The organism is Arthrobacter rhombi (genome assembly GCF_039526245.1).
Classification (GTDB): domain Bacteria; phylum Actinomycetota; class Actinomycetes; order Actinomycetales; family Micrococcaceae; genus Arthrobacter_H; species Arthrobacter_H rhombi.
The window spans coordinates 130,724-172,123 of record NZ_BAAAIV010000001.1 but is presented as its reverse complement, the minus strand read 5'-3'; the positions used below and the strand labels follow the sequence as shown (position 1 = coordinate 172,123).

The following is a 41,400-nucleotide window of genomic DNA, read 5'->3' as shown; positions in this document are numbered from 1 at the left end:
GGAAACGCAGGGACTACGAGGTCGCCTTGACCTTGCCGTCGATGATTTCCTGCTTGAGCTGGTCGATCTCGCCCTGGAGATCAGAAGGAACCTTGTCCTTGAAGTTGTGGAACGGTGCCATCGACACGCCGCCGTTTTCCAGGGTGCCGACGTAGGCTTCGGAAGCGAACTTTCCGTCGACGCCCATCTTGATGGACTCCTCCACGGTCTTGCCCATCTCCTTCATCACGGAGGTCAGCACGGCGTCCTTGCCATTGTTGGCGTAGTCGTACCCATCGGTATCAACCCACACCACGGCGTCGTCCTTGGTCGAGGTCTCGTTGACCGCATCGACAGCGGCCTGCCCCAGCGGACCGGCTACCGGCATGATGACGTCCACGCCGTCGGCCAGCATGTTGTCGGAAATCTGGCGGGCCTTGCCCGAGTTCGTGAAGTCACCCACGAACGACTTCGAGCTGCCCCACCCGACGACCTTGACGTCCTTGCTCTTCTTCTCGTTGAAGTACTTCACGCCGTTGGTGAAGCCCTCCATGAAGACGGTGACGGTCGGGATCTCGGCACCACCAAAGGTGCCGACCTTTCCGGACTTCGAGTAGGCGGCGGCCGAGTACCCGGCGAGGAAGGCGGCTTCGGCGGTGTTGTAGTTCAGCGTCCGCAGGTTCTTCGGGAGCTTGTCGTAGCCGAAGTCGACGATGGTGAAATCAGTGTCGGGGTACTTCTTGGCGGCTTCCATCGTTGCGTCGCCGATGTTGAACCCTGCGGTGACGACCTGGTTGCAGCCGGCGGAAACCATGGACTCGATGTTTGGCTTCATGTCGGTTCCGGAGTTGGATTCGGCATCCTTGGTGGTCACGCCGAGGTCCTTGCCGGCCTTGAGCAGGCCCTCGTGCGAGGCCTGGTTGAAGGAGCGGTCATCGAAGCCGCCTTCATCGGAAACCATGCAGGCGGTGTAATCGACCTTGGCCGCACCGGACTCGGATGAGCCAGCCTCGGGAGCAGCTCCGCAGGCGGTCAGGACAAGGGCGGAAACGCCGAGGACGGCAGCGAGCTGCCCGGTGGAGCGCTTCAGGGTGCGCGGTGACTTCTTCAAGATTCCTCCAGTGACGAGTGATGCTTCGGGTTCGTCCCTCGGAGTTCGTGCGATGCATCTGCCACGAGAGGGAGCCAACCGCGTCCGTCATCCCAAGGCAGGAAGACGTGACGGAGAATACAGTAGCGGCCTCCGGGGCCGCCGAGCCACCACCTCGGGTTTACAGGTCAATATTGTTGACTATTTGTTACCAACAGGTAGGCAAATCAGGCGTCTCGTCCATTCCCCACGGCGCGCAAGGCGGCGGCGGCCATCACCCGGATTCCGGTCTCGATGGCCTTTTCGTCGGGGATGTAATCGCCCCGGTGCAGGTCGTAGGTTTCCCCGCCGGGAGTCCTGGTGCCCAGGCGCAGCATGGCTCCGGGGATCTTGTGCGTCATCCAGGCGAAGTCCTCGCCGCCCATGGACTGGGGAGTCAGCACGATGGAGGTCGATCCGATCTCGGCGCGCGCCGCGCGTTCAATCAGGTCGGTTTCCGCCTCGGCGTTCACGACCGGGGGCACGCCCCGGGTGTGTTCGAGCTTCACTTCCACGCCGTAGGGCACGGCCACCTGGCGCACGACCTCGTCGAGCAGGGTTCCCGCGGATTCCCAGGCATCGCCGTCGAGGCAGCGCATGGTCCCGGCCATGTAGCCGGCGGCCGGAATGGCGTTGGGGGCGGAACCGGCGTGGATCTGGCCCCAGACCACCGACACGGCGCTACGCACGTCGATCCTGCGGTTGAGCACTGCCGGGACGTTCACGGCGATCTCGGCCAAGGCGAAGACCAGGTCCTCGGTCAGGTGCGGCCGGGAGGTGTGCCCGCCACGGCCGGTGAGTTCGATCTTGATGGTGTCGCTGGCGCTGGTGATGGCGCCAATGCGGGTGCCGATCATCCCGGCGTCGACGCGCGGCTCGCAGTGCAGGGCCAGGATGCGTGGCACGCCGTCCAGGACGCCCTGCTCGATGATCGCCAGGGCCCCGCCGGGCATCGTCTCCTCGGCCGGCTGGAAGATGACGCGGACCTTGCCAGCCAGCTTCCCGGCGTCGTGCAAACGCCCCAGCGTCAGGGCCACGCCGAGCATCACGGTGGCGTGGATGTCATGGCCGCAGGCGTGGCAGACGCCGTTGCGTGTGGAGGCGTAGGGCAGCCCGGTCTCCTCGAGGATGGGCAGGGCGTCGATGTCGGCCCGCAGCCCGAGGGCGATGTCGCCCTCGCCAATGTCGACGAACAGTCCGGTGCCCTCGAGACGCTGCGGCGCCAGACCCGCGGCCTGCAGGGTCTCGGTGATCCGCTCGGTGGTCCGGAATTCCTCATAGGACAGTTCCGGATTGGCGTGGACATCGCGGCGGAACTCGACCAGTTGCGGCAGCAGCGGCGCCACCCAGGGCCCGATGGCGGGATGGGACTGCTCGGGGGATGAATCGTAAGTCACATCCACGACCCTACGACGAACGCACGGCAAAGATTGACTTTGCAACACAAGATTTCGACCCCGGGTCGGGAGTGGTCAGAGGACGTCGACGTCGCCGGAGGCCTTGAGTGCCTCCACCGCCTTCTTCACCGATTGCGCGTGGTCGCTGGTGGTCACCAGCAGCGCGTCACCGGTATCGACGACCACCACGTTCTCGATGCCGATCAACGCGATCATCCGCTTGGTGTCTGAGACCACCACTCCGGAGGCCTGGTCGGCGTACACCCGGGCGCCGTCGCCGAGGACCGTGAGGTTGGTGGCCTCACTGGCCGGGTTCAACCGGCCGATGGCCGCGAAGTCACCGACGTCGTCCCAGGTGAAGTCACCCGGGATCATGGCCACGTCGCCCACCGCTGCGGCCGGCTCGGCCACCGCATAGTCGATGGCGATCTTGGGCAGGGTGGGCCAGACGCGCTTCTTGACCTCATCGCGTTCGGGGGTGTCCCACGCGTCGGCGATCTCCATCAACCCGGCATGCAGTTCCGGTTCGTTGCGCTGGAGGTGCTCGAGCATCAGGGCCACGGGGGCAACGAACATCCCGGCATTCCAGAGGTAGTCCCCACTGGCGACATAGCGTTCGGCCACCTGCTCATCGGGCTTCTCCACGAACTCCAGCACCGAGGTCGCACTGGGCGCGCCCTCGACCTCCAGCGCCTGGCCGGCACGGATGTAACCGAACGCGGTCGACGGCGACACCGGCTTGATGCCGATGGTGACGATCTTGCCGGTCGCGGCCGTGTGGATGGCCTCACGCACCGTTTCCTGGAAGACGTCGACCGGGCCGATGACCTGGTCGGCCGCGAAGGAACCCATGATGATCTCCGGGTTGCGCCGATGCAGGATGGCCGCGGCGAGCCCGATCGCCGCTCCGGAATCCTTCGGCTCCGATTCCAGGACCAGGTTCTTCTCTTCCAGTTCCGGCAGCTGCGCCTGGACGGCATCACGGTGCGCCTGCCCGGTGACGACCATGATGCGGTCGTCTGCCAAGGCGACGAGGCGGTCATAGGTCGCACGGATCAGCGTGGTGCCCGACCCGGTGAGATCATGCAGGAACTTGGGTGCGGCCGCACGCGAAAGAGGCCACAAGCGTGTCCCCACGCCACCAGCGGGGATGACGCCGTGGAAACGGGCCAGGAGGTCAGCATTCATGGATACACACTAAGCGATCAATGGCAGGATCCGCGGGATGCGGGCTTCGATTTACGGCATGGAAACGTCACCTATTTTCCGCGTGATTCCGGGCATTACGCCCAGTCAGTCCGGTCGAGGTGAGGCTCGCCACAGGGTTAGGGTAAAGAACAAGCCTGAGACCCACCTGTGGTCTAGGATCGGGCTAGGAACGCTTACGCACCGGCGCCAATCTTTTGTGTGCACGCCACACGAACGCCCTTGCGATGCATGGAGGTTAATTCAGTGTCGAAGACATCGTCAGGCACCCTCTACCGCGGCCGCGAAGGCATGTGGTCCTGGGTAGGACATCGGGTCACCGGTGTCGTCATTTTCTTGTTTCTTTTGGTGCACGTGCTTGATACGGCCCTGGTGCGGGTATCCCCCGGCGCCTACGACGCGGTAATCGGCACGTACAAGAACCCGCTGATGGCGGTGGGTGAACTTGGTCTCGTCGCTGCGATCATGTTCCACGCCTTCAACGGCCTGCGCCTGATCCTCGTTGACTTCTGGAAGTCCGGACCGAAGTACCAGCGTCAGCTGCTCTGGGGCGTGCTCATCGTGTGGGCCGTGGTCATGATCGGCTTCGCGATCCGTCACCTTTCCCTCGCCTTCGGAGGTCTTTAAGCCATGGCAACCACAGAATTCGTTGCACCTCGTACGGGCCGTATCGACCCGAAGTACAACCGCGCCAAGTCCAAGGGCGGCAATTTCGAGATGCTGGCATGGCTCTTCATGCGCATCTCCGGTGTCCTGTTGGTCATCCTGATCTTCGGTCACCTTTTCGTGAACCTGATGGTCGGCGAAGGCGTCCACGCGATCGACTTCGGCTTTGTCGCCGGCAAGTGGGCCAACCCCCTCTGGCAGTTCTGGGACCTGGCCATGCTGTGGCTGGCCATGCTGCACGGAACCAACGGCGTGCGCACGATCATCAGCGACTACGTCGAGAAGGACCGCCCGCGGTTCTGGCTCACCCTGGTCCTGATGTTCTGCTCCACGGCGATCATCATCCTCGGCACGCTCGTGATCTTCACGTTCGATCCGTGCATCCCGGGATCCACCCTCTCGGTGTGCCAGTAGCCCCGGCAAGCTTCGCCGAAACCAAGATTCAAAGAAGAGAGAGCATCCGGTATGCAGGTACATAAGTACGACGTCGTCATTGTCGGCGCCGGTGGCGCAGGCATGCGAGCTGCCATCGAGTCGGGCCAGCGGGCCCACACAGCCGTGCTGACCAAGCTTTACCCCACCCGTTCCCACACGGGCGCCGCCCAGGGCGGCATGTGCGCCGCCTTGGCCAACGTCGAGGAAGACAACTGGGAGTGGCACACCTTCGACACCGTCAAGGGCGGCGACTACCTCGTTGACCAGGACGCTGCCGAGGTCATGGCCAAGGAAGCCATCGAGGCCGTCCTCGACCTGGAGAAGATGGGCCTGCCGTTCAACCGCACGCCCGAAGGCAAGATCGACCAGCGCCGCTTCGGCGGCCACACCCGCGACCACGGCAAGGCCCCGGTGCGCCGCTCCTGCTACGCCGCGGACCGCACCGGCCACATGATCCTGCAGACGCTGTACCAGAACTGCGTCAAGCACAACGTCGAGTTCTACAACGAGTACTACGTGCTGGACCTGCTGACCGTCGAGGAGGAAGCCACCCGCGAGGACGGCACCACCTACCTGCAGAAGCGCATTGCCGGCGTCGTCTCCTACGATCTGGCCACCGGCGAGATCCACGTCTTCCAGGCGAAGTCGGTCATCCTGGCCACCGGCGGTGCCGGCAAGGTCTTCAAGACCACTTCCAACGCGCACACCCTCACCGGTGACGGCATGGGCATCGCGTTCCGCAAGGGCATCCCGCTGGAGGACATGGAGTTCGTCCAGTTCCACCCGACCGGCCTCGCCGGTCTGGGCATCCTCCTCTCCGAAGCCGCCCGCGGCGAAGGCGCGATCCTGCGCAACTCGGAGGGCGAACGCTTCATGGAGCGCTACGCCCCGACCATCAAGGACTTGGCGCCGCGTGACATCGTGGCCCGGTCGATGGCCAACGAGGTCCGCGAAGGCCGTGGTTGTGGCCCGAACAAGGACTACGTCCTGCTGGACCTGACGCACCTCGAGCCCGCGCACATCGATGCGAAGCTCCCGGACATCACCGAGTTCGCCCGCACCTACCTGGGCGTCGAGCCCTACACGGAGCCGGTGCCGGTCTTCCCGACCGCCCACTACGTGATGGGCGGCGTGCCGACCAACATCAAGGGCGAGGTCTTCCAGGACAACGAGTTCACCATCCCGGGCCTCTACGCCGCCGGCGAGGTCGCTTGCGTATCCGTCCACGGCTCCAACCGCCTGGGCACCAACTCGCTGCTGGACATCAACGTCTTCGGCAAGCGCTCCGGCATTGCAGCCGCCGAGTACTCCAAGACGGCCGACTGGGTCGAGCTGCCGGAGAACCCGGTCGCCGATACCGAGGCCCTGCTCGACATCGTGCGTACCGGTACCGGTACCGAACGCATCGCGGCGATCCGCAAGGAACTCCAGGACACGATGGACGCCAACATGCAGGTCTTCCGCACCAAGGAGACCATCATGAAGGCCCTGGCCGACGTCAAGGGCTTCCGCGAGCGGTACAAGAACATCAGCATCCAGGACAAGGGCAAGCGCTTCAACCTGGATCTTCTCGAAGCCGTTGAACTCGGCTTCCTGCTGGACCTGGCCGAGGTCATGTCCGTCTCCGCCCTGCACCGCCACGAATCGCGCGGCGGCCACTTCCGCGAGGACTTCCCGGACCGCGACGACGAGAACTTCATGAAGCACTCGATGGTCTACAAGGACGAATCCGCTGAGATGGAGGGCATCCACGGGATCCGGTTCGACACGAAGCCCGTGATCTTCACCCGTTACCAGCCGATGGAGCGTAAGTACTAATGAGCAGCGAAGTTCCCGAACCAGCATCCAAGGTCGATCTGGCCCCCGGTGTCGGTGGCGGCGGGGAGATCCCGCAGTTCGACATCACCCTGCGCGTACGTCGTTACAACCCGGAGTTCTCCGAGGAGGCTACCTGGGAGGATTACGTACTGACCATGTACGGCACGGACCGCGTGCTGGACGCCCTGCACAAGGTCAAGTGGGAGATCGACGGTTCGCTGTCGTTCCGCCGCTCCTGCGCCCACGGCGTCTGCGGCTCCGATGCCATGCGCATCAACGGCCGCAACCGCCTGGCATGCAAGACCTTGCTGAAGGATCTCGACACGTCCAAGCCGATCACCGTCGAGGCCATCAAGGGCCTGCCGGTCGAGAAGGACCTGATCGTGGACATGGAGCCGTTCTTCCAGTCCTACCGCGAGATCATGCCCTTCATGATCACCAAGGGCCACGAGCCTGCAGCCGAGCACTACCAGTCCCCCGAGGACCGGGAGCGCTACGACGACACCACCAAGTGCATCCTGTGCGCCGCGTGCACGTCGTCCTGCCCGGTCTTCTGGACCGATGGCCAGTACTTCGGCCCGGCAGCGATCGTGAACGCCCACCGGTTCATCTTCGACTCCCGTGATGAGGGTGGCGACATGCGCCTGGAGATCCTCAACGACAAGGAAGGCGTGTGGCGCTGCCGCACCACCTTCAACTGCACCGAGGCCTGCCCGCGTGGCATCCAGGTCACCAAGGCAATCTCCGAGGTCAAGCAGGCCATCCTGGCCCGCTCCGTCTAGGAGATCAGCCGCCTGAAACGACGAGGCGCCGCCCACCGGATTCTTCCGGAGGACGGCGCCTTCTCGTTTGCCTGTCGTACATCGGCCCCGCTCCCCCGCCATGCGCAGCGCGGGATCGGCGGGAGCGGTGTCAGGGCCGGGTCTGGGGCCAGCCCACGGCGCTTTCGACGCCCTGGGCCCGCTGGCTCCGCAGCTGGGCTGCACGGGCCCGCAGGCTGGGCTTGGAGTCGTGTCTGGCTGCCGCATCGATGTCGGCGGTCGCCACGGCACCCCAGGCCGTGGCAATCAGGTACACCTGGCTCAACAGGTAGAACCAGACAAACAGGCCCAGGATCACTGCGAACGGGGCCAACAGTGGATTCTTGGTGACGCTGCCGAGCAATTCGGAGGAGAAGTAGCGAAGGATGGTGGACCCCGCACCGGCCAGCAGGGCCGCCTGCAGGACCGCCCCGCGCGGCATGGTGATTCCCGAAGCCAGCCGGAAGAGGATGACCGCGACCAACGCATCGAGCAGCAGCATGACCACGAGGCTGGCCGCCTGGGTCAGGAAGATGGCGAACACCGATTCGAGGTGCAGGAACTCGATGACGATGTGGATGAATCCACCGGCCAGGAAGCCAACCACCGTCGTGACGACGAGGCAGACCCCCAGAACCAGCAGCACGCCCAGGTCACGCAGCTTGACCAGTGCCGCGTTCAGCTGCAGCGGGACCAATCCGTAGACCCCCCGCATCCCCTCACGCAGACCGGCGATCCAGCCGAGCGAGGTGAGCAGCATCGTCGCGGTCGAGATCACCAGGGCCCAGCCGAACCCCTTGGATTCGAAAAGCATGTCGGGTTTCGCCAGGCCGCCGTCCCCGGTGTCGATGAGGCCGGGGGTGCTTTTCGCGACGGTCTCCACGACCATGTCCTGCAGGTCCTTGTTCCCGCTGGCGATGATGCCGAAGATGGAGAATCCGGCAACGAGCAAGGCGGCGATGGAGAAGAACATGTTGTAGGCGCTGCCCGCCGCCATGAGGGGGCCGTGCCGCTGGCTGTACAGCGTGAAGACCCGCATGGGTTTGGTTGATTTCAACCATCCGAGCAGGGCACCCAGGCCGCTCAATGCCACCTGGGTGGTGCCCTTTTTCTCCCGTCGGGCGCGCCCAAAGGCGGTCCGTTGCTGCAGCGCCTCGGCGCGCAGCCCGGCGTGGTCCAGCGGTGATACGGCGTCCTCGACGAGATCCGGGTCCGAGGGCAGGTCTAGGTCATTGCCTGCTGCCGGCGGAGCCGGTCGCCGCGCAATAGTGCGGCTAGCTAGGCGTTTGTCCGGCTTGGCCAAGGATCAATTCCTCCTGAAGGGCCCACAGGCCATCGGCGTCGTGTTCAAACAACCCGATTCTATCCACAGGAAAATCTTCCGCGTAGCCAGCCAACGCTTCCATGGCGAAATCCAGTTGTCCGGTCGGTAGATCATGGGCGACGGTCAGGTGCGGATGGAAGGCGAAGTCGACAGTGGGTTGCAACGGCCCGTCCTGCAATGCGCGGTGCAGGGCCAGGCACTCATCGAAGCCTTCGTCGATCCGCAGGAACACGACCTCGGTGATGGGACGGAAGCTGGAAGTCCCGCGCAAGGCAATCCTGAAGGGTGGCGTCCGCGCTGCCACGTGGCGTACATGTTCGCGCGCCGCCGCCCAATCGGAGGCCACCGCACCGGTGACCAGTGTGATGTGCGGCGGGATGGCCTGGGCCACCGGGTCGCCAAAGGAAGCCCGTGCCGCGCGCAATTGCGAACGCAGTGGCTCGGGCAGCGGGATGACCACACCGACACTGACACCCTCATCCCCGAGGCCAGTGGCCCCGGGGATCTCGGATTCCAGCTCGGGAGGCGTCATGCGTTAGCGCGCACCCTCGCTGCTTGCCGGCTCCCCGGAACCCGGCAGGGCGACGGCCGGCAGGAAGCCGACGTTCGCGTAGACCGATTCCAGGGTGGAGGAGGCGATTTCCCGGGCGCGGGCAGCACCGACGGCCAGTTGGCGGTCGAGTTCCGCCGAGTCGTCCAGCAATTCGAAGGTCCGCTGACGGATCGGTTCGACGCGGGAAACCACGGCATCGGCTACATCGACCTTCAGGTGCCCGTACATCTTGCCGTCGTACTCCTCCACGAGATCCGCCACGGGACGGTCGGTGATCGTCGAGAGGATTTCCAGCAGGTTGGTCACCCCTGGCTTGGCCTCCCGGTCGTAGGCGATAACGGTATCGGCGTCGGTGACAGCCGATTTGATCCGCTTGGTGATGACCTTCGGATCATCGAGGATGTTGATCAGCCCGTTGGGGCTGGCCGCTGACTTGGACATCTTCGACCGGGGGTCCTGCAGGTCGTAGATGCGTGCCCCCTCCTTCTGGATCAGCGGTTCGGGAATCCTGAACGTCTCGCCAAAGCGGTGGTTGAACCGCTGGGCCAGGTCGCGGGCCAGCTCCACGTGTTGGCGCTGGTCATCGCCCACCGGCACGGCATGCGGCTGGTAGAGCAGGATGTCCGCCGCCATGAGCACCGGGTAGGTGAACAGACCCAGGCTCGCGGACTCCTGGCCGCCCTTGGAGGACTTGTCCTTGAACTGGGTCATGCGCGAGGCCTCGCCGAACCCGGTGATGCAATTCAGGACCCACGCCAACTGGGCGTGCTCGGGAACGTGGGACTGCACGAACAAGGTGGCGGCGTCCTGGTCGATGCCCCCGGCAATGTACTGGGCCGCGGTCCTGCGGGTGCGCTCGCGCAGCGCCGCCGGGTCATGTCCCATGGTGATGGCGTGCATGTCGGGGACGAAGAAGAAGGCGTCGAAATCGTCCAGCGACTTCACCCAGTTGACCAGGGCGCCGAGGTAGTTGCCCAGGTGCAGCGAATCGGCGGACGGCTGCATGCCGGACAGGACACGGGGCCGGTGGCCCGCGGGATCAGGGATTTCAGTCATGTGTGTGTTCCTAGAACTGGTAGTCGATGACCAGTGGCGCATGGTCGGAGAAGCGGGACGCGTAGGTCGGGGCACGGTCGACGACGGCGTTGCCGGCGATCGCGGCAAGGTCCGGGGTGGCCATGTGGTAGTCAATGCGCCAACCGGTGTCGTTGTCGAAGGCCTGGCCGCGCCAGGACCACCAGGTGTAGGGACCATCGACGTCCCCGGCCAGTTGGCGGGCCACGTCGTGGAAGCCGATCTCCTCGCCGAAGAAGCGGTCGAAATAGGCGCGCTCGGTCGGCAGGAAGCCGGAGCGCTTGACGTTGCCCTTCCAGTTCTTGATGTCCCGTTCGGTATGCCCGACGTTGAGGTCCCCGGTGACCAGGACGTGGTCCGAAGACGCCTTCAGGGCAGGCAGCCGGTGGGTCATGACATCCAGGAACCGGAACTTGTCGTCCTGCTTCGGGGTATCGACTTCGCCGGAGTGCACGTAGGCGCTGACCACAGTCAGGGTCTTCCCGTCGATGTCGAAGTCGGCCTCAACCCAGCGGCCCGAGGTCTTGAAGTAGTCCTCGCCGATGTGATCGCGCGTGGCGGTCGGCGCCTGGCGGGAGGCGATGGCCACCCCGGCGCGTCCCTTGGCCTCGGCTTCGGCGTGCAGGATATGCCAATCGTCGCCCAGCAGTTCGCGCACGATCGCGTCGGGTGCGCGGACCTCCTGAAGGGTCAGGATGTCGATATCTCGATCGGCCAGCCAGTCGGCCATGCCGCGCTTGTAGGCGGCCCGAATGCCGTTGAGGTTGACCGAGGCGACGCGCAGGGCGCCGGCATTCTTGCTGGGGTTCTGTTCCGCTGCTGTGCTCACCCGATCCAGCTTACCGAAAAACGGTCAGTCAATGACCTCGCCGGAGAGCGGAGCGCTGCCGCCGGGGGATTTCATCATGTCGCGGGCGTTGTGGGCGGTGATCTCGATGGTCTCCAGGGCACGGTCGACCATGCCACGGGCTTCGGCCCCGGGAGTGTCGAGGTGCTCCTTGATGACGCCGGCCTGGACCTGGACGATCTTGAAGGAGTGGTCGAGTTTCAGGTCCCGGGTCCGGGTCCCCTCATCGACGACGACGGTCTCGGAGGGTCCCTGCTGCTGGGCGCGGGCTGCCATGGAAGCCGACGCGTTCTGCAGGTGGCTGCTGACCTTGCGGGCGCCGCGGCGCAGGCCGAACACCAGGAAGCCGGCCAGCAGCAGCCAGGCGAAGGAGATGACGGCCACGATCCAGCCGATGACGTCGTTCTGGTTCGCGGCAAAGACCACCGCCACCAGGAAGACGGTGACCATCACCGCCAGCGACAGGGTGCTGGCCTTGAGCGTGATCTTCTTGTCCGGGGCGGTCCGGGCCGTGCCGAGGGGTTCCATGCCATCCAGTATCCCAAACCGACGGGCTCCCCCATGACGAGTTTCCCGTGGGCGAACACCGCCGCCCCTGCACGACGGCGGTGTCCCCCACCTCCGGAGCCGGCAGGCACCGGCTCAGCGGCTGGACATACCCGCGAGGAAACGGTCTTCTGCCGCGTAGTCGAAGAACCCCTCGAAGGAGGGACCGGCGTCGAACAGAAGCACCTCGCCCCAGTCGTGGCCGAAATGGGCGGCGACGGCGCGTCGGCCGGCGGGTGGGCCGTCGATCACCAGGTGACGAGGCAGAAAGGGTGGCGCTGCGGGTCCAGGTAGACCCGGTAGTTCTGACCGCCGGTGTTCATCGAGGTGGCCCCGAGCTTGAGGACCGCTTCCTCGGCGATGTCCAGGTCATCGACCCGCACATCCACGTGTGCCTGCTGCGGGTGGGTTTGCCCGGGCCAGTCCGGAGCCTGGTAGTTCTCCACGCGCTGGAACGCGATGGCCGGCCGGTCCGGGGAGTCACCAATGGTGATCCATCCGTCGTCGTCGTGCTGAACGCGGACCATGCCGAGCATCTGCTCATAGAAATCGGCCATGATTTCCGTGTCCTCGCAGTCGATGACGACCGCATGCCAACTGCCGATCACGGCGCCTCCTTGGGTTCTGGTGTGGACCAGACTACCTGTCCACGATGCGGCTGGCCCATCTCACTTCAGGAACAGCGCCCGCAGCCGATGTGTGGTCAGTGCCATCCCGACCGCGGCCATCAGCACGTAGTACAGCAGGTGGACGGCGGTCATGAACCCGAAGGAACCCACCGACAACTGGCGCAACAACTCGACTCCGTGCCAGAGCGGCAACGCCTGGATCACCCATTGGATGGGTTCGGGATAAACACTCAGCGGGTAGAAGGTCGCCGAGAAGAGGAACATCGGCAGCATGATGAAGGTCACCCAGTCCAGCTGCTGGAAGGTGCGGATGTAGGAGGTGATGCCCATGCCAATGGAAGCGAATCCAAAGGCGATCAACACTGCCGCCGGAACCATCAGCAAGGCCCACCAGGTGGTGATCAGCCCCATCGCGGCCATGACGATCGTGAACCCTGTGGCGTAGAGGAAGCCGCGCAGCAAGGCCAGGAAGATCTCCCCCAGCGCGACATCCAACGGTCCCAGCGAGGTGTAGAGCATGTTCTGGTAGAGCTTGGCGTAGTTCATCTTGAAGAACACGTTGATGGTGGAGTCGTACAAGGCGCCGTTCATCGCCGACACCGTCAGCAATGCCGGGGCAATGTAGGCGGCATAGCTGATCGGGGTCCCGCCGGGCCCTTCGACGGTGCCGATGAGCGCGCCAAGGCCGATCCCCATGGAGAGCAGGTACAGCACCGGTTCGACGAACCCGGAAATCATGATCGCGGCGTTCGAGGTCTTGGTGGCCACCAGCCCGCGGACGATGACCGCACGGATGTTCCGGGAATAGAGGGCGGCCAACGGCCTGCGGTCGGCGGTCAGCTCCAGGTCCGCGTCCTTCACCAGCGTCATCTCAACCCTCCAGCCGTCGGGCGTAAACGCGCCGTGCCAGCACGAGGCCCAGGCCGGCCAGCACCAGCAGATACAGCACATGGACCACGCTCAGCCATCCGGGCTCCGCGTACCCGTAGGAGAGGACGCGCCCCAGTTCGGTGGCGTGCCAGACCGGGGAGATCCACCCGATCCACTGCAGGAACCACGGCAGCGTGGACAGCGGGAACAGCGTCCCGGAGAACAGGAACAACGGCATGACGATGAACCGCTGGACCAGCGCGAACTGCCCCTTTTCCTCGGTGATGGATGCCGAGAAGGCCATCAACGGCAGCCCGAACGCCACACCGGCCAGTGACGCGCTGAGAATCGTCAGCCAGGCCCAGCCACTGGTGGCAGCGCCGAAGAAGAGCACAATCACCAGGTAGACCGCACTCTGGGCCAGGATCCGGATGCTGACGGCCAGCGCGTGGCCCTGGCAGATCTGGTGCGGTGTCAGCGGCGTCGCCAGCGGTCCGTAGTACGTCCTCCACCATTTGAAGCCCGACATCACCGCGTAGCTGAACTCCCCGGCAGCGGTCATCATCGCGGCAGAAGCCAGCAACGCGGGGGCAATGAACTGCAGGTAGCTCACCCCACCGAAGGCATCGCCGCCGGCGTTCGAGTCCACCAGGGACGCGAGCCCGATCCCCAGCGCGAACAGGTACACCAGCGGATTGCCGACCGAATACGCGATGACGATGTCCAGGTAGCCCTTCATCCCGCGCAGATGCTGCTCGGCCAGGTACCAGGTCCCGAACCGGCGGGCCTTCGCAGCACTGGTGAGCGGATCGTGCGCCTGCAGGGAAGAGGACGTGACAGCCGTTTCGGAGGCGCGTTCCGTGTTACTCAATGAGGCTCCTGCCGGTCAACCGGAGGAAGACGTCCTCCAACGATGAACGGCGGACCAATGACGTCATGGGAGACAGCCCCCGGGCCCCCACGGCTTCCAGCGCGGCTTCCCCATCGTGTGCGTAGACCAGCAGGCGGTCGGGCAGCACCTCGATGCGTTCCCCGATCCCCTCGACCGCCGCTGCGGCACCGGCATTGCGATCCGCGCCGAAGCGCAACTCGAGCACTTCCCGGGTGGAATACTGGCGGATCAGCGACGACGGCGACCCCTCGGCCATGATGCGGCCGCGGTCCACCACGATGAGGCGATCACATAGTTGCTCCGCCTCGTCCATGTAGTGGGTGGTGAGGATGAGGGTGACCCCCCGCTCCTTGAGGCGAAACAGGCGATCCCACAGGATGTGGCGGGCCTGCGGATCCAAGCCGGTGGTCGGCTCGTCCAGGAGCAGTACCCTCGGGTCATTGATGAGCGAACGGGCGATGGTCAAGCGCCGTTTCATGCCTCCGGAGAGGTCCTCGACCCGCGCACCCGCCTTGTCGGTGAGCTGGGCGAATTCCAGCAGCTCATCGGCCTTGGGGCGCAGGTAGGACATCGGCAACCCGAAGTAGCGTCCATAGACGATCAGGTTGTCCCTGACCTTGAGCTCCTGGTCGAGGTTGTCCTCCTGCGGGACGACGCCGAGGTGAGCGCGGACCTCCGGCCCCTGCTTCTCGGGGTCCAGCCCCATGATCCGCAGGGAACCACCACTGCGCTGGGACACACCGCCGATCATGCGCATGGTGGTGGATTTTCCGGCACCGTTGGGACCGAGCAGCCCGAAGGACTCCCCCGCGGGGACCTCGAAGGAAATGGAGTCGACGGCGGTGAAGTCGCCGTACCGCTTGGTCAGCTGGTCGGCGATGATCACCGTCGGGCGGGATGTGTTCTGTGGCACAACCGCACTCTACTGCGCCGCAGTGGTTGGCACAACTCAATCACGCAGGTTAGTGCGGGCGGTACTCCGTGACCATCGGGCAGTCGAACGGGTCGCGCGCGGAGAGCCCCACCGTGTTCAGGTATCGGATCACCTGGGCATATGACCCGGAGACCGAGGCCACCGTGTAGGGGACCTTCAGTTCCTGGCAGTACTGCCGGACCATGGCACTGACCTCACGCAGGTGCGGCCGCGGCATGCTCGGAAACAGGTGGTGCTCGACCTGGTAGTTCAAGCCACCGAACACTGCCGTGAGCACGCGGGTTCCCCAGGACGTCTTGCCCACGATGTTCCGGCTGGTCAGGACCTGTCGACTGAAGAAGTCGATGGTCGAGGTCTTGGGGATCAAGGGCATGCCCTTGTGGTTGGGTGCGAACGAGGCACCCATGTAGATGCCGAAGACAGCGAGCTGCACGCCGACGAAGGCGCTGGCGATCCCCCACGGCAGGAAGATGTAGATCGCGGCCAGGTAAATCGCCAGGCGCAGGCCGATGGTCGCCAATTCCCGTTTCCGGGCTTTCACCTTGTCGCCAGTGAACAGGTACTTGATCGAGTGGATGTGCAGGTTCAGGCCCTCGAAGGTGAGCAGGGGGAAGAAGAGGTAGCCCTGCCGGCGGGTCAGCCAGGCCATCAGGCCCGTGCGCGCCGCGGCATCTTCGGGCTGGAAGGAAATCGTGTCCTGCTCGATGTCCGGGTCCTTGCCAACGGTGTTCGGCTTGGCGTGGTGGCGCGTGTGCTTGTTCATCCACCACTGGTAGCTGATGCCCACCACCGCATTGGCCAGAATCCTTCCAGCACGGTCGTTGGCGGGACCGGATTCCATGACCTGGCGGTGTGAGGCCTCATGGGCGAGGAAGGCGAACTGGGTGAGGATGATGCCCAGGGCGGCGGCGACGAACAGCTGGAACCAGCTATCGCCCAACAACGTGAAGCCCGTGACGGCTGCGCCCAGGAAAAGCGTCAAGAGCATCACGACGCCGAGGTAATATCCACGCCGGCGCCGCATCAGCCCGGCATCGAGGACCCGGTTTTTGAGAAGACTGAAGTTACGGGCTCCGGCATTGCGGCGCAACGGCGCCTCCGACGTCGGCGGGCGGGCTGTCGTGGAAAGTTCGTGAGTGCTCATCGGCAACTCCCTCTGAGCGAAGTTCTCGGCAGTCACGCCGCAGAAACCGTAGTGGTCCGGCTCCCTGGTTCCCCACACTACGCATACTTGCTGTGTGTGTCCTGTCAGTAGACCTCGGGAACGACGGCGGGCCGCCCTTCCCGGTCAAAGGGAAAGACGGCCCGCAGTAGGTGTTCCAGGCTGGGATCAGCCCAGGTCGCGATGCCGTGGCACCTCGCCGTGTCGACCGCCAGGTTCCACGTCATCGACGTTGGGCACCTCGCCGGACTCGCCACGGGTGCGTGCGGCGCGCTGTCCTGCGGCTTCGCCGTAGGCATCAGGGCTGTCCATGGCCAACGGATCGCCGGCGGCCGGAGGGGCTTCCCCGGGGCGCGTGACGTTGCCGTCCTGCCGCGGATCCGTAGATCCGTCCTGCCGGACACGTCCGCCGTAGGCATCCGCGTGGTGCCCGCCGACCGGCTCCCCGGCCGACTCGGCACCCTGGGCTGTCGGCCGTCCTGCATCGCCCTGGCGGTACCCGTCGGCCTGCGACTGGCGGGCGTCCTGGTCATACGGGGCGGCAGCGCGGTCCTCGGCAAAGCCCGGACGATCATATTGCTCGTCAGCACCGCGCCAGGCGTTGTCGCGGTCCACGGGGGCGGATTCCCGACCGTCATCGGCCACGGGACGACGGCCACCGTCGACCGGCTCACCGACCCCGCCACCGCTGGCATCCTGGCCGTCCACGTGACGCCCATCAACACCACCCTCGGCACGGTCATCGGCACGGCGGCCGTCGGCTACCCGGCCGTTCCCGCCGGGCTGCCCGGCGTCCGCGCGTCCACGGCCCGCAGCTTCCTCGTCATGTCGGTTGGGCGACACCGCGGTGGCACCAGCACCTGCAGCAGTTCCGGCGCCGCTGCGCGAATCCCCGGGATCGGCCACGGGCTCGCCACCACGGGCATCCCGACCGTCCACACGCCGCTCGTCATCACCACGATCGGCAACACCACCACGAACGTCCCGGTCATCTGCACGGCGGCCGTCGGCTACCCGGTCGTTCCCGCCGGGCTGCCCGGCGTCGGTACGCCCACGGCCCGCAGCATCCTCGTCGTGTCGGTGGGATGACGCTGCGGCGGCACCGGCCGCACCCGCAGCGGCGCCACCGGCTCCGGCAGCTGCAGCAGTTCCCGCGCCGCTGTGGGAATCCCGGGGGCCAGCGTCGGCACGCTGGCCGGCCACGGGCTCGCCGTTGGCGGCTCGAACCTCACGGTCATCCTGCGCGGGGTCACGGCGCTCGGCCGGGTCGGCGACCCGGTCACTCGTTCCGCGCTGTCCGGCACGCTCATCCGCGCGGTCCACGACCGCAGGATCGGCCGAACCGGCGCGGTCCTGGGCTGCCGCGGGGCCGCCGGCACGCGGTTCGGTTGCCGCGGGCCGGCGGCCCGCATCGGCGGCACGCTCATCGGTGCGGCGATCCTGGGAGGCGGCTGCCCCGGTAGCCCCGGCGGCGCCGGCTGCGGCACCGGTGCCGGCGGCAGCCTGTCCATCACCGCGCTCCCGACCGTCCATCCCACGGTCGGCAGCGGGCCGGGCAGCATCAGCTGCGGGATCGCCAGCAGGTGCGTCGGCAGCATCGCCGGAGCGGCGGTTCTTCTGCACGTCCGGATCCAACTTGTCGGCTTCGCGCAGGCGTTCCTCGGAGGCGCGCTGGCGGTCTGTGGCGTCGGCACCGAGCTTGTCGGCCTCCATCCGCTTGCGCTCGGCGGCAATGTCGGCGTCGTTGGCTTCGGTCTGCAGGCGCTGGGCCTCAACTTCACGTTCCTTGGCCTTCAGCTCTGCGGCATCGGCGTCGGCCTTGGCGCGTTGGGCCTCGTTTTCACGTTCCTTGGCCTGGAGTTGGGTCTCCTGGGCTTCGGCGCGGATCCTGCCTGCCTCTTCGCGGTTGCGTTCGGCCTTCTTCTTGCCGGCAAATCGGGCAATGATTCCGACGATGATCAGCACCACCACGATGGCGACGATGATCCAGACAATCTGCGAGGTATCCATGCGATCTAACTCCCTAAGTGGGTGGGAACATTCGGGACCTTACACCGCAGTTCTACCATCTTCACTAGTTTCGTCACAGGGGCCGCCCCGATGCGCCTACTTTCCCGACGGTCCGCGAAGGACCTCGAGCCGCTGGCGGAACTCCGTCTCATCGACCTCGCCACGGGCGTACCGTTCCCGCAGCACTCCTTCGGCCGCGCGCCGGTGTTCGAGCCCGTGGCCGCGGCGACGGCCCACGATGAAAAGCGCAATCAGGATGAACCAGAACAGGGGAAAAATGAACCACCAGCCGAATCCGCCATGCCCCCAGTTCTCCCCGTGGGCGGCGAGCTGTGCGCTGGTGGTGGCTGCGATGGCCGTTGCTGTTGTCAACATGGTGACTCCTGGGTTCAGGTGATGGCCGATCTGGCCACATGACCTACCCTTCCGCGCCGCGCCGTCCGGCGCATCTGCCCCCGGGAGTCATCTGCTGGCCGGTCCCTACACCCCGGGGAGGCCTGGCGGACGACTGCGGGAGTACGCCGGACGCCTCCCCCATCAGGACCGGGTGTCCCCGTCAACGTCGATTCCCGGGGCCACGAGACCGCTTTCGTAGGCGAGGACCACCAGCTGGGATCGGTCCCGTGCCCCGAGCTTGCCCATGATGCGCGAGACATGTGTTTTGGCGGTCAGCGGCGTGATGAACAACCGCAGGGCGATGCCGGCATTGTCCAGGCCGCGGCCCACCAGCGCGAGGACCTCGCGTTCGCGCGCGGTCAGCGGCCCCAGGCTGGCCAGCCGGCGGACCGGCTCCGGCCGTGCAGCGGCGACGCGGGCGAGCAGCCGGCGGGTGACCGAGGGCGACAGCAGCGCATCCCCCCGGGCCACGGCGCGCACGGCCCGCAGCAGTTCCTCGGGCTCGGTGTCCTTGACCAGGAACCCGCTGGCACCGGCCCGGACGGAGTCCAGGATGTAGTCGTCGAGCTCGAACGTGGTGAGCATGATGACCTTCGTCCCGGCGAGGTCGGGGTCGGCCAGCAGCGCGGTGGCCGCCTCGATCCCGTCTCCCCCGGGCATGCGGATGTCCATGAGCACGACGTCGGGGCGCAGCGCCCTGGCCTGCGCCAGCGCCGCTTCCCCGGTGGCTGCTTCCCCGACGACTTCCAGGTCGTCCTCGGCCGAGAGCAGCGCACGGAACCCGGCGCGGATCAGCGCCTGGTCATCTGCCAACAACACGGTGGTCATGGATCCTCCGGTGCGGGGAGGGTGACGGTCACCGAGGTCCCGGGGTCCAGGTCCGCCAACTCCACGGTGCCCCCGCGTGCGGCCACGCGTTCGCGCATCCCGCGCAGGCCGTTGCCTTCCGGGGTGCCGGCGCGTCCGCGGCCGTCGTCGGCCACCCGCAGCCGGGCGGTGGCCTCGTCCAACGCGAGGTCGACGTCGACGGTGCCCGCCGCTGCATGGCGCACCACGTTGGTCAGCGACTCCTGCACCGCACGGAACAGGACGTTCTCCGTCCGCTCTCCCACCCAGGCCGGCCAGGGGTGGGCCGGGGCCGAGTACCTGACATCGAGCCCCGCGGCGCGGACCCTGTTGATCAGCTCCTCCAGCGCATCGAGCCGCTGGCTGGGCACCCGCGGTGCGTCCTGGCGCAGGACGGCCAGCACGTCCCGCACCTCGGCCAGGGCCGCGGCGGACCCTGCCTTGATCGTGGCCAACGCCTCCAGCAGGGCCTGGGGATCGGGATGGCGGCGCCCCAGGTGCAGGGCCACCGAGGACTGGACGTTGATCATCGAGAGTGAATGCGCGACGACGTCGTGGATATCGCGCGCGAGCACCAGCCGTTCCTCATCACGGCGGTGGCTGGCCTGTGCGCGGGCGATGCGCAGCTGTTCGCTCCGCCGATCCCGACGCGAGCGCACCAGTTCGGTGACCAGCAGGATGACGGTGAACCAGGCCGGCAGGACCAGCCAGCGGCCCTGTCCCGCCGCTGGTCCGGGACCGGGAGCCCACCCCGGGGCCAGCCCGGCAGCGGCCAACCCCCCGGCCAGCACGGCGACGGAGGCCCAACCCCACCACCGGGCGCGGCCCAGCACCGAGAACACGAGCCCCAGCACCAGGGACAACACCACCGGTCCCCACGGGTAGCCGGAGAAGAGGTAGGCGCCGTCGACCAGGGTGATCGCCGCGACGGCTGGCCCCGGGGCGCGGCGGCGCAACAGCAGCAGGGCGGGGCCGGCGAGCAGGAGCACGACGGCGATCCACGACAATTCGAGTCCCTGGTGCCGGGCGGCGAAGGAGCTGCCGGCCAGCTGGAAGAAAGCCACCAGCACCGGCAGCACGGCCAGCGGAGGTCGGCGTCTTCCCATGGTTCGAGACTACCGCCGCGCCCCGGCGCCGACATCAGCCGACGGCGGTAGCCGGGCACCGCCGTCGTACTCCCCGCGGTGTAGCCGCCCGAACGGCACGGGGCCCGGGAACCGTGTGGTTCCCGGGCCCCGGTGGGACGGTGTGGCTCAGCCGGCCTGGCGTTCCGCGGATTCCACCACGTTGGAGAGCAGCATGGCGCGGGTCATCGGGCCCACCCCGCCGGGGTTCGGTGAGATCCAGGAGGCGACGTCATACGCCGCAGGGTCCACGTCCCCGGTGACCTTGGCCTTGCCGGAACCGTCGTCGACCCGGCTCACGCCGACGTCCAGGACGATGGCCCCGGGCTTGAGGTCGGCCGCCTTGATCATGTGCGGCGAGCCGGCGGCGGCGATGACGACGTCGGCGCGCGCGAGATGCGCTGCCAGGTCGGTGGTCCCGGTGTGGGCCAGGGTGACCGTGGCGTTGATCTCCTTGCGGGTGAGCAGCAGGCCGATGGGACGTCCGATGGTGACGCCGCGGCCGACCACCAGGACGTTCTTGCCCGCCAGGTCGATGTCGTGGCGGGCCAGCAGTTCCACACAGCCCTTGGGCGTGCAGGGCAGCGGGGATTCCATCGGCCGGTTGACGTTCGCGACGAGGCGGCCCAGGTTCATCGGGTGCAGCCCGTCGGCGTCCTTGGACGGGTCCATCGCCTCCAGCACGGTGTCCTGGTCGATGTGCTTCGGCAGCGGCAGCTGCACGATGTAGCCGGTGCATTCCGGGTTCTCGTTGAGTTCGCGGACCTTGGCCAGCAGCTCGTCCTGGCTGGTGTCATCGGGCAGGTCGATGCGGATCGAGGTGATGCCGACCTCGGCGCAGTCCTTGTGCTTGCCGCCGACGTACCACTTCGAGCCCGGGTCCTCCCCAACCAGGATGGTGCCCAGTCCGGGGGTGATGCCGCGTGCGGCCAGGGCGGCGACGCGTTCGGTCAATTCGGCCTTGATGGCCGCCGCGGTGGCCTTGCCGTCGAGGATCTGTGCGCGTTCGGCCATGGTTACCACTGCTCCAGTTCCGCGTAGAGGGGGAATTCCGCTGCGAGCTTTTCCACCCGGGCCGACAGGGCCGCGAGGTCCGCGGAGTCGCCGTCGCGCAGGGCGATGGCGATGATGTCGGCCACCTCGGTGAACTCGGCGGCGCCGAAGCCGCGGGTCGCCAGCGCCGGGGTGCCGATGCGCAGCCCGGAGGTCACCATCGGCGGTCGGGGATCGAACGGGACGGCGTTGCGGTTCACGGTGATGCCGATGGAGTGCAGCAGGTCCTCGGCCTGCTTGCCGTCCAGCTCGGAGTCGCGCAGGTCCACCAGGACCAGGTGCACGTCGGTGCCGCCGGTGAGCACGGAGACGCCCTGCGCGGTGACGTCCTCGGCGCCAAGGCGCTCGGCGAGCAGCCGGGAACCGGCCAGGGTGCGTTCCTGGCGTTCGCGGAACTCCTCGGACGCGGCGATCTTGAAGGCCACTGCCTTGCCGGCGATGGCGTGCATCAGCGGCCCACCCTGCTGGCCGGGGAAGACGTTGGAGTTGATCTTCTTGTACAGCTCCAGGTCGTTGGTCAGGATCAGGCCCGAGCGCGGTCCGGCCAGCGTCTTGTGCACGGTGGAGGTCACGACGTCGGCATACGGGATCGGGTTCGGGTGCAGCCCGGCGGCGACCAGTCCGGCGAAGTGGGCCATGTCGACCCAGAGCAGCGCCCCGACCTCGTCGGCGATGGAGCGGAAGGCGGCGAAGTCGAGCTGGCGGGGGTAGGCGGACCAGCCGGCGATGATGACCTGCGGCTTCTCGGCGATGGCCTGGGCGCGCAGCTTGTCCATGTCGATGGTGAACGTGTCGGGTTCGACCTCGTAGGCGGCGACCTCGTAGAGCTTGCCGGAGAAGTTCAGCTTCATGCCGTGCGTGAGGTGACCGCCGTGCGCCAGCGAGAGGCCCAGGATCTTGTCGCCGGGTTCGATCATCGCGGCCAGGGCGGCGGCGTTGGCCGAGGCGCCGGAGTGCGGCTGTACGTTGGCGTACTTCGCACCGAACAGGGACTTCACACGGTCCCGTGCCAGGTTCTCGGCGACGTCCACGTGCTCGCAGCCACCGTAGTAGCGGCGTCCCGGGTAGCCCTCGGCATACTTGTTGGTCAGCACCGAGCCCTGGGCCTGCAGGACGGCGCGCGGGGCGAAGTTCTCCGAGGCGATCATTTCCAGGGTGTTGCGCTGCCTGCCCAGTTCGGCGGTCAGGACCGCCGCGATCTCCGGGTCCACCTCGGAGAGGGGCTGGTTGGTGACGGTGTTCGCTGTGCTCACGGGATGTTCTCCTGCTGACGGGGATGGTGTGCGGTCTGGAACACGACGACGGCGCATGCCGCATCGCTGACCCCGGGTCCAGGCGCGCGATCCGGTGGTTTGGTCCTGCCGTCGCTCCCCCGTGGTCCTCCACTTAAACGCCAGTCGCGACGCTCCCATGCTAACCGAGCCGGACCCCGCCCTGTCCACGCTTTACGCGCTCATTGCGCGGCATGAAGCCCGCCGATCCGACGATGGTGCAACGGAGCGGGGAATAGACGCCACCACCCGCCCGTTCCCCCAGTAGTTGAGTATTCAAGCAAAGGGGTGGGACGTGCAGATCGTGGTCATCGGGGCCGGCCAGGCGGGCCTCAGTGCCGCCTACCACCTGGTGCGGCGCGGGCTGCGGCCGGGCACCGACTTCGTGGTGCTCGACGCCAACGACGGCCCCGGCGGGGCCTGGCGGCACCGCTGGGACTCGCTCACCTTCGACGCGGCGCACGGGCTGCATGACCTGCCCGGCCTGCCCCTGGGCTCCCCCGACCCGCAGGAGCCGGCCTCCGCCGTCGTCTCCCGGTACTACGAAGCCCACGAACGCCGCTTCGACCTGCAGGTCATCCGCCCGGTGGCCGTCGCCGCGGTCACCCGCGCCGACGACGCGGACCACGCGCTGGTGGTGCGCGCCACCGACGGCAGGACCTGGACCGCCGGCGCCGTGGTGAACGCCACGGGCACCTGGGACCGGCCCTATTGGCCGTCCTACCCCGGCCGGGCCGACTTTGCCGGCCGGCAACTGCACACCCACGATTTCACCGACGCCTCCGACTTCGCCGGCGAGCGCGTGCTGGTGGTCGGCGGCGGGACCTCGGCGGCGCAGTTCCTGCTCCAGCTCGATGCTGCCGGGGCCCGGACCACGTGGTCCACCCGGCGGGCACCGGACTGGACGGACACCGCGTTCGACACCGAATGGGGCCGCGGCGTCGAGGAGCGGGTCACGGCCCGCACCCGGGCCGGGCTGCCTCCGCGCAGCGTGGTCGCGGAGACCGGGCTGCCGCTGACCGCGCCCTACCGGGCGGGCATCGCCTCCGGGGTCCTGGCCTCCCGCGGGCCGTTGGAACGCCTGCTCCCCCAGGGAGCGGTCTTCACCGACGGCACGACGGCGGAGATCGACACCGTGCTCTGGGCCACCGGGTTCCGGGCCGCGGTGGACCACCTGTCAGCGTTGCGCCTGCGTGAGCCCGGCGGCGGGATCCGCATGGCGGCCGACGCGGTCTCCGTGGTGCGCGAACCGCGGCTGTTCCTGGTCGGATACGGGGCGTCGGCCTCGACGGTGGGGGCCACCCGCGCGGGCCGGGCCGCCGCGCTGGCAGCGCTGGGGTCGTTGGAGCCACTGCCGGTAGGCTAGTACGGTGACCAGCCAGCAATACATCGTGACCCTGTCCTGCGCCGACCAGCCCGGCATCGTGCATGCCGTCTCGGGTGCCCTGCTCCAGGCAGGCTGCAACATCACGGAGTCCCAGCAGTTCGAAAGCCCCGAGTCGGGACTGTTCTTCATGCGCGTCGCCGTCTCCACCGAGGCCGGGATCGACGCGGTGCGCGCCCCGCTCGATGAGGTGTCCACCCGTTTTGCCATGACGTTGGCCGTCCACCCCGAGGCCCAGCCGCTGCGCACGCTGATCATGTGCTCCACCGCGGGACATGCGCTCAACGACCTGCTCTTCCAGCAACGCGCCGGCTCGCTGCCCATCGAGATCCCGCTCATCGTCTCCAACCACCGGGACCTGGCGCCGATGGCCGAGTTCTACGGGGTCGACTTCCTGCACCTGCCGGTCACCGCCGACACCAAGCCCGACGCCGAGGCGCGCCTGCTGGAGCTGGTGCGCGAACACGACATCGAACTGGTGGTCCTGGCCCGCTACATGCAGATCCTCTCCGACGACCTCTGCCGCGAACTGAACGGCCGGGCCATCAACATCCACCACTCCTTCCTGCCCTCCTTCAAGGGGGCCAAGCCCTACCACCAGGCCCACGCCCGCGGCGTGAAGATGATCGGGGCGACCGCGCACTACGTGACCGCGGACCTGGACGAGGGCCCGATCATCGAACAGCAGGTCATCCGGGTCGACCACGCCAAGACCCCCGGGCAGTTCGTGGCGATGGGCCGCGACGTGGAGGGCCGCACGCTGGCCCAGGCCGTGCAGTGGGCGGCGCAGCGCCGGGTCCTGCTGGACGGGCGCCGCACCGTCGTCTTCAACTAAGGCCCACCCCGCCGGGTTTGTAGACTCGGGACATGACCTACATCATCACGATCGACTCCCAGACCCCGAAGGTCGCCTCCTCGGCCTTCACCGCCCCGACCGCCACCCTGTCCGGCGACGTCGAGCTCGGCGAGCGCGCCAGCGCGTTCTACGGCGTCTCGGTCCGCGGCGACTCGGCCCCCATCCGCATCGGTGACCTGACCAACCTGCAGGACAACGTCGTCGTGCATGCCGATTCCGGTTACCCGGCCACCGTGGGCACCGGCGTCTCCGTCGGCCATTCGGCGGTCATCCACGGGTGCACCATCGGCGACGGCTGCCTGATCGGCATGAGCGCGACCGTGATGAACGGTGCGCAGATCGGCGAGCAGTCACTCGTCGCCGCGGGGGCCCTGGTGCTGGAGGGCACCGTCGTGCCGCCGCGGTCGCTGGTGGCCGGCGTCCCGGCCAAGGTCCGCCGCGAACTCACCGAGGAGGAGGTCAACGGGCTGCGCACCAACTCCGAGCACTACCTGGTGTTGGCCGAGAAGCACCGCGCGGCCAACGCCGGCTGACCCGCCGGGCGGTGCGTTGCCGCCCGGAGGCCCCCGTGCCAAGCTGGGGGGCATGAGCCTGCGCTTCCCCACCCCTCCCTGTGCCGCATCGAACGCCCCCTCACCGCTGTCCGCCACGGGCCGCCCGGTGGGCTGGGGCGTGGTCTCCACGGGCCGGATCGCGAACACCGTCACCGGGGACCTGGCCCTGCTTCAGGACTCCGTCCTGCACGCCGTCAGTTCCCGGGACGCCCAGCGGGCCGCCGCCTTCGCCGAGGAACACGGTTTCGCGACCTCCTTCGGCGACGATGCCCAGCGCACCGGGTTGCAGGCGCTGCTCGCGGAGCCCGAGGTGGAGGCCGTCTACATCGCCACCCCGCATGGACAGCATTTCGAGGTCGCCCACCAGGCCCTCACCGCGGGCAAGCACGTGCTGTGCGAGAAGTCGCTGACCATCAACGCCGCCGAGGCGCTCGAGCTGGTGGAGTTGGCGCGCAGCCGCGGGCTCTTCCTCATGGAGGCCGTCTGGACCCGTTTCCTGCCCGCGGTGCACCGCGCCCTGGAACTCGTCGATTCCGGCGAGCTCGGCGACATCGCCTGGGTCCGCGCGGACCTCGGCTTCCCCGCACCGTACGACCCGTCCTGGCGGCTCTGGGACCCTGCGGCCGGTGGCGGCGCCCTGCTGGACCTGGCGGTCTACCCGCTCACCTGGGCGCTGGGTTGCCTCGGTTTCCCCGCAACTGTGCAGGCGGTCGGGCACCTGAACGACGACGGAGTGGACACCCAAGAATCACTCACCCTGGGCTACGCCTCGGGCGCCCAGGCCCAGTTGCTCTGCTCGCTCACCGGGGCCGGGCCCCGCGAGGCGGTGGTCTCCGGCAGCAAGGGGTGGCTGCGCACCTCCGGGCCGTTGAACAACCCCACCTCCTTCCAGGTCACCCCCCTCGACGGGGAACCGCGCACCGTCTCCTTCGAGCCGGTGGGCCGCAACTATGTCTACGAACTGCGGGAGGCCACCCGCTGCATCCAGCAGGGGCTCACGCAGAGCCCGACGATGAGCTGGGCCGACTCCGTGGACACCATGCGCCTGCTCGACGGGGTGCGCAACCAGCTCGGCGTCAGCTACCTCAACGACACCACCGTCTGATCCGGCGCCGGGGCGCGGATCCGGCGGCCCATGTACAGCGCGGCGACTCGCCAGTACTCTCAGTCCATGGGAGCCGAAGTCAGCAAGAAGACCTTTACGCGGGCGCAGCGCACTACCTATCGGGAGCGCCTGAACCAGAACCTCGAGACGTTCGAGACGTTCCTCGCCGACGGGCATTTCGCCGCCTCGGGGACCATCGGCCTCGAACTCGAACTGAACCTGGCCAACCGGGATTTCACCCCGGCCATGCGCAATGCCGAAGTGCTCGAATCCATCGCCGATGAGGCCTTCCAGACGGAGATCGGCGCGTTCAACATCGAGCTGAACCATCCGGCCCTGGACGTGGCCGGACGCGGCCTGCGCGAGCTCGAGGAAAGCCTGCGCACCCAACTCAACCGTGCCGATGCCCGGGCCGATGCAGCGGGGACCGACCTGCTGATGACCGGCATCCTGCCCACCCTGCAAGCCGAACAGCTGCAGGACAAGGACTGGATGAGTGCCGGCAAACGCTATGCGGCACTGAACACGTCGGTGCTCCAGGCCCGTGGCGAGGACGTGCTGATCGATATTGCCGGTGAGGAGCACCTGCGCTTCTACGCCCAGTCGATCGCCCCGGAAGCCGCCTGCACCTCCGTCCAGCTCCACCTCCAGCTCTCCCCCGACGAATTCGCCCCGGCTTGGAACGCCGCCCAGATCATCGCCGGCCCGCAGGTGGCGCTTGCCGCCAATTCCCCGGTGTTCCTGGAAAAGGTGCTCTGGCACGAGACCCGCATCGAGCTCTTCAAACAGTCCATCGACACCCGGGCCCCGGAAATGCGGGCCCAGGGCGTACGCCCCCGCGTCTGGTTCGGTGAACGCTGGATCACCTCGTTCTTCGACCTCTTCGAGGAGAACGTCCGCTATTTCCCTGCACTGCTGCCCGAGCTGTCCGGCCGACGCGCGGAAAAGACCAAGTCGGGTGCACCGCGGCTCCACGAGTTGCTGCTGCACAACGGGACGGTCTACCGCTGGAACCGGCCCATCTACGACCCCGGAACCGCAGTGCCGAACCTGCGCCTGGAGAACCGCCTGCTGCCGGCCGGGCCCAGCGTCCTGGATACCGTGGCGAACGCAGCGTTCTTCTTTGGCCTGGTCCGTCGGCTGCGCACGGCCCAACGCCCGCTCTGGTCCCGGATGGCCTTCGGCACGGCCACGGAGAACTTCCTGGCCTGTGCCCGCGATGGCCTCCATGCCACCGTCTACTGGCCCGGCGTCGGGGAGATCCCGGTCTCCGAGCTCATCGTGCGCCACCTGTTGCCGCTGGCTGCCGAGGGGCTGGCCGATCTCGGCGTCGACGATGCCGTCGCCGCCCGCTACCTCGACGTGCTGCGCGAACGGGCCAGCACCGAGCAGAACGGTGCGCAGTGGCAAATCCACGCCCTGGAACGCCTGGAGGCCCACGGGCTCGACCGACGCCGCGCACTGCAGGAGATGACCCGCCTGTATTGGGAACACATGCACCATACGGGGCCCGTCCACGAGTGGCCATTGCCCTAGGCGGGAACCCTCCTTGAGGTAACTTCAAGAACTCAATAACGAATCTTCAGCATTTATGCGTTCACTTATTGACGCCAAGTCAAATGTGATGCAGACTACTTCTCATGTTGGAAACGAGAGCCGCGTCACGGACCGCGCGTAAGAGCCCGGGCTCCCAATCGGCGCTGCGTCATCTGAACCAGCAGCGCATCATCGATTGCCTGCTCTCCGGCCCCTCCACGCAGGCCGAACTGTCCCGCCAGACCGGCTTGTCCACCGCGACGGTCTCCAACATCGTGAAGTTCATGCAGACTGCGGGACTGGTCAGCACCGAACCCACCACCAGCTCCGGCCGCCGGGCCCTGAACGTCAAGCTGATCAGCGATGGGGCCATCGCGGTCGGCATCGACTTCGGACGCCGCCACCTGCGCGTGGTGTTCTCCTCCCTGAACTACCAGATCGTCGCCGAGAAGACCGTCATCCTGCCCCTGGGACACCACGCGGAGGAAGGCATCGCCGCGGCCGCCCACCTGATCTCCGAACTCCTGACCTCCAAGGGTCTGGCCCCGAGCGCGCTCATCGGCGCCGGTGTCGGCATCCCCGGGCCCATCGACCGCCGCACCGGAACCGTCGCCCAGGGCGCCATCCTGCCGGAGTGGGTCGGGATCAACATCCAGGAGCGCCTCGAGGAGACCCTGGACCTGCCCGTTGTCGTGGACAACGACGCGAACCTCGGCGCGCTGGCCGAGGTCACCTGGGGGCCGCACAACGGGCTGGAGAACCTCATCTTCATCAAGATCGGCTCGGGCATCGGCGCCGGGCTGATCATCAACGGTTCCCCCTACTACGGCAACGTCGGCATCACCGGGGAAATCGGCCACGCCACGGTCCAGGAGCACGGTTCGGTCTGCCGCTGTGGCAACCGGGGCTGCCTGGAAACGGTCGCCTCCACCACTGTCATGATCAACCTGCTCGCCCGCTCGGGCCAGGCACCGGAAACCGCCGAGGACGTGGTCTCCCAGGCGGCCGACGGCAGCTCCGCCGTCCTGCGGGTGGTGGACGACGCCGGCATGGCGGTGGGCCAGGAACTGGGCAACATCGCCAACCTGCTCAACCCCGAGGTCATCGTCGTCGGCGGCCCCCTGGCCGGGCTGGGCGACCTGCTCCTGGATCCCATCCGACGCGGCCTGCTGCGCCACGCGGTCCCCGTCGTCGGCGAGAGCACTGCCCTGGTGATGTCCTCGCTGGGCAACCGGGCCGAGGCCCTCGGCGCGGCAGCCCTGGCCTTCCAGCATGTGGGCATCCGTGCCCCCTGACCAGTCCCGGGACCACCCGTGAGCACACCGCACCCCACCCACGCACCATCGGAAGGCCGCAGGGCACCATGAACACACCAACCACCGGGCATCAGCACCCGAACATCCTGGAGATGCGCTCCATCACCAAGGAGTTCCCGGGCGTCAAGGCGCTGGCCGATGTGAACCTCCAGGTCAGGGCCGGCGAGATCCACGCGATCTGCGGCGAGAACGGCGCCGGCAAATCGACACTGATGAAGGTCCTCTCCGGGGTCTACCCGCACGGGACCTACACCGGGGACATCTACTTCCAGGGTGCCGTGCAGTCCTTCCGCGGCATCAACGCCAGCGAACAGGCCGGCATCGTGATCATCCACCAGGAACTGGCGTTGATCCCCGAGCTGAGCATCATGGAGAACATCTTCCTGGGCAACGAGCCGACCCGCTTCGGGGTCATCGACTGGTCCATCGCCCGGGTCCGCTCCATGGAGTTGCTGGCCCGCGTCGGCCTCTCGGACTCCCCCGACACCCCGGTCAAGGAAATCGGCGTCGGCAAGCAGCAGCTGGTCGAGATCGCCAAGGCCCTGAACAAGTCGGTCAAGTTGCTCATCCTCGACGAGCCGACCGCGGCCCTGAACGAATCCGACTCCCAGCACCTGTTGGATCTGATCCGCGGCCTCAAGGGCAAGGGGATCACCTCGATCATGATCTCCCACAAGCTCAACGAGATCGAACAGGTCGCCGACTCCATCACCATCCTGCGGGACGGCCAGTCCATCGAGACCCTCGACGTCCACAAGGACGGAGTCAACGAGGACCGCATCATCAAGGGCATGGTGGGGCGCACCCTGGAATCCCGCTTCCCGGACCACTCCCCCCAGATCGGTGAGACGTTCTTCGAGGTCAAGGGCTGGAACGTCGCCCACCCGCAGATCGCCGACCGGATGGTCTGCAAGGACTCCAACTTCTTTGTCCGCCGCGGGGAGATCGTCGGTTTCGCCGGTCTCATGGGTGCGGGCCGCACCGAACTCGCCCGCTCGATCTTCGGACGTTCCTACGGCAAGTTCCTCTCCGGCACCATCACCATGAACGGCCAGGAGCTCGTGCTGCGCAACGTCGCCCAGGCCATCGACGCCGGGTTGGGGTACGTCACCGAGGACCGCAAGACCCTCGGACTGAACCTGCTCGATGACATCAAGGCCACCACCGTCTCGGCGAACCTGAAGGAAATCAGCCCGCATTCGATCGTGGACCGTGATCGTGAGTTCGAGGTCGCCGAACACTACCGCAAGACGCTGCGCACCAAGACACCCTCCGTCGAGGAAGGCGTGGACAAGCTCTCCGGCGGGAACCAGCAAAAGGTGGTCCTGGCCAAGTGGATGTTCACCCAACCGGATCTGTTGATCCTCGATGAACCCACCCGCGGCATCGACGTGGGCGCCAAGTTCGAGATCTACGGCATCATCCAGGAACTGGCCAACCAGGGCAAGGGCGTCATCGTCATCTCCTCGGAACTACCCGAACTCCTGGGACTCTCGGACCGGATCTACACCATCTTCGAGGGCTCCGTCACCGGGGTCGTCGACAAGTCCGAGGCCACCCCCGAAAACCTCATGCGGCTGATGACCTCCAGCCGCGTTTCCGCCTAGGCCACCCGGCCGGCCCGACCCACTGACCCCGCGAACCAAGGAACAATACAATGAACGCGATCAAGCAGCTCTTTGGCGGCAACACCCGCCAATTCGGCATGATCTTCGCACTGGTGGCCCTGGTGGTCTTCTTCCAGATCATGACCGAGGGCGTGACCCTGACCTCCGGCAACCTGATGAACCTGCTCAACGGCAACGCCTACATCCTCATCCTGGCCATCGGCATGGTGCTGGTCATCATCGCCGGACACATCGACCTCTCCGTCGGATCCATCGCCGCCTTCGTCGGCGTCACCGTGGCCCTGGCCATCCGCGACTGGGGCCTTCCCTGGTGGGCCGGTGTCCTGCTGGGCCTGGCCCTGGGCGCCGTCATCGGTGCCTGGCAGGGATTCTGGGTCGCCTACGTCGGCATCCCGGCCTTCATCGTGACCCTGGCCGGCATGATGCTCTTCCGCGGACTGAACCAGTTCGTCGGCAAGTCCAACACCATCCCGGTCCCCGAGGACTTCCAGTACATCGGCGCCGGCTACCTGCCGGAGGTCGGGCCCAACACCGGGTACAACAACCTCACCCTCCTGTTGGGACTGGCCACCGCGGCCTTCGTCGTCATCATGGGGCTGCGCGGCCGGGCCAAGGCCCAGCGCCTCGGAGCCGTCGTGTCCCCGATGTGGGTGCAGATCACCAAGCTGACCCTGATCAGCGCGGCCATCCTCTACGCCACGTACCTCTTCGCCACCGGCCGTCCCGGCACCTCGCTGCCGATCCCGGGCATCATCCTCATCGTGCTGGTGCTCATCTACGGCTTCATCTCCTCGCGCACCGTCTTCGGCCGCCACATCTACGCCGTCGGCGGCAACCGCCACGCTGCGGAACTCTCCGGCGTGCGCTCCAAGAAGGTCAACTTCATGGTCATGATGAACATGGCCATCCTGGCCGGCCTGGCCGGCATGATCTTCGTGGCCCGCTCCACTGCTTCCGGCCCCTCGGACGGCAACATGTGGGAGCTGGACGCCATCGCAGCCGTCTTCATCGGCGGCGCAGCGGTCACCGGCGGTGTCGGCACCGTCGTCGGCTCCATCATCGGTGGCCTCGTCATGGCCGTGCTGAACAACGGACTGCAGCTGCTCGGCGTCGGAGCCGACGCCACCCAGATCATCAAGGGCCTCGTGCTCCTGGCCGCCGTCGCATTCGACGTCTACAACAAGTCCCAGGGCAAGCCGTCCATCACCGGCATGCTCTCCCGCGGGCTGCTCACCAAGAACAAACCCCAGGCGGACGCTGTCGAATCCGCCAAGGAAAAGATCCCCACCGGGGCCTGAAACCCACCTGCTCCACCTCTCACACCAGAAAAGGGAAAACAATGAAAATCATGGGCAAGGCAACCAAGCTCGCGGCCGTGACCGCGATTGCCGCGATGGCCCTGACCGGCTGCGGCCGCCAGGATGCCAACACCGATGCCGGCGCGGACTCCTCCGCCTCCGGGTTCGACGAGGGAGCCACCATCGGTGTCGCCCTGCCGCAGAAGACCAGTGAGAACTGGGTCCTGGCGGAGAATCTGTTCAACAAGGACCTCAAGGATGCCGGCTTCAAGCCCGACGTCCAGTTCGCCAACGGCGGCGTGGCCGAACAGCAGAACCAGATCAACGCCATGGTCTCCAAGGGTGCCAAGGTCATCATCGTCGGCGCCATCGACGGTGCGCAGCTGGGCAACCAGCTCAAGGCCGCGAAGGAAGCCGGCGCCACGGTCATCGCCTATGACCGGCTGCTGCTGAACACCAAGGACGTGGACTACTACGTGGCCTACGACAACTTCAAGGTCGGCCAGCTGCAGGGCCAGGCGCTGCTGGACGGGTTGAAGGAAAAGAAGGGCAACGGCCCCTACAACATCGAGCTGCTCGCCGGATCCCCCGACGACGCCAACGCCCAGGTGTTCTTCGACGGCGCCATGGACGTGCTGAAGCCGAAGATCGACGACGGAACGCTCAAGGTCGGTTCCGGCCAGACCTCCTTCAAGCAGGCAGTCACCCAGGGCTGGAAGGCCGAAAACGCCCAGAAGCGCATGGACACCATCTTGACCGGTACCTACACCGGCTCCAAGAAGCTCGACGGCATCCTTTCCCCGAATGACACCCTGGCCCGCGCCGCACTGACCTCGGTCAAGGCAGCCGGCAAGGAGACCCCGATCGTCACCGGTCAGGACTCCGAGGTCGAATCGGTGAAGTCCATCATGAAGGGCGTGCAGTACTCGACCATCAACAAGGACACCCGCGCCCTGGTGGAGCACGCCTCCACCATGGTCAAGGACCTGCAGGCGGGCAAGAAGGTCGAGGTCAACGACGAGAAGTCCTACGACAACGGCGTCAAGACCGTTCCGGCCTACCTGCTCAAGCCCCAGATCGTCACCCAGGCCAACGTGAAGGAAGCCTACAAGAACGATCCGGTGCTCGGCCCGATCACCAAGTAGCACCACAGCACCACGCACGAAGGAGGGAGTACGACGGCGGGATGATCCGCCGTCGTACTCCCTCCTTTTCATGCCCGGTCCCCGCTCCGGGTCCCTGCGGCTACCTGGCGTTGGAGCTGCTGCGCCGCCAGATGGCCGCCAGGATGGCGCCCGAGACGTTGTGCCAGACGGAGAACACCGCGCCGGGCAGGGCCGCCTCGGGGGCGAAGTAGGTCTTGGCCAGCCCGGCGGCGAGGCCGGAGTTCTGCATGCCGACCTCGATGGCCATGGTGCGCCGCGAGGGGATGGGCAGGCGGAACAGCTTGGCGGCGCCGTAGCCGAGCAGGTAGCCCAGCCCGTTGTGCAGGATGACCGCTGCCAGAATCAACAGACCGGCGCTGAAGATCGCCGCGGCGCTGCCGGCGACGACGGCGATGACCACGAACGTGATCGCCAGGACCGAGACCCAGGGCAGGGCGGGGATCACCGCGGCGACCAGCTTCGGCGCCGCCATCCGCACGACCAGGCCCAGCACCACGGGCACGAGCACGATCTGCACGATCGACAGGGCCATGGACCCGGCGTCGACCGGCAGGTACTGCCCGGCCAGCCAGAGGGTGAGCAGCGGGGTGAAGATCGGGGCGATGAGCGTCGAGACGCTCGTCATGGTCACCGACAGGGCGACGTCGCCCTTGGCCAGGTAGGTGACCACGTTCGACGCCGTGCCACCGGGGGCGCAGCCGACCAGGATGACGCCGGCGGCCAGGGCCGGCGACAAGCCCAGCACCGTCGAGACGCCCAGGCCGGCCAGCGGCATGATCACGTACTGGGCGACCACGCCCAGCAGCACCGGCAGCGGCTGGCGGATCACCAGGGAGAAGTCGGGCAGCGTCAGGGTCAGGCCCATGCCGAACATGATGAGCATCAGGCCCGGGTTGATGAACGTCGCCCAGCCCAAAAACGGTGCGGGCAGGAACAGGGCGATCGCCCCGCCGGCGAGGATCAGCAGCGGGAACAGCGTGACGGCCACCCGGGCGCTGCGCTCCTCGGCGGCGTCGGGGGCGGTGACGGCGGGCGTCCGCTGGGACGTGGCCGTCGAGCGGGCGCCTGGCCCGTCTTCTTCTTCTGGAGTCGTTGACATGGGCAACATGATTCCAAAGGCCCTGCCACTGCGGGTAATTGTGACCTGCACGCTCCCGCCGGGACATGACGGGCGCCACGGCGCGGGGCACCGCGCTGGACTAGGATGGTGGGGCGCTCAGCGCACCACAACAGCGCGCCACCGCCACACCGCACCGCACCGCCAGGTCGCCGACCCCACCCGGGTTGCCGGCCACCAGCATCTGTCGAGGAAGTCAGCCATGCCCGCATTCCCCCGTTCCGCACGCCCGGCCACCACGGTGGCGGCCCTGCTCGCCGCCTCACTCCTGTTGGCCGGATGTGCCGGTTCCGGAGGCCAGGGCGGCTCCGGGGATGAGTCGGCTGCCGGCGATCCGGTCAGCGGCGGCACGATGGTCTACGCTTCCGGCGATGCCGAGCCGACCTGCCTGGACCCGCATGTGGGCGGGAACTACCCGCAGGCGCTGCTGGCCGGGCAGTACCTCGAGACCCTGTACACCAAGGACGACGACGGGAAGATCGTCCCGTGGCTGGCCTCCGGGGCCGAGGCCTCCGCCGATGGCAGGACCTGGACGCTGAAGCTGCGCGACGGGATCACCTTCACCGACGGGACCGCGCTGGACGCCGCCACGGTGAAGGCGAACATCAAGCACCTGCAGGACCCCGATACCGCCTCCTCCACCGGCTACCTGGCCGTGGCGAAGATCAAGACCATGGACGTCGTGGACGACACGACGCTGAAACTGAACCTCTCGGCCCCGGATTCGGCGCTGCTCGAATCGTTCTCGATGCCGTGGGTTGCCATCGAATCGGCGAAGGCCCTGAAACGCAGCCAGGCCGAGAACTGCGCCTCCCCGGTGGGCACCGGACCCTTCACGGTCACGAAGTGGACCAAGCAGGAGTCCGTCGAGCTGACCCGCAATGAGGACTACACCCCTCCCGTGCAGGGCGCCGGCCACGACGGCCCCGCGTATCTGCAGGGCATCACCTGGAAGTTCATCCCGGAGGCGGCCACCCGTTACGCGGCCCTGCAGTCCGGCACGGTGGACATCATCGACAACGCGCAGCCGGACACCATCAAGACCGCCGAAACCTCCGGGACCATCGGGCACCTCGACGCCCCGCGTCCGGGCGCCTCCAACCGGATCGAGCTGAACTCCTCCAAGGCACCCTTCAACGATGAAAAGGTCCGCGAGGCGTTCGTCCGCGCGGTCAACGTCAACGACGGCATCTCCTCCCTGTTCTTCGATACCGCACAGCGCTCCTACTCGGCACTGTCCAGCGTCGAGCCGATGGGCTACTCCGATGAACAGCTCTTCGGCCGCGACCTGGACGCGGCCAACCGGCTGCTCGATGAGGCAGGGTGGGAGAAGCGCGACGCCGCCGGGTACCGCACGAAGGACGGCAAGCGCCTGACGCTGGCCTTCCCCGTGAGCACCAACCAGTCGGTGCCGGCCGAGCAGTCGCTCTTCCAGCAGCTGCAGGCCACCGCCAAGGAGGCGGGTTTCGAGGTCAAGCTGGATCTGCTGGACCTCTCCAGCTGGTACGGCGTGCTCGGGGAGAACCAGTACGATCTGGTCTCCGCCCCCTACACCAAGGTGGGCCCCGACGTGCTGCGCACGTTGTTCCACAGCTCCAACACCGTCCCGGCCCCCTCCGGCTACTTCTCCAACCACGCCCAGGTGAAGGACCAGAAGCTGGACGCGCTGCTCGATGCCGCCAACGCCACCACCGACCAGCAGGAGCGCCAGGACAAGTACACGCAGGCCCAGCAGATCGTGCTCGGCGGCTATTACATCCTGCCGCTCTACGACCAGCAGAACCACTTCCTCTACGGCCAGAAGCTGCAGGGGGTCGGAGCCACCACCGCGGTGGCCTCCCCCACCTTCCACGACACCTGGCTGAAGAACTAGGCACGACGGCGGCGCATGGCTGAGACGGCATTCTTCGGCTCCTCCGGTGGCGGGTTTCCGCGCCCGGGAGGCACCGCCGTCGTGCCCGGCACCGGGCGCTGGCGCTCCGCCGGGCTCTGGCTGGTGCGCCGGATCGGTTCCGCGGTGTTCGTGCTGTGGGCCGTGGCGACGCTGATCTTCCTGGCCATCCGGCTCATCCCCGGGGACCCGGCCGAGGCCATCATGGGCGGTCCCGGATCGCAGGCCTCCGCCGCCGCGTTGGAGGCGGCCCGGACCGAGTACGGGCTCGACCAACCGCTGTGGGTGCAGTACCTCTCCCAGGTGGGTCGGCTGGCCACCGGGGATCTGGGCACCTCGTATGCGCTCAAGGTTCCGGTGACGCAGTTGCTCGGCGACCAGCTGCCGGGCACGTTGGGTTTGGCCGTCGGCGCGTGGGTGCTGGCCTGGGTGTTGGCGCTGGGGTTGGCGCTCTGGTCCGGGCTGGGCGGCCGCGGTGCAGCGGTGGTCGGTTCGGCGCTGGAGATCGCCGCCGCCTCGGTGCCGCATTTCTGGCTCGGCTCGGTGCTGGTGCTGCTCTTCTCCACCGCGTGGGGGTGGCTGCCGCCGGTGAGCAATGGCACCGTGGCGGGGCTGGTCATGCCGGTCATCACGCTGGCGTTGCCGCTGGCCGGGTTCCTGGGCCAGGTGATGCGCGAATCGATGCTCACCGCCATGAATTCCCCCTTTGCGCTCTCGGCGCGGGCCCGCGGGGAGTCGGAGACCGGCGTCGTGCTCCGTCATGCGCTGCGTCATGCTGCGCTACCCGGGGTCGCCCTGTCCGGGTGGGCTCTCGGATCGCTGGTTTCCGGGGCCGTCGTCGTCGAATCGATCTTCGCCCGGCCGGGCCTGGGACGCAGCCTGCTGCAGGCGGTGACCCTGCGCGACGTCCCCGTGGTCACCGGGGTGGCGCTGGTCTCGGCGTTGGCCTACGTGCTGGTCATGGCCGTCTCCGATCTGGCCGAACGGGCCATCGACCCGCGGACCAGGGACCGGTGAGCGGCATGAGCCAGGGTCCAGCCCGCCGCGGCGGCACGCTGCGGCGGCGCCCGCCGGTCGGCTGGCTGCGGGCCGGCGCCGTGCTGCCCGCACTGGCTGCCCTCGCTGCACTGTTCCTGGTGGTGGCCACGCTGGTGCCCGGCTGGCTGGCACCGACCGATCCGCTGGCCATCGACCCGGCGGCTGCCTTCCGCGGCCCGTCCGGCGCGCATTGGCTGGGCACCGACGAGTCGGGCCGTGACATCTATGCGCGCATCGTCCATGGTGCACGGCCCTCATTGCTGATCGGCGCCGCGGCCACCGCCCTGGGGCTGGGTCTGGCGCTGGTGCTGGGCCTGGCTGCCGGGCTGGGTGGCCGGTGGCTCGATGCCGGGGTCGGGCGCATCGTCGAGGTCCTGCTGGCGTTGCCCGGGTTGTTGTTGGCGTTGGTCTTCATCGCGTTGGCGGGTCCGGGGGTGGCGACCACGATCGTCGCGGTCGGGTTGTCCACGGCCCCGGGATACGCCCGGATCATCCGCACACAGGTCCGCGCGTTGCGCACCTCGCCGATGATCGAGGCGGCCCGGGTACTCGGGCACTCCCCCGCCCGGATCCTGGCCCGGCACCTGTTGCCCAACGCGCTGGGTCCGGTGATGGTGCTGGCCACCCTGGGCATCGGCCAGGCAGTGGTGTGGGCGTCGGCGCTGAGCTTCCTGGGGCTCGGTGAGGCGCCACCGGCACCGGAATGGGGGGCGATGCTCGCCGCGGGACGCACCTATCTGGGGTTCGTCTGGTGGATGACGTTCTTCCCGGGGCTGGCGATCGTCGCCACGGCGGCCTCGAGCACCGTGCTGGGCCGTGCCCTGCAACGCCGGGCGGTGGGAGCATGAGCCCCGCTCCCCTGTTGCGCGTCGAAGGACTCGACGTCGGTTTTGGCGGTACGACGGTGGTCCGGGACGTGTCACTGCAGATCGGCCGCGGCGAATGCCTGGCGCTCGTGGGCGAATCCGGTTCCGGCAAGTCGGTCACGGCCCGGTCCCTGTTGGGCCTGGCCGGACGCGATGCACGGGTCACCGCGCGGACCCTGGACTTCGACGGGACCGACCTCTCCGGGGCCGGGCAACGCGCCTGGCGCCGGCTGCGCGGATCACGGATCGGCCTAGTGTTGCAGGATGCGCTCGTCTCGCTGGATCCGCTGCGGACCGTGGGCCGGGAAATCGACGATGCGCTGCGCCTGCATACCGCCCTGTCCCCCACCGAGCGGGCGGCGAAGGTCGCTGGGTTGCTGGAATCCATGGGCCTCGACGCGGCCGATGCCGGACGCCGGGCCGGTGAGCTGTCCGGGGGCATGCGCCAACGCGCGCTCATCGCCTCGGCCATGGCGCTGGATCCGGACCTGCTGATCGCCGACGAGCCCACCACGGCACTCGATGCCGAAGCCCAGGCCCAGGTCCTGGACCTGCTCGGCGGCCTGCGGGCCGGTGGGTCCTCGCTGCTGCTGATCAGCCATGACCTGGCGGTCGTCTCGGCCGTCGCGGACCGGGTGGCGATCATGCGCGACGGCAGGATCCTGGAGCAGGGCCCGACGAAGCAGGTGCTGAGGGCACCGGAGCACGAGTACACGCGCATGCTGCTGCGCGCCGTGCCCGCCGGGCGACCGCGCGGCACCCGGCTGACCGGCCCGACCGGCGGTCTGGTCACCGGGCAGGACATGCAGGAAGGCCACCAACCAGAACCCGCACCGTCCACCGGAGGGCCGGTTCTGGAGGCCAGGAACCTGATCCGCACCTTCGACATCCCGGGCGCCGGCACCCTACATGCTGCCGACCAGGTCAGCCTGCGCATCGACGCGGGCAGCACCCTGGGACTGGTCGGCGCGTCCGGTTCAGGCAAGAGCACGACGGCGCGGCTGCTGTTGGGCCTGGATGTTCCGGAATCCGGGACGGTGGAGCTCTTCGGCGAGCCCTGGGTGCCGCTGCCCGAATCGGTCCGACGCCCCCGGAGGACCCAGCTGGGCGCCATCTATCAGGACCCGCTGAGTTCGTTCGACCCGCGGCGACGCGTGGGCGCGATCCTCGCCGACGCGCTGTCGGTCGCGACCACCGGCAGCGCTCCCGCCGGTGCGGCGGACCCCGCGGGGCTGCTGGAGCTGGTGGGGCTGGATGCCGCGTTGGCCGCACGACACCCCTCGACGCTCTCGGGCGGGCAGCGCCAGCGGGTCGCGATTGCCCGTGCCCTGGCCCCCGGACCCCGGGTTCTCATCTGCGACGAACCAGTCTCCGCTTTGGACGTCTCGGTGCAGGCGCAGATCCTCGACCTGCTCGATGACCTGCAATCCCGGTTGGGCCTGGGCTACCTCTTTATTTCGCACGACCTGGCTGTCGTCCGACACGTCAGCGATGACCTCGCCGTCATGCGGGCCGGCCGGATCGTGGAGAGCGGCCCCACCGAACAGGTCTTTGCCGACCCGCAACACGAGTACACCCGGGCCCTCATGGCGGCATCCCCCTCGTTGGCCGGCTGACGCCGCACAGCAAACGGCGCGCCATCCGGTGGCAAGCACCGGACGACGCGCCGTCGTCGTGTTCTGAAAGGCCGGCGTTGCCGGCGGCCGTCCTACTTCTGGGACAAGGTGTCCAGCACGCGGTTCAGCGTGGCGGACGGGCGCATGGCCTGCGTGGCGGCCTCGTCGGAGGGGCGGTAGTAACCGCCCAAGTCCACCGGAGCACCCTGAACGCCCAGCAGCTCGGCGTTGATGGCGTCCTCGTTGGTGGCGAATTCCTTCGCAATTTCGGCGAACGCGGCGGCCAGCTCGGCGTCCTTCTCCTGCTTGGCCAGCTCCTGGGCCCAGTACATGGCCAGGTAGAAGTGGCTGCCGCGGTTGTCGAGCTCGCCGACCTTGCGCTTGGGCGACTTGTTTTCCAGCAGGAACGTTCCGGTGGCCGCGTCCAGCGTGTCGGCCAGGACCTGTGCGCGGGCGTTGCCCGTGGAGGTGGCCAGGTGCTCGAAGCTCACGGCCAGGGCCAGGAACTCGCCGAGGGAATCCCAGCGGAGGTGGTTTTCCTTCAGCAGCTGGGAGACGTGCTTGGGGGCGGAGCCACCGGCACCGGTCTCGAACAGGCCGCCGCCGTTGATCAGCGGAACCACCGAGAGCATCTTCGCCGAGGTGCCCAGTTCCAGAATCGGGAAGAGGTCGGTGAGGTAGTCACGCAGCACGTTGCCGGAGACGGAGATGGTGTCCTCACCGCGGCGGATGCGATCCAACGTGTAGGCGGTGGCGTCGATCGGGGACATGATCTTGATGGTCAGTCCCTCGGTGTCGTGCTCTCCGAGGTACTCGTTGACCTTGGCGATCAGGTTGCGGTCGTGCGCGCGGGACTCGTCGAGCCAGAACACTGCCGGGGTCTCGGAGGCACGGGCGCGGGTGACGGCCAGCTTGACCCAGTCACGGATCGGGATGTCCTTGGCCTGGCAGGCGCGCCAGATGTCACCCTGCTCGACCTTGTGCTCGATCAGGACACGGCCGGCGGCGTTGACGATCTGCACGGTGCCTGCGGCGGGGATCTCGAAGGTCTTGTCGTGGCTGCCGTAT

39 protein-coding genes and 1 riboswitch (1 of these 40 running past the window's edge) are annotated in these 41,400 nt (G+C 67.5%); of the genes, 17 read left to right on the top strand and 22 right to left on the bottom strand.

The window, feature by feature from the left end; translation table 11 throughout:
- Positions 1 to 13: 13 nt before the first annotated feature.
- The 3 genes from ABD088_RS00850 to ABD088_RS00840 all read right to left on the bottom strand — a co-directional run bounded on the left by ABD088_RS00850 (position 14) and on the right by ABD088_RS00840 (position 3,693).
- Positions 14 to 1,090, bottom strand: a complete 1,077-nt coding sequence (locus ABD088_RS00850) for a BMP family lipoprotein (protein ID WP_343899432.1) — start codon at positions 1,088 to 1,090, stop codon at positions 14 to 16.
- 206 nt (positions 1,091 to 1,296) lie between these two features.
- Positions 1,297 to 2,505 carry an amidohydrolase gene (locus ABD088_RS00845; RefSeq protein WP_343899431.1) on the bottom strand — a complete coding sequence of 403 codons (1,209 nt, stop codon included), beginning with the start codon at positions 2,503 to 2,505 and terminating at the stop codon, positions 1,297 to 1,299.
- 75 nt (positions 2,506 to 2,580) lie between these two features.
- The gene (locus ABD088_RS00840) at positions 2,581 to 3,693 is read right to left on the bottom strand and encodes a mannose-1-phosphate guanylyltransferase (RefSeq protein ID WP_343899430.1); all 1,113 of its coding nucleotides are present in this window, start codon (positions 3,691 to 3,693) and stop codon (positions 2,581 to 2,583) included.
- Between the two features lie 264 nt (positions 3,694 to 3,957).
- Between ABD088_RS00840 and sdhC the strand changes: the two genes are divergently transcribed.
- The 4 genes from sdhC to ABD088_RS00820 are packed head-to-tail and all read left to right on the top strand — an operon-like array spanning position 3,958 to position 7,412.
- The gene (gene sdhC / locus ABD088_RS00835) at positions 3,958 to 4,338 is read left to right on the top strand and encodes a succinate dehydrogenase, cytochrome b556 subunit (RefSeq protein ID WP_343899428.1); all 381 of its coding nucleotides are present in this window, start codon (positions 3,958 to 3,960) and stop codon (positions 4,336 to 4,338) included.
- A 3-nt stretch (positions 4,339 to 4,341) separates the two neighbouring features.
- Entirely contained in the window at positions 4,342 to 4,791 is a 450-nt protein-coding gene (locus ABD088_RS00830) for a succinate dehydrogenase hydrophobic membrane anchor subunit (RefSeq protein ID WP_343899427.1), read from the top strand.
- A gap of 51 nt (positions 4,792 to 4,842) precedes the next feature.
- Positions 4,843 to 6,630 (top strand): succinate dehydrogenase flavoprotein subunit, encoded by a 1,788-nt coding sequence (gene sdhA / locus ABD088_RS00825; protein ID WP_343899425.1) that lies wholly within the window; start codon positions 4,843 to 4,845, stop codon positions 6,628 to 6,630.
- Positions 6,630 to 7,412: a succinate dehydrogenase iron-sulfur subunit gene (locus tag ABD088_RS00820; protein ID WP_343899423.1), complete on the top strand. Its 783-nt coding sequence runs from the start codon at positions 6,630 to 6,632 to the stop codon at positions 7,410 to 7,412. Before sdhA ends, ABD088_RS00820 begins: the two co-directional genes overlap by 1 nt.
- 130 nt (positions 7,413 to 7,542) lie before the next feature.
- Here the strand turns inward: ABD088_RS00820 and ABD088_RS00815 are convergent, their stop codons facing one another.
- The 17 genes from ABD088_RS00815 to glyA form a co-directional block, all read right to left on the bottom strand.
- Complete coding sequence (locus ABD088_RS00815) at positions 7,543 to 8,733, bottom strand: YihY/virulence factor BrkB family protein (RefSeq protein ID WP_343899422.1); 1,191 nt, start codon at positions 8,731 to 8,733, stop codon at positions 7,543 to 7,545.
- On the bottom strand, positions 8,705 to 9,286 hold the full coding sequence (locus ABD088_RS00810; protein ID WP_343899420.1) for a 2'-5' RNA ligase family protein: 582 nt from the start codon (positions 9,284 to 9,286) through the stop codon (positions 8,705 to 8,707). Before ABD088_RS00810 ends, ABD088_RS00815 begins: the two co-directional genes overlap by 29 nt.
- A 3-nt stretch (positions 9,287 to 9,289) precedes the next feature.
- A complete protein-coding gene (trpS, locus tag ABD088_RS00805) occupies positions 9,290 to 10,363 on the bottom strand; it encodes a tryptophan--tRNA ligase (protein WP_343899419.1) in 1,074 nt (357 codons plus the stop codon).
- 10 nt (positions 10,364 to 10,373) lie between these two features.
- Complete coding sequence (locus ABD088_RS00800) at positions 10,374 to 11,219, bottom strand: exodeoxyribonuclease III (RefSeq protein WP_343899474.1); 846 nt, start codon at positions 11,217 to 11,219, stop codon at positions 10,374 to 10,376.
- A 15-nt stretch (positions 11,220 to 11,234) separates the two neighbouring features.
- Positions 11,235 to 11,756 carry a hypothetical protein gene (locus ABD088_RS00795; protein ID WP_343899418.1) on the bottom strand — a complete coding sequence of 174 codons (522 nt, stop codon included), beginning with the start codon at positions 11,754 to 11,756 and terminating at the stop codon, positions 11,235 to 11,237.
- A 114-nt stretch (positions 11,757 to 11,870) separates the two neighbouring features.
- Positions 11,871 to 12,026, bottom strand: coding sequence for a hypothetical protein (locus tag ABD088_RS00790; protein ID WP_343899417.1), 156 nt, complete (start codon positions 12,024 to 12,026; stop codon positions 11,871 to 11,873).
- Positions 12,023 to 12,382, bottom strand: coding sequence for a VOC family protein (locus ABD088_RS00785; RefSeq protein ID WP_343899416.1), 360 nt, complete (start codon positions 12,380 to 12,382; stop codon positions 12,023 to 12,025). Before ABD088_RS00785 ends, ABD088_RS00790 begins: the two co-directional genes overlap by 4 nt.
- Before the next feature lie 60 nt (positions 12,383 to 12,442).
- The gene (locus ABD088_RS00780; RefSeq protein WP_343899414.1) at positions 12,443 to 13,273 is read right to left on the bottom strand and encodes an ABC transporter permease; all 831 of its coding nucleotides are present in this window, start codon (positions 13,271 to 13,273) and stop codon (positions 12,443 to 12,445) included.
- Position 13,274: 1 nt separating this feature from the next.
- Positions 13,275 to 14,144: an ABC transporter permease gene (locus ABD088_RS00775; protein ID WP_343899413.1), complete on the bottom strand. Its 870-nt coding sequence runs from the start codon at positions 14,142 to 14,144 to the stop codon at positions 13,275 to 13,277.
- Positions 14,137 to 15,078 (bottom strand): ABC transporter ATP-binding protein, encoded by a 942-nt coding sequence (locus ABD088_RS00770; protein ID WP_343899412.1) that lies wholly within the window; start codon positions 15,076 to 15,078, stop codon positions 14,137 to 14,139. Before ABD088_RS00770 ends, ABD088_RS00775 begins: the two co-directional genes overlap by 8 nt.
- Positions 15,079 to 15,127: 49 nt before the next feature.
- Complete coding sequence (locus ABD088_RS00765; protein ID WP_372711039.1) at positions 15,128 to 16,243, bottom strand: fatty acid desaturase family protein; 1,116 nt, start codon at positions 16,241 to 16,243, stop codon at positions 15,128 to 15,130.
- A 186-nt stretch (positions 16,244 to 16,429) separates the two neighbouring features.
- A complete protein-coding gene (locus ABD088_RS00760; protein ID WP_343899411.1) occupies positions 16,430 to 18,271 on the bottom strand; it encodes a hypothetical protein in 1,842 nt (613 codons plus the stop codon).
- 96 nt (positions 18,272 to 18,367) lie between these two features.
- Positions 18,368 to 18,646 (bottom strand): SHOCT domain-containing protein, encoded by a 279-nt coding sequence (locus tag ABD088_RS00755; RefSeq protein ID WP_343899410.1) that lies wholly within the window; start codon positions 18,644 to 18,646, stop codon positions 18,368 to 18,370.
- A gap of 162 nt (positions 18,647 to 18,808) precedes the next feature.
- Complete coding sequence (locus tag ABD088_RS00750) at positions 18,809 to 19,495, bottom strand: response regulator (protein ID WP_343899409.1); 687 nt, start codon at positions 19,493 to 19,495, stop codon at positions 18,809 to 18,811.
- Positions 19,492 to 20,619, bottom strand: coding sequence for a sensor histidine kinase (locus ABD088_RS00745; protein WP_343899408.1), 1,128 nt, complete (start codon positions 20,617 to 20,619; stop codon positions 19,492 to 19,494). The genes ABD088_RS00750 and ABD088_RS00745 overlap by 4 nt, the downstream gene beginning before the upstream one ends.
- Positions 20,620 to 20,766: 147 nt before the next feature.
- A complete protein-coding gene (locus tag ABD088_RS00740; protein WP_343899407.1) occupies positions 20,767 to 21,651 on the bottom strand; it encodes a bifunctional methylenetetrahydrofolate dehydrogenase/methenyltetrahydrofolate cyclohydrolase in 885 nt (294 codons plus the stop codon).
- 2 nt (positions 21,652 to 21,653) lie between these two features.
- A complete protein-coding gene (gene glyA, locus ABD088_RS00735; protein ID WP_343899406.1) occupies positions 21,654 to 23,000 on the bottom strand; it encodes a serine hydroxymethyltransferase in 1,347 nt (448 codons plus the stop codon).
- A gap of 12 nt (positions 23,001 to 23,012) precedes the next feature.
- Positions 23,013 to 23,101: riboswitch (ZMP/ZTP riboswitch) on the bottom strand.
- A 155-nt stretch (positions 23,102 to 23,256) separates the two neighbouring features.
- On the opposite strand from glyA, the gene ABD088_RS00730 reads away from it, so the two are divergent.
- The 9 genes from ABD088_RS00730 (at position 23,257) to ABD088_RS00690 (ending at position 33,783) form a co-directional block, all read left to right on the top strand.
- Entirely contained in the window at positions 23,257 to 24,327 is a 1,071-nt protein-coding gene (locus tag ABD088_RS00730; protein ID WP_343899405.1) for an FAD-dependent oxidoreductase, read from the top strand.
- 4 nt (positions 24,328 to 24,331) lie between these two features.
- Complete coding sequence (purU, locus tag ABD088_RS00725) at positions 24,332 to 25,180, top strand: formyltetrahydrofolate deformylase (RefSeq protein ID WP_343899404.1); 849 nt, start codon at positions 24,332 to 24,334, stop codon at positions 25,178 to 25,180.
- Between the two features lie 32 nt (positions 25,181 to 25,212).
- Positions 25,213 to 25,734 (top strand): gamma carbonic anhydrase family protein, encoded by a 522-nt coding sequence (locus ABD088_RS00720; protein ID WP_343899403.1) that lies wholly within the window; start codon positions 25,213 to 25,215, stop codon positions 25,732 to 25,734.
- Positions 25,735 to 25,786: 52 nt separating this feature from the next.
- Positions 25,787 to 26,860, top strand: coding sequence for a Gfo/Idh/MocA family protein (locus ABD088_RS00715; RefSeq protein WP_343899402.1), 1,074 nt, complete (start codon positions 25,787 to 25,789; stop codon positions 26,858 to 26,860).
- A 66-nt stretch (positions 26,861 to 26,926) separates the two neighbouring features.
- Positions 26,927 to 28,396, top strand: coding sequence for a glutamate-cysteine ligase family protein (locus tag ABD088_RS00710; protein ID WP_343899401.1), 1,470 nt, complete (start codon positions 26,927 to 26,929; stop codon positions 28,394 to 28,396).
- Positions 28,397 to 28,500: 104 nt separating this feature from the next.
- The gene (locus ABD088_RS00705; RefSeq protein ID WP_343899399.1) at positions 28,501 to 29,691 is read left to right on the top strand and encodes an ROK family transcriptional regulator; all 1,191 of its coding nucleotides are present in this window, start codon (positions 28,501 to 28,503) and stop codon (positions 29,689 to 29,691) included.
- Between the two features lie 68 nt (positions 29,692 to 29,759).
- Positions 29,760 to 31,319 carry a multiple monosaccharide ABC transporter ATP-binding protein gene (gene mmsA / locus ABD088_RS00700; protein WP_343899398.1) on the top strand — a complete coding sequence of 520 codons (1,560 nt, stop codon included), beginning with the start codon at positions 29,760 to 29,762 and terminating at the stop codon, positions 31,317 to 31,319.
- A 50-nt stretch (positions 31,320 to 31,369) separates the two neighbouring features.
- Positions 31,370 to 32,638, top strand: coding sequence for a multiple monosaccharide ABC transporter permease (mmsB, locus tag ABD088_RS00695; protein WP_343899397.1), 1,269 nt, complete (start codon positions 31,370 to 31,372; stop codon positions 32,636 to 32,638).
- Between the two features lie 41 nt (positions 32,639 to 32,679).
- The gene (locus tag ABD088_RS00690; protein ID WP_343899396.1) at positions 32,680 to 33,783 is read left to right on the top strand and encodes a substrate-binding domain-containing protein; all 1,104 of its coding nucleotides are present in this window, start codon (positions 32,680 to 32,682) and stop codon (positions 33,781 to 33,783) included.
- A 100-nt stretch (positions 33,784 to 33,883) separates the two neighbouring features.
- Here ABD088_RS00690 and ABD088_RS00685 read toward each other — a convergent pair whose 3' ends face one another.
- Positions 33,884 to 34,912 carry a bile acid:sodium symporter family protein gene (locus ABD088_RS00685; protein WP_343899395.1) on the bottom strand — a complete coding sequence of 343 codons (1,029 nt, stop codon included), beginning with the start codon at positions 34,910 to 34,912 and terminating at the stop codon, positions 33,884 to 33,886.
- A 211-nt stretch (positions 34,913 to 35,123) separates the two neighbouring features.
- Between ABD088_RS00685 and ABD088_RS00680 the strand changes: the two genes are divergently transcribed.
- Genes ABD088_RS00680 through ABD088_RS00665 form a run of 4 tightly spaced genes read left to right on the top strand, consistent with a single transcriptional unit; the run spans position 35,124 to position 40,332 of the window.
- Positions 35,124 to 36,794, top strand: coding sequence for an ABC transporter substrate-binding protein (locus ABD088_RS00680; protein ID WP_343899394.1), 1,671 nt, complete (start codon positions 35,124 to 35,126; stop codon positions 36,792 to 36,794).
- A 15-nt stretch (positions 36,795 to 36,809) separates the two neighbouring features.
- Positions 36,810 to 37,829 carry an ABC transporter permease gene (locus ABD088_RS00675; protein ID WP_343899393.1) on the top strand — a complete coding sequence of 340 codons (1,020 nt, stop codon included), beginning with the start codon at positions 36,810 to 36,812 and terminating at the stop codon, positions 37,827 to 37,829.
- Positions 37,830 to 37,834: 5 nt separating this feature from the next.
- Positions 37,835 to 38,698, top strand: a complete 864-nt coding sequence (locus ABD088_RS00670; protein ID WP_343899392.1) for an ABC transporter permease — start codon at positions 37,835 to 37,837, stop codon at positions 38,696 to 38,698.
- A complete protein-coding gene (locus ABD088_RS00665) occupies positions 38,695 to 40,332 on the top strand; it encodes a dipeptide ABC transporter ATP-binding protein (RefSeq protein ID WP_343899391.1) in 1,638 nt (545 codons plus the stop codon). The genes ABD088_RS00670 and ABD088_RS00665 overlap by 4 nt, the downstream gene beginning before the upstream one ends.
- A gap of 92 nt (positions 40,333 to 40,424) precedes the next feature.
- Here ABD088_RS00665 and ABD088_RS00660 read toward each other — a convergent pair whose 3' ends face one another.
- Positions 40,425 to 41,400, bottom strand: the 3' end of a protein-coding gene (locus ABD088_RS00660) for an NADP-dependent isocitrate dehydrogenase (protein ID WP_343899390.1). The gene runs 1,250 nt beyond the window's last position; only the last 976 of its 2,226 coding nucleotides appear in the window; its start codon lies off the right edge, out of view; the stop codon is at positions 40,425 to 40,427.

Bases quoted from the DNA above. Each gene is read 5' to 3' on its own strand.
- ABD088_RS00840 (WP_343899430.1), bottom strand. From the start codon at position 3,693: ATGAATGCTGACCTCCTGGCCCGTTTCCACGGCGTCATCCCCGCTGGT.
- ABD088_RS00830 (WP_343899427.1), top strand. From the start codon at position 4,342: ATGGCAACCACAGAATTCGTTGCACCTCGTACGGGCCGTATCGACCCG.
- sdhA (WP_343899425.1), top strand. From the start codon at position 4,843: ATGCAGGTACATAAGTACGACGTCGTCATTGTCGGCGCCGGTGGCGCA.
- ABD088_RS00820 (WP_343899423.1), top strand. From the start codon at position 6,630: ATGAGCAGCGAAGTTCCCGAACCAGCATCCAAGGTCGATCTGGCCCCC.
- ABD088_RS00810 (WP_343899420.1), bottom strand. From the start codon at position 9,286: ATGACGCCTCCCGAGCTGGAATCCGAGATCCCCGGGGCCACTGGCCTC.
- trpS (WP_343899419.1), bottom strand. From the start codon at position 10,363: ATGACTGAAATCCCTGATCCCGCGGGCCACCGGCCCCGTGTCCTGTCC.
- ABD088_RS00795 (WP_343899418.1), bottom strand. From the start codon at position 11,756: ATGGAACCCCTCGGCACGGCCCGGACCGCCCCGGACAAGAAGATCACG.
- ABD088_RS00780 (WP_343899414.1), bottom strand. From the start codon at position 13,273: ATGACGCTGGTGAAGGACGCGGACCTGGAGCTGACCGCCGACCGCAGG.
- ABD088_RS00765 (WP_372711039.1), bottom strand. From the start codon at position 16,243: ATGAGCACTCACGAACTTTCCACGACAGCCCGCCCGCCGACGTCGGAG.
- ABD088_RS00760 (WP_343899411.1), bottom strand. From the start codon at position 18,271: ATGGATACCTCGCAGATTGTCTGGATCATCGTCGCCATCGTGGTGGTG.
- ABD088_RS00755 (WP_343899410.1), bottom strand. From the start codon at position 18,646: ATGTTGACAACAGCAACGGCCATCGCAGCCACCACCAGCGCACAGCTC.
- ABD088_RS00750 (WP_343899409.1), bottom strand. From the start codon at position 19,495: ATGACCACCGTGTTGTTGGCAGATGACCAGGCGCTGATCCGCGCCGGG.
- ABD088_RS00745 (WP_343899408.1), bottom strand. From the start codon at position 20,619: ATGGGAAGACGCCGACCTCCGCTGGCCGTGCTGCCGGTGCTGGTGGCT.
- ABD088_RS00740 (WP_343899407.1), bottom strand. From the start codon at position 21,651: ATGGCCGAACGCGCACAGATCCTCGACGGCAAGGCCACCGCGGCGGCC.
- glyA (WP_343899406.1), bottom strand. From the start codon at position 23,000: ATGCGCCGTCGTCGTGTTCCAGACCGCACACCATCCCCGTCAGCAGGA.
- ABD088_RS00720 (WP_343899403.1), top strand. From the start codon at position 25,213: ATGACCTACATCATCACGATCGACTCCCAGACCCCGAAGGTCGCCTCC.
- ABD088_RS00715 (WP_343899402.1), top strand. From the start codon at position 25,787: ATGAGCCTGCGCTTCCCCACCCCTCCCTGTGCCGCATCGAACGCCCCC.
- ABD088_RS00710 (WP_343899401.1), top strand. From the start codon at position 26,927: ATGGGAGCCGAAGTCAGCAAGAAGACCTTTACGCGGGCGCAGCGCACT.
- ABD088_RS00705 (WP_343899399.1), top strand. From the start codon at position 28,501: ATGTTGGAAACGAGAGCCGCGTCACGGACCGCGCGTAAGAGCCCGGGC.
- mmsA (WP_343899398.1), top strand. From the start codon at position 29,760: ATGAACACACCAACCACCGGGCATCAGCACCCGAACATCCTGGAGATG.
- mmsB (WP_343899397.1), top strand. From the start codon at position 31,370: ATGAACGCGATCAAGCAGCTCTTTGGCGGCAACACCCGCCAATTCGGC.
- ABD088_RS00690 (WP_343899396.1), top strand. From the start codon at position 32,680: ATGAAAATCATGGGCAAGGCAACCAAGCTCGCGGCCGTGACCGCGATT.
- ABD088_RS00685 (WP_343899395.1), bottom strand. From the start codon at position 34,912: ATGTTGCCCATGTCAACGACTCCAGAAGAAGAAGACGGGCCAGGCGCC.
- ABD088_RS00680 (WP_343899394.1), top strand. From the start codon at position 35,124: ATGCCCGCATTCCCCCGTTCCGCACGCCCGGCCACCACGGTGGCGGCC.
- ABD088_RS00675 (WP_343899393.1), top strand. From the start codon at position 36,810: ATGGCTGAGACGGCATTCTTCGGCTCCTCCGGTGGCGGGTTTCCGCGC.
- ABD088_RS00670 (WP_343899392.1), top strand. From the start codon at position 37,835: ATGAGCCAGGGTCCAGCCCGCCGCGGCGGCACGCTGCGGCGGCGCCCG.
- ABD088_RS00665 (WP_343899391.1), top strand. From the start codon at position 38,695: ATGAGCCCCGCTCCCCTGTTGCGCGTCGAAGGACTCGACGTCGGTTTT.